This window comes from Pantoea sp. BR_17 (assembly GCF_041955125.1).
Classification (GTDB): domain Bacteria; phylum Pseudomonadota; class Gammaproteobacteria; order Enterobacterales; family Enterobacteriaceae; genus Pantoea; species Pantoea stewartii.
Map to the genome: position 1 here is coordinate 1 of NZ_JAVAXT010000006.1, position 52,086 is coordinate 52,086.

At 52.4% G+C, this 52,086-nt stretch carries 74 protein-coding genes; 15 read left to right on the plus strand and 59 right to left on the minus strand.

What is annotated here, in order from left to right; all coding sequences use genetic code 11:
* Window positions 1-157 precede the first annotated feature (157 nt).
* The gene (locus tag RAC60_RS10865; protein WP_006120665.1) at window positions 158-724 is read left to right on the plus strand and encodes a gamma carbonic anhydrase family protein; all 567 of its coding nucleotides are present in this window, start codon (window positions 158-160) and stop codon (window positions 722-724) included.
* On the opposite strand, the gene RAC60_RS10870 is transcribed toward RAC60_RS10865, so the two are convergent.
* The 6 genes from RAC60_RS10870 to dprA are packed head-to-tail and all read right to left on the minus strand — an operon-like array spanning window position 679 to window position 4,475.
* Complete coding sequence (locus RAC60_RS10870) at window positions 679-936, minus strand: DUF1488 domain-containing protein (RefSeq protein WP_006120664.1); 258 nt, start codon at window positions 934-936, stop codon at window positions 679-681. The genes RAC60_RS10865 and RAC60_RS10870 overlap by 46 nt on opposite strands.
* Window positions 933-1,751: a shikimate dehydrogenase gene (aroE, locus tag RAC60_RS10875; protein WP_033741503.1), complete on the minus strand. Its 819-nt coding sequence runs from the start codon at window positions 1,749-1,751 to the stop codon at window positions 933-935. Before aroE ends, RAC60_RS10870 begins: the two co-directional genes overlap by 4 nt.
* Before the next feature lie 3 nt (window positions 1,752-1,754).
* Entirely contained in the window at window positions 1,755-2,327 is a 573-nt protein-coding gene (tsaC, locus tag RAC60_RS10880; RefSeq protein ID WP_054632998.1) for an L-threonylcarbamoyladenylate synthase type 1 TsaC, read from the minus strand.
* Window positions 2,328-2,336: 9 nt separating this feature from the next.
* The gene (locus RAC60_RS10885; RefSeq protein WP_164482642.1) at window positions 2,337-2,882 is read right to left on the minus strand and encodes a type I DNA topoisomerase; all 546 of its coding nucleotides are present in this window, start codon (window positions 2,880-2,882) and stop codon (window positions 2,337-2,339) included.
* Window positions 2,883-2,905: 23 nt separating this feature from the next.
* Window positions 2,906-3,379 (minus strand): DUF494 family protein Smg, encoded by a 474-nt coding sequence (smg, locus tag RAC60_RS10890; RefSeq protein ID WP_006120660.1) that lies wholly within the window; start codon window positions 3,377-3,379, stop codon window positions 2,906-2,908.
* Complete coding sequence (gene dprA / locus RAC60_RS10895; RefSeq protein WP_375093659.1) at window positions 3,351-4,475, minus strand: DNA-protecting protein DprA; 1,125 nt, start codon at window positions 4,473-4,475, stop codon at window positions 3,351-3,353. Before dprA ends, smg begins: the two co-directional genes overlap by 29 nt.
* A gap of 117 nt (window positions 4,476-4,592) precedes the next feature.
* Here dprA and def point away from each other — a divergent pair, with 117 nt between their 5' ends.
* From def to mscL, 5 genes are all read left to right on the plus strand, one after another.
* Window positions 4,593-5,105, plus strand: coding sequence for a peptide deformylase (def, locus tag RAC60_RS10900; RefSeq protein WP_006120608.1), 513 nt, complete (start codon window positions 4,593-4,595; stop codon window positions 5,103-5,105).
* 20 nt (window positions 5,106-5,125) lie between these two features.
* Entirely contained in the window at window positions 5,126-6,070 is a 945-nt protein-coding gene (gene fmt, locus RAC60_RS10905; RefSeq protein ID WP_006120607.1) for a methionyl-tRNA formyltransferase, read from the plus strand.
* Between the two features lie 47 nt (window positions 6,071-6,117).
* On the plus strand, window positions 6,118-7,416 hold the full coding sequence (gene rsmB / locus RAC60_RS10910) for a 16S rRNA (cytosine(967)-C(5))-methyltransferase RsmB (protein WP_164482644.1): 1,299 nt from the start codon (window positions 6,118-6,120) through the stop codon (window positions 7,414-7,416).
* A gap of 20 nt (window positions 7,417-7,436) precedes the next feature.
* Window positions 7,437-8,813 carry a Trk system potassium transporter TrkA gene (gene trkA, locus RAC60_RS10915; protein ID WP_033741512.1) on the plus strand — a complete coding sequence of 459 codons (1,377 nt, stop codon included), beginning with the start codon at window positions 7,437-7,439 and terminating at the stop codon, window positions 8,811-8,813.
* Between the two features lie 109 nt (window positions 8,814-8,922).
* Window positions 8,923-9,333, plus strand: coding sequence for a large-conductance mechanosensitive channel protein MscL (mscL, locus tag RAC60_RS10920; protein WP_006120604.1), 411 nt, complete (start codon window positions 8,923-8,925; stop codon window positions 9,331-9,333).
* On the opposite strand, the gene RAC60_RS10925 is transcribed toward mscL, so the two are convergent.
* The 30 genes from RAC60_RS10925 to rpsJ all read right to left on the minus strand — a co-directional run bounded on the left by RAC60_RS10925 (window position 9,308) and on the right by rpsJ (window position 23,763).
* Window positions 9,308-9,562, minus strand: coding sequence for an alternative ribosome-rescue factor A (locus tag RAC60_RS10925; protein WP_039343751.1), 255 nt, complete (start codon window positions 9,560-9,562; stop codon window positions 9,308-9,310). The two genes, mscL and RAC60_RS10925, sit on opposite strands and share 26 nt — an antisense overlap.
* Before the next feature lie 86 nt (window positions 9,563-9,648).
* Complete coding sequence (locus RAC60_RS10930) at window positions 9,649-10,017, minus strand: DUF1992 domain-containing protein (protein WP_033741516.1); 369 nt, start codon at window positions 10,015-10,017, stop codon at window positions 9,649-9,651.
* Window positions 10,018-10,110: 93 nt separating this feature from the next.
* The gene (gene rplQ, locus RAC60_RS10935; RefSeq protein ID WP_009087575.1) at window positions 10,111-10,497 is read right to left on the minus strand and encodes a 50S ribosomal protein L17; all 387 of its coding nucleotides are present in this window, start codon (window positions 10,495-10,497) and stop codon (window positions 10,111-10,113) included.
* Between the two features lie 40 nt (window positions 10,498-10,537).
* Window positions 10,538-11,527, minus strand: coding sequence for a DNA-directed RNA polymerase subunit alpha (locus RAC60_RS10940; RefSeq protein WP_033741519.1), 990 nt, complete (start codon window positions 11,525-11,527; stop codon window positions 10,538-10,540).
* Between the two features lie 25 nt (window positions 11,528-11,552).
* Window positions 11,553-12,173, minus strand: a complete 621-nt coding sequence (rpsD, locus tag RAC60_RS10945; RefSeq protein ID WP_006120599.1) for a 30S ribosomal protein S4 — start codon at window positions 12,171-12,173, stop codon at window positions 11,553-11,555.
* 32 nt (window positions 12,174-12,205) lie between these two features.
* Complete coding sequence (rpsK, locus tag RAC60_RS10950; RefSeq protein WP_004160563.1) at window positions 12,206-12,595, minus strand: 30S ribosomal protein S11; 390 nt, start codon at window positions 12,593-12,595, stop codon at window positions 12,206-12,208.
* A gap of 16 nt (window positions 12,596-12,611) precedes the next feature.
* Complete coding sequence (gene rpsM / locus RAC60_RS10955; RefSeq protein ID WP_003850176.1) at window positions 12,612-12,968, minus strand: 30S ribosomal protein S13; 357 nt, start codon at window positions 12,966-12,968, stop codon at window positions 12,612-12,614.
* Between the two features lie 144 nt (window positions 12,969-13,112).
* Entirely contained in the window at window positions 13,113-13,229 is a 117-nt protein-coding gene (gene rpmJ / locus RAC60_RS10960; RefSeq protein ID WP_004160566.1) for a 50S ribosomal protein L36, read from the minus strand.
* A gap of 32 nt (window positions 13,230-13,261) precedes the next feature.
* A complete protein-coding gene (secY, locus tag RAC60_RS10965) occupies window positions 13,262-14,593 on the minus strand; it encodes a preprotein translocase subunit SecY (RefSeq protein WP_006120598.1) in 1,332 nt (443 codons plus the stop codon).
* A 7-nt stretch (window positions 14,594-14,600) separates the two neighbouring features.
* A complete protein-coding gene (gene rplO, locus RAC60_RS10970) occupies window positions 14,601-15,035 on the minus strand; it encodes a 50S ribosomal protein L15 (RefSeq protein WP_009087579.1) in 435 nt (144 codons plus the stop codon).
* 3 nt (window positions 15,036-15,038) lie between these two features.
* Window positions 15,039-15,218 carry a 50S ribosomal protein L30 gene (gene rpmD, locus RAC60_RS10975; RefSeq protein WP_003850166.1) on the minus strand — a complete coding sequence of 60 codons (180 nt, stop codon included), beginning with the start codon at window positions 15,216-15,218 and terminating at the stop codon, window positions 15,039-15,041.
* A gap of 5 nt (window positions 15,219-15,223) precedes the next feature.
* The gene (rpsE, locus tag RAC60_RS10980; RefSeq protein ID WP_006120595.1) at window positions 15,224-15,724 is read right to left on the minus strand and encodes a 30S ribosomal protein S5; all 501 of its coding nucleotides are present in this window, start codon (window positions 15,722-15,724) and stop codon (window positions 15,224-15,226) included.
* 14 nt (window positions 15,725-15,738) lie between these two features.
* Window positions 15,739-16,092 (minus strand): 50S ribosomal protein L18, encoded by a 354-nt coding sequence (rplR, locus tag RAC60_RS10985; protein ID WP_003850163.1) that lies wholly within the window; start codon window positions 16,090-16,092, stop codon window positions 15,739-15,741.
* Between the two features lie 9 nt (window positions 16,093-16,101).
* A complete protein-coding gene (rplF, locus tag RAC60_RS10990) occupies window positions 16,102-16,635 on the minus strand; it encodes a 50S ribosomal protein L6 (protein ID WP_033741521.1) in 534 nt (177 codons plus the stop codon).
* A gap of 12 nt (window positions 16,636-16,647) precedes the next feature.
* The gene (gene rpsH, locus RAC60_RS10995) at window positions 16,648-17,040 is read right to left on the minus strand and encodes a 30S ribosomal protein S8 (protein WP_006120593.1); all 393 of its coding nucleotides are present in this window, start codon (window positions 17,038-17,040) and stop codon (window positions 16,648-16,650) included.
* A 32-nt stretch (window positions 17,041-17,072) separates the two neighbouring features.
* Window positions 17,073-17,378, minus strand: a complete 306-nt coding sequence (gene rpsN / locus RAC60_RS11000) for a 30S ribosomal protein S14 (RefSeq protein ID WP_006120592.1) — start codon at window positions 17,376-17,378, stop codon at window positions 17,073-17,075.
* A 14-nt stretch (window positions 17,379-17,392) separates the two neighbouring features.
* On the minus strand, window positions 17,393-17,932 hold the full coding sequence (gene rplE, locus RAC60_RS11005; protein WP_006120591.1) for a 50S ribosomal protein L5: 540 nt from the start codon (window positions 17,930-17,932) through the stop codon (window positions 17,393-17,395).
* A gap of 14 nt (window positions 17,933-17,946) precedes the next feature.
* Window positions 17,947-18,261 carry a 50S ribosomal protein L24 gene (gene rplX, locus RAC60_RS11010; protein WP_003850150.1) on the minus strand — a complete coding sequence of 105 codons (315 nt, stop codon included), beginning with the start codon at window positions 18,259-18,261 and terminating at the stop codon, window positions 17,947-17,949.
* A 10-nt stretch (window positions 18,262-18,271) separates the two neighbouring features.
* Entirely contained in the window at window positions 18,272-18,643 is a 372-nt protein-coding gene (rplN, locus tag RAC60_RS11015) for a 50S ribosomal protein L14 (protein WP_006120590.1), read from the minus strand.
* Window positions 18,644-18,811: 168 nt separating this feature from the next.
* Window positions 18,812-19,066, minus strand: coding sequence for a 30S ribosomal protein S17 (gene rpsQ, locus RAC60_RS11020; RefSeq protein WP_006120589.1), 255 nt, complete (start codon window positions 19,064-19,066; stop codon window positions 18,812-18,814).
* Window positions 19,066-19,257, minus strand: coding sequence for a 50S ribosomal protein L29 (gene rpmC, locus RAC60_RS11025; RefSeq protein WP_006120588.1), 192 nt, complete (start codon window positions 19,255-19,257; stop codon window positions 19,066-19,068). The genes rpsQ and rpmC overlap by 1 nt, the downstream gene beginning before the upstream one ends.
* Entirely contained in the window at window positions 19,257-19,667 is a 411-nt protein-coding gene (gene rplP / locus RAC60_RS11030; RefSeq protein WP_002438716.1) for a 50S ribosomal protein L16, read from the minus strand. Before rplP ends, rpmC begins: the two co-directional genes overlap by 1 nt.
* Before the next feature lie 11 nt (window positions 19,668-19,678).
* Entirely contained in the window at window positions 19,679-20,377 is a 699-nt protein-coding gene (rpsC, locus tag RAC60_RS11035; protein ID WP_006120587.1) for a 30S ribosomal protein S3, read from the minus strand.
* Window positions 20,378-20,394: 17 nt separating this feature from the next.
* Window positions 20,395-20,727, minus strand: coding sequence for a 50S ribosomal protein L22 (gene rplV, locus RAC60_RS11040; RefSeq protein WP_002919773.1), 333 nt, complete (start codon window positions 20,725-20,727; stop codon window positions 20,395-20,397).
* A 13-nt stretch (window positions 20,728-20,740) separates the two neighbouring features.
* Window positions 20,741-21,019, minus strand: a complete 279-nt coding sequence (rpsS, locus tag RAC60_RS11045; RefSeq protein ID WP_001138115.1) for a 30S ribosomal protein S19 — start codon at window positions 21,017-21,019, stop codon at window positions 20,741-20,743.
* A gap of 16 nt (window positions 21,020-21,035) precedes the next feature.
* Window positions 21,036-21,857: a 50S ribosomal protein L2 gene (gene rplB, locus RAC60_RS11050; protein WP_006120586.1), complete on the minus strand. Its 822-nt coding sequence runs from the start codon at window positions 21,855-21,857 to the stop codon at window positions 21,036-21,038.
* Between the two features lie 17 nt (window positions 21,858-21,874).
* Window positions 21,875-22,177: a 50S ribosomal protein L23 gene (gene rplW / locus RAC60_RS11055; protein WP_006120585.1), complete on the minus strand. Its 303-nt coding sequence runs from the start codon at window positions 22,175-22,177 to the stop codon at window positions 21,875-21,877.
* Window positions 22,174-22,779: a 50S ribosomal protein L4 gene (gene rplD, locus RAC60_RS11060; RefSeq protein WP_006120584.1), complete on the minus strand. Its 606-nt coding sequence runs from the start codon at window positions 22,777-22,779 to the stop codon at window positions 22,174-22,176. The genes rplW and rplD overlap by 4 nt, the downstream gene beginning before the upstream one ends.
* Before the next feature lie 10 nt (window positions 22,780-22,789).
* Window positions 22,790-23,419, minus strand: a complete 630-nt coding sequence (rplC, locus tag RAC60_RS11065; protein ID WP_006120583.1) for a 50S ribosomal protein L3 — start codon at window positions 23,417-23,419, stop codon at window positions 22,790-22,792.
* 32 nt (window positions 23,420-23,451) lie between these two features.
* Window positions 23,452-23,763 carry a 30S ribosomal protein S10 gene (gene rpsJ / locus RAC60_RS11070; RefSeq protein ID WP_006120582.1) on the minus strand — a complete coding sequence of 104 codons (312 nt, stop codon included), beginning with the start codon at window positions 23,761-23,763 and terminating at the stop codon, window positions 23,452-23,454.
* Window positions 23,764-24,164: 401 nt separating this feature from the next.
* Here rpsJ and RAC60_RS11075 point away from each other — a divergent pair, with 401 nt between their 5' ends.
* Window positions 24,165-24,938 carry an A24 family peptidase gene (locus RAC60_RS11075; RefSeq protein ID WP_133745896.1) on the plus strand — a complete coding sequence of 258 codons (774 nt, stop codon included), beginning with the start codon at window positions 24,165-24,167 and terminating at the stop codon, window positions 24,936-24,938.
* Here the strand turns inward: RAC60_RS11075 and bfr are convergent.
* The 11 genes from bfr to fkpA all read right to left on the minus strand — a co-directional run bounded on the left by bfr (window position 24,925) and on the right by fkpA (window position 33,167).
* On the minus strand, window positions 24,925-25,398 hold the full coding sequence (gene bfr, locus RAC60_RS11080) for a bacterioferritin (RefSeq protein WP_375093690.1): 474 nt from the start codon (window positions 25,396-25,398) through the stop codon (window positions 24,925-24,927). The genes RAC60_RS11075 and bfr overlap by 14 nt on opposite strands.
* Window positions 25,399-25,504: 106 nt before the next feature.
* Window positions 25,505-25,699 (minus strand): bacterioferritin-associated ferredoxin, encoded by a 195-nt coding sequence (gene bfd, locus RAC60_RS11085; protein ID WP_033741530.1) that lies wholly within the window; start codon window positions 25,697-25,699, stop codon window positions 25,505-25,507.
* A 177-nt stretch (window positions 25,700-25,876) separates the two neighbouring features.
* Complete coding sequence (gene tuf, locus RAC60_RS11090; protein WP_006120578.1) at window positions 25,877-27,061, minus strand: elongation factor Tu; 1,185 nt, start codon at window positions 27,059-27,061, stop codon at window positions 25,877-25,879.
* A 68-nt stretch (window positions 27,062-27,129) separates the two neighbouring features.
* Window positions 27,130-29,244, minus strand: coding sequence for an elongation factor G (gene fusA / locus RAC60_RS11095; protein ID WP_006120577.1), 2,115 nt, complete (start codon window positions 29,242-29,244; stop codon window positions 27,130-27,132).
* A 93-nt stretch (window positions 29,245-29,337) separates the two neighbouring features.
* Window positions 29,338-29,808 carry a 30S ribosomal protein S7 gene (gene rpsG, locus RAC60_RS11100; protein WP_006120576.1) on the minus strand — a complete coding sequence of 157 codons (471 nt, stop codon included), beginning with the start codon at window positions 29,806-29,808 and terminating at the stop codon, window positions 29,338-29,340.
* 96 nt (window positions 29,809-29,904) lie between these two features.
* Complete coding sequence (gene rpsL / locus RAC60_RS11105; protein ID WP_006120575.1) at window positions 29,905-30,279, minus strand: 30S ribosomal protein S12; 375 nt, start codon at window positions 30,277-30,279, stop codon at window positions 29,905-29,907.
* Between the two features lie 128 nt (window positions 30,280-30,407).
* A complete protein-coding gene (gene tusB, locus RAC60_RS11110; RefSeq protein ID WP_033741532.1) occupies window positions 30,408-30,695 on the minus strand; it encodes a sulfurtransferase complex subunit TusB in 288 nt (95 codons plus the stop codon).
* 9 nt (window positions 30,696-30,704) lie between these two features.
* Window positions 30,705-31,064, minus strand: coding sequence for a sulfurtransferase complex subunit TusC (gene tusC, locus RAC60_RS11115; RefSeq protein ID WP_033741534.1), 360 nt, complete (start codon window positions 31,062-31,064; stop codon window positions 30,705-30,707).
* Window positions 31,064-31,450, minus strand: coding sequence for a sulfurtransferase complex subunit TusD (gene tusD / locus RAC60_RS11120; protein WP_006120572.1), 387 nt, complete (start codon window positions 31,448-31,450; stop codon window positions 31,064-31,066). The genes tusC and tusD overlap by 1 nt, the downstream gene beginning before the upstream one ends.
* On the minus strand, window positions 31,450-32,172 hold the full coding sequence (locus RAC60_RS11125; RefSeq protein WP_054632986.1) for a transcriptional regulator: 723 nt from the start codon (window positions 32,170-32,172) through the stop codon (window positions 31,450-31,452). Before RAC60_RS11125 ends, tusD begins: the two co-directional genes overlap by 1 nt.
* A 158-nt stretch (window positions 32,173-32,330) precedes the next feature.
* Entirely contained in the window at window positions 32,331-33,167 is an 837-nt protein-coding gene (gene fkpA / locus RAC60_RS11130) for an FKBP-type peptidyl-prolyl cis-trans isomerase (RefSeq protein ID WP_375093695.1), read from the minus strand.
* 269 nt (window positions 33,168-33,436) lie between these two features.
* Here fkpA and RAC60_RS11135 point away from each other — a divergent pair, with 269 nt between their 5' ends.
* On the plus strand, window positions 33,437-33,655 hold the full coding sequence (locus tag RAC60_RS11135; RefSeq protein ID WP_006120569.1) for a protein SlyX: 219 nt from the start codon (window positions 33,437-33,439) through the stop codon (window positions 33,653-33,655).
* Window positions 33,656-33,773: 118 nt separating this feature from the next.
* Here RAC60_RS11135 and slyD read toward each other — a convergent pair whose 3' ends face one another.
* The 4 genes from slyD to kefG all read right to left on the minus strand — a co-directional run bounded on the left by slyD (window position 33,774) and on the right by kefG (window position 37,106).
* Entirely contained in the window at window positions 33,774-34,334 is a 561-nt protein-coding gene (slyD, locus tag RAC60_RS11140) for a peptidylprolyl isomerase (RefSeq protein ID WP_375093697.1), read from the minus strand.
* A 196-nt stretch (window positions 34,335-34,530) separates the two neighbouring features.
* A complete protein-coding gene (locus tag RAC60_RS11145) occupies window positions 34,531-34,725 on the minus strand; it encodes a YheV family putative zinc ribbon protein (RefSeq protein ID WP_006120567.1) in 195 nt (64 codons plus the stop codon).
* Between the two features lie 23 nt (window positions 34,726-34,748).
* Window positions 34,749-36,554 carry a glutathione-regulated potassium-efflux system protein KefB gene (gene kefB / locus RAC60_RS11150; RefSeq protein WP_006120566.1) on the minus strand — a complete coding sequence of 602 codons (1,806 nt, stop codon included), beginning with the start codon at window positions 36,552-36,554 and terminating at the stop codon, window positions 34,749-34,751.
* Window positions 36,555-37,106, minus strand: coding sequence for a glutathione-regulated potassium-efflux system ancillary protein KefG (gene kefG, locus RAC60_RS11155; protein WP_006120565.1), 552 nt, complete (start codon window positions 37,104-37,106; stop codon window positions 36,555-36,557).
* A 111-nt stretch (window positions 37,107-37,217) separates the two neighbouring features.
* Between kefG and RAC60_RS11160 the strand changes: the two genes are divergently transcribed.
* Entirely contained in the window at window positions 37,218-39,122 is a 1,905-nt protein-coding gene (locus tag RAC60_RS11160; RefSeq protein ID WP_058701411.1) for an ABC transporter ATP-binding protein, read from the plus strand.
* A gap of 53 nt (window positions 39,123-39,175) precedes the next feature.
* Here RAC60_RS11160 and tauD read toward each other — a convergent pair whose 3' ends face one another.
* From tauD to tauA, 4 genes are read right to left on the minus strand one after another with little or no spacing between them, the layout of a single operon-like run.
* Window positions 39,176-40,015: a taurine dioxygenase gene (tauD, locus tag RAC60_RS11165; protein WP_033741543.1), complete on the minus strand. Its 840-nt coding sequence runs from the start codon at window positions 40,013-40,015 to the stop codon at window positions 39,176-39,178.
* Window positions 40,012-40,842: a taurine ABC transporter permease TauC gene (tauC, locus tag RAC60_RS11170; RefSeq protein ID WP_006120562.1), complete on the minus strand. Its 831-nt coding sequence runs from the start codon at window positions 40,840-40,842 to the stop codon at window positions 40,012-40,014. Before tauC ends, tauD begins: the two co-directional genes overlap by 4 nt.
* Window positions 40,839-41,606, minus strand: a complete 768-nt coding sequence (tauB, locus tag RAC60_RS11175; RefSeq protein WP_033741545.1) for a taurine ABC transporter ATP-binding subunit — start codon at window positions 41,604-41,606, stop codon at window positions 40,839-40,841. Before tauB ends, tauC begins: the two co-directional genes overlap by 4 nt.
* A gap of 10 nt (window positions 41,607-41,616) precedes the next feature.
* Entirely contained in the window at window positions 41,617-42,594 is a 978-nt protein-coding gene (gene tauA, locus RAC60_RS11180) for a taurine ABC transporter substrate-binding protein (protein WP_033741547.1), read from the minus strand.
* Between the two features lie 236 nt (window positions 42,595-42,830).
* On the opposite strand from tauA, the gene RAC60_RS11185 reads away from it, so the two are divergent.
* Window positions 42,831-43,811, plus strand: a complete 981-nt coding sequence (locus RAC60_RS11185; protein ID WP_006120559.1) for a LacI family DNA-binding transcriptional regulator — start codon at window positions 42,831-42,833, stop codon at window positions 43,809-43,811.
* Window positions 43,812-43,813: 2 nt separating this feature from the next.
* Here RAC60_RS11185 and RAC60_RS11190 read toward each other — a convergent pair whose 3' ends face one another.
* The gene (locus tag RAC60_RS11190; protein WP_033741549.1) at window positions 43,814-44,416 is read right to left on the minus strand and encodes a LysE family translocator; all 603 of its coding nucleotides are present in this window, start codon (window positions 44,414-44,416) and stop codon (window positions 43,814-43,816) included.
* Window positions 44,417-44,468: 52 nt separating this feature from the next.
* On the opposite strand from RAC60_RS11190, the gene RAC60_RS11195 reads away from it, so the two are divergent.
* From RAC60_RS11195 to RAC60_RS11205, 3 genes are all read left to right on the plus strand, one after another.
* A complete protein-coding gene (locus RAC60_RS11195) occupies window positions 44,469-45,485 on the plus strand; it encodes a hydrolase (protein WP_006120557.1) in 1,017 nt (338 codons plus the stop codon).
* Window positions 45,486-45,489: 4 nt separating this feature from the next.
* A complete protein-coding gene (locus RAC60_RS11200; protein WP_006120556.1) occupies window positions 45,490-45,708 on the plus strand; it encodes a YheU family protein in 219 nt (72 codons plus the stop codon).
* A gap of 61 nt (window positions 45,709-45,769) precedes the next feature.
* Window positions 45,770-46,639: a phosphoribulokinase gene (locus RAC60_RS11205; RefSeq protein ID WP_375093701.1), complete on the plus strand. Its 870-nt coding sequence runs from the start codon at window positions 45,770-45,772 to the stop codon at window positions 46,637-46,639.
* 29 nt (window positions 46,640-46,668) lie between these two features.
* Here the strand turns inward: RAC60_RS11205 and RAC60_RS11210 are convergent, their stop codons facing one another.
* Window positions 46,669-47,073: an OsmC family protein gene (locus tag RAC60_RS11210; RefSeq protein WP_033741554.1), complete on the minus strand. Its 405-nt coding sequence runs from the start codon at window positions 47,071-47,073 to the stop codon at window positions 46,669-46,671.
* A gap of 302 nt (window positions 47,074-47,375) precedes the next feature.
* Between RAC60_RS11210 and crp the strand changes: the two genes are divergently transcribed.
* Together crp and RAC60_RS11220 are read left to right on the plus strand one after the other, a co-directional pair.
* Window positions 47,376-48,008: a cAMP-activated global transcriptional regulator CRP gene (crp, locus tag RAC60_RS11215; protein WP_000242758.1), complete on the plus strand. Its 633-nt coding sequence runs from the start codon at window positions 47,376-47,378 to the stop codon at window positions 48,006-48,008.
* 58 nt (window positions 48,009-48,066) lie between these two features.
* Entirely contained in the window at window positions 48,067-50,142 is a 2,076-nt protein-coding gene (locus RAC60_RS11220; protein ID WP_033741557.1) for a YccS/YhfK family putative transporter, read from the plus strand.
* Between the two features lies 1 nt (window position 50,143).
* Here RAC60_RS11220 and RAC60_RS11225 read toward each other — a convergent pair whose 3' ends face one another.
* Window positions 50,144-51,364: an aspartate aminotransferase family protein gene (locus tag RAC60_RS11225; protein WP_033741559.1), complete on the minus strand. Its 1,221-nt coding sequence runs from the start codon at window positions 51,362-51,364 to the stop codon at window positions 50,144-50,146.
* Window positions 51,365-51,452: 88 nt separating this feature from the next.
* The gene (locus tag RAC60_RS11230) at window positions 51,453-52,028 is read right to left on the minus strand and encodes an aminodeoxychorismate synthase component II (RefSeq protein WP_006122311.1); all 576 of its coding nucleotides are present in this window, start codon (window positions 52,026-52,028) and stop codon (window positions 51,453-51,455) included.
* Between the last annotated feature and the right edge of the window lie 58 nt (window positions 52,029-52,086).

Genomic DNA, 52,086 nt, shown 5'->3' on the forward strand with positions numbered 1-52,086 from the left:
TCCGAATGAATTGCACAACCCTTTTTTTGGATCTTTTTACTGACTGCCGAGAAAACATTCATATTGATTAGATCACCAACGATCCGGCACAAAATCCCCTTGCCAGTTGGTCAGAATCGCATCAGGCTGCCAGTAAACTCAGTAAAAGGAGAACAAAATGACTGTAGCGTTACGCCCTTACAAACATCTTTTCCCAAAATTGGGTCTGCGCGTCATGGTTGATCCCACCAGCGTGGTAGCGGGTGACGTCATTATGGAAGATGATGTAGGTATCTGGCCTTTAGTCGCTATTCGTGGCGATGTGAACCAGGTGCATATTGGTGCCCGAACCAATATTCAGGATGGCAGCGTCCTGCATGTCACGCATAAATCAGAGGCCAACCCCGCCGGTTTTCCTCTGATAATTGGGGAAGACGTAACGGTTGGGCATAAAGCGATGCTGCATGGCTGCACGATAGGCAATCGCGTACTGGTTGGAATGGGCTCAATCGTACTGGATGGCGTCATTGTTGAAGACGACGTTATGATTGGTGCCGGGAGCCTGGTTCCCCCCGGCAAACGACTGGAAAGTGGCTATCTGTATGTCGGGAGCCCGGTCAAACAAATCCGGCCGCTGAATGAAAAAGAAATTGAAGGTCTACTTTACTCTGCCAGCAACTATGTTAACTGGAAGAACGACTATCTGGCCGGAGACAGCCAGACCCATCCTTCATTATCGACCTGATCGTTTCGAATGCAGTCTTCGGCCTGATCTTCCAAATCCCAGCGATGATGGCGAAACAGCGTCATCGCTTCTCCCTCACCGAACTGTTCATTAAGCGCCTCAACACTGATAGCGCAGGTTAAGCCCATCCCGTTTACCAGAACAGGGAAACAAACGGCCCTTAGTTCTGTATTCAGGCTTTCCCGATCAGGAAACTGTATCGCCTGGTTCATGACTGCATCCCGGCTTTTAATGAGGCGATGACCGGCGCGATTTCGGGCATCACCCCGTGCCATAGATGAAAGGCATGTGCGGCCTGACCCACCAGCATCCCCAGCCCATCAGCAAGATGAGATGAACCGTGCTGCTGACACCAGCGCAGGAAAGGCGTTAAGCCACTCTGATAGAACATATCGTAGCAACGTAGCTCAGCATGAACTAATGAAGGCGGCAACGGCGGTACTTCACCCTGAATACCACTTGATGTGGCATTAATGACAAGGTCGAAATGTCTATCCACAAGCGCGTCAAACGAACACGCATTAATCGCTCCGCGATGGGCAAACTCTGCGGCCAGAGTCTGCGCATTCAACGCCGTTCGGTTCACGACCGTGATCGTTGCTCCCATCGAAAGCAGAGGGAGAATGACGCCCCGAGCGGCTCCACCTGCCCCCACCAGCAGAAGATGGCTGTCGGGCTTAATCATCCCAAGGCGCTGAAGATCGCTGAGCAGCCCAATACCATCCGTATTGTCGCCAAGAATTTGGCCATCATCACACAGCTTTAGCGTGTTCACAGCCCCTGACAGCGCAGCGCGCTCGGTCAACTGGTCGGCAAATGCCCACGCCTGCTGTTTAAAAGGCAGCGTAATGTTCGCACCCGCCCCGCCGTCGTGGAAAAAAGTGCGGAGAGTCTCAGGAAAAGCATCAACAGGCGCATCAATACGATCATACTGAAGAGAGATTCCTGTCTGTCGCGCAAACGCCTGATGAATGTGCGGCGATTTGCTGTGACTAATGGGATGACCGAAAACTGCAAAATTTGCCATATATTAACCCTGGCGTATCAAATTGCCGCTGATGACATCGCGAATCTCAGAAGGATTGAGCCTTCCTCCTGTCTTTCCATTAAATACGGGAAACGCGGTGCCAAACTGCAATTTGACCTCTTCGACTGAACGGCACGGCGGCTGACCGGAAAGATTAGCGCTGGTCGATACCAAAGGTTTTCCAAACGCCCGGCACAGCGCCTGAACATCCGGATGATCGCTAACGCGGATGGCCAGTGAATCAAATTGCCCGGTTAACCAGCGCGGGGTAACCGGAGAAGCAGGCACGACAAAGGTAACCGGGCCTGGCCAACAGGCAAACATACGTTCACGCTGCTCCGTGGTTAAGGCCTCATCCGATACGTAAGGTTTAAGCTGATCATAGTCGGCAGCTATCAGGATCAAGCCTTTCTCTACTGGCCGTTTTTTTAATGCCAGCAGTGCCATGACCGCAGATTCATTATCGGGATCACAGCCTAAGCCGAATACCGCTTCGGTGGGATAGGCAATCACAGCATGCTGGTTAAGATGGCTTACACAATCCTGCAATGAGCCGGCAACGGGTTGATTTAACATGGTTATGTCTTATGTCTCTTGAATAATAGCTTTGCCACAACTTTTACTGGCGCAGAAAAGCCGGGTGCCCTGCGCCGTCTTTTTCTCGACTAAAAGCGGAAATTCACAATGCGGACAGCGCCCCGCCACTGGCGTCAGGTTCACGGCAAACTGACAGGCTGGATAGCGTTCGCAGGCATGAAACGTTTTACCAAAACGCGAGCGGCGTTGTACCAGCTTACCCTGCTGGCACTGCGGACAGTCGATCGTGGTTTCATCCGGTTTATCGATGGTTTCGGTGTAATCACACGCGGGATAGTCGCTACAGCCAATAAACATGCCAAACCGGCCCTGGCGCAATACTTTATCTGCCCCGCATTGTGGGCAAACGTGGCCTTCCAGAACTTTGACGACATGCCCATCAGCCTGGTTTCCCAAAGGCTTGATATAGTCACAGGCAGGGTAATTTGCACAGCCCAAAAATGGGCCATGCTTTCCTGAACGTATAACAAGTTCTGCCCCGCACGCGGGGCAGGGATCCTGTTTACGCACAGTAAAGAGTGCGGTTTTACTCATAACAGTCATGCATTAGTAAAAATTTAATGCAGCATACCTTCGTTGACGTCGAATAGCAGTTCTTCCATCTGCTGATACGCGTTTTCACATCCAGGGATGTTAAACAGCACCATCAGCACCACCCATTTAAGATCCTCAAGATCGAAATCCAGCGTATCAAGCGCCATGACACGTTCAATGACCATTTCTCGTGTTTCCAGACTCAGTACCTGGATTTGCTCCAGGAACAGCAGGAAACCGCGGCTTTCGGCATCTAAACGCTTGCTCTCTTCATCGGTATAGATGCGCATAGAGAGCGGATCATTTGCCAGCAAAATTGGTGCGACCAGTCCTTCCTGATAGTCCGCCAATTTCTCTAACCAGTTCAACGCATTATAAATATCTTCGCGGTGGAAACCGGCATCCGTCAAGTCATCTGTCAATCTGTCCTGATCAACACCCATTTCTGTTTCGTTGTGGATATAGGTCTCAAACAAGTACATGAGTACGTCGAACATGGCATGCCCTCCTCAATCGGACATAGCCGCCGGGTACAGCTGCGATCCATCCTGCTAACTCCAGTTCCAGCAATTGAGCTGTAATAACTGGCACAGGTTGGCCGGCACGTTCAGCGACAACGTCAACAGGTGTAACCTCATCACCTACGTTAGCCAACAGCTCGGCAAATGGCAATGGAGCATCGTCACTGGCATCAGAATAAATTTCATCTGACGGGTTAACAGGTAACCAGTTAAGCATAGCGCGTAAATCTTCGACAATGTTATTAGGATGTGCCACCAACATGGCACCTTGTTGGATCAGCCAGTTTGTCCCCTCACTGCCGCTGCTACCCAGCGCACCCGGTAAGGCATAAACATTGCGATTCTGCTCTAATGCATAACGGGCTGTGACTAATGAACCACTTTTTAATGACGCTTCAATGACGAGAACACCCTGACTTAACCCACTGATAATACGGTTTCTGCGCGGAAACTGATGCGCCAGTGGCGCGGCAGTAAGCGGAAACTCCGAGATCACGGCGCCTCCCTGCATAACAATCTCCTGCGCCAGCGCAGTGTGTTTTTTGGGATACAGATGGGCCAGTCCACTCCCCAGTACGGCCACGGTTTTACCCTGCACATTTAATGCGGCACGGTGTGCCACGCCATCAATCCCGATAGCCAGCCCACTGGTTATGGTCAAACCGCTCAATGCCAGTTGTTGGGTGAACCAGTCGCACCAGTAACGGCCTGAGGGCGAACACAGACGGCTGCCTACCACCGCCAGTTGAGGTGAAGATAATACGGTTGGATCACCGTTTACATATAAGAGCGGAGGGAAACAGGCCGCTTCAAGGAGTTGAGCGGGGTAATGCGCATCCAGCGCCGTAATCAGGTGATGCGTTGGACGCTGTGCCAGCCAAGTGTTAACGGTTGCCAGCCAGTCCGTGGTTTTCTGATGGGCATAATGATGTTGCGCTGTCTCGAAGCCCTTTTGGCTTAATATCACATCAATATCCTGACCTGCGCACAGTTGCTGCGCCGCGTTCAGCCAGCGTCGGCCCGTCAGGCCGGGTATCGCGGCCAGCCGCAGTAATCGCGCCCTTTTTTCCATCGTCACGGCCTCCTGATAACCGTCGCATCCCTCCGCAGAATGCTGTCAATCAGGTACTAAAAAGTCTACAATATGAGGCAGTAATCTTTTCCTTTTAGAATATAGATCTGGATATTTATGTCAGTTTTACAGGTGTTACATTTTCCTGACGAGCGCCTGCGCAAGATCGCCGCGCCAGTCAAAGAAGTTAACGCAGAAGTTCAGCGTATCGTTGATGATATGTTCGAAACCATGTATTCCGAAGAAGGTATCGGCCTTGCCGCTACGCAGGTGGATATTCATCAGCGCATCATTGTGATTGATGTCTCTGAGAACCGGGACGAGCGACTGGTATTGATCAATCCCGAGCTTCTGGAAAAAAGTGGTGAAACAGGTATCGAAGAAGGTTGCCTGTCCATTCCTGAGCAACGCGCCTTTGTGCCTCGTGCAGAGCGGGTAAAAGTGCGAGCGTTAGATCGCGAAGGTAAGCCGTTTGAACTGGAAACCGGTGACCTGCTGGCTATCTGTATTCAGCATGAAATTGATCATCTGGATGGCAAACTGTTTATCGATTATCTGTCGCCTTTAAAACGTCAGCGAATCAAGACAAAGTTAGAAAAACTGGCGCGGCAAAACGCCCAGGCCTCTTGAGATCTGAAAAAGGGATAAACGTGTCTGCCCCGCTTAATATAATCTTTGCTGGCACACCAGACTTCGCGGCGCGTCACCTTGACGCGTTGCTCGCATCTGAGCATAAGGTCGTTGGTGTTTTCACCCAACCAGACCGCCCTGCCGGGCGCGGCAATAAGTTGACCGCGAGTCCGGTAAAAGCGCTGGCTCTTGCCCACGACATTCCGGTTTTTCAGCCCAAATCGTTGCGCCCTGCGGAAAACCAACAGCTGGTTGCCGATTTGCAGGCCGATGTCATGGTCGTGGTGGCTTATGGCCTTATCCTGCCGAAAGCCGTGCTTGAGATGCCACGTCTGGGCTGCATCAACGTACATGGTTCGTTGCTGCCACGCTGGCGCGGCGCGGCGCCTATTCAGCGCGCGCTTTGGGCAGGTGATCAGGAAACCGGTGTCACCATCATGCAAATGGATGTCGGGCTGGATACCGGTGATATGCTGGTAAAACTGGCCTGCCCTATTACTGCTGAAGACACCAGTGCTTCGTTATACGACAAGCTGGCCAGCCTCGGACCAGAAGGGCTACTGACAACCTTGTCGCAGTTACGTGAGGGCAACGCCCAGCCGGTGAAACAGGATGAAACCCTGGCAAATTATGCTGAGAAGCTCAGCAAAGAGGAAGCACGTCTTGACTGGCAGTTACCCGCGGAACAGCTTGAACGCTGCATTCGCGCCTTTAATCCCTGGCCGGTTAGCTTTTTTATGGTAAATGATCAGCCAGTAAAAGTATGGCAAGCCGGTGTTTTACCTCATGTCAATAAACGACCGGGCGAGATCGTTAAGGCTGACAAACAGGGCATTCACATTGCCACCGCCGATGGCGTACTCAATTTACTTCAGTTGCAACCCGCCGGTAAAAAACCGATGTCGGCACAGGATCTGCTCAACTCGCGCCGGGAATGGTTTGAACCCGGCTCTCTTCTGGACTGACATTCAGGCCCGGTAAATCCGGGCCTTTTGTTTGATGGCACTATCTTATGACTAAATCATCCAACCTTCGTAGCCTGTCTGCACAACTGATTGAACGTGTTGTCGATAAGGGCGAGTCACTCAATACTGTGCTGCCTGCCGCACAGAAAAAAGTCGCCGATAAAGACGCCGCTCTGGTGCAAGAGATCTGCTTTGGTGTGTTACGAACGTTACCGCAGTTGGAAGCGCTTATCGGGAAATTGATGGAGCGCCCTCTGACTGGCAAACAGCGTACGCTGCATTTTCTGATCATGGTGGGCCTGTACCAGTTACTCTACACGCGCGTCCCGGCACATGCGGCATTAGCCGAGACCGTTGCTGGTGCTGAAGTGCTGAAACGTGCCAATCTGAAAGGATTGATCAACGGCGTGTTACGTCAGTTCCAGCGCCGTCAGGAGGAACTCCTCGCCAGCATCCAGGAAGGTCCACAGCGCCATCTTCATCCCGGATGGCTACTGAACCGACTGCAGCTTGCCTGGCCAGATCGCTGGCAACAGATTGTTGACGCGAATAACCAACGCCCACCGATGTGGCTGCGGGTTAACCGTCAGCACCATACCCGTGACAGTTGGCTTGCTCTGCTGACCGCCAGTGAAAGAGAGGCGATGGCTGCAGAGGATGTGCCGGAAGCATTACGCCTGGCCTCGCCAGCGCCGGTTCACCAGTTACCCGGTTTCGACCAGGGCTGGGTTACGGTGCAGGATCTCTCAGCACAGCGCTGTGCGCTTCTGCTTGCGCCTAAAAATGGCGAACATATTCTCGATCTGTGTGCAGCGCCAGGCGGCAAAACGACGCATATTTTAGAAATAGCCCCTGACGCGCAGGTCCTTGCTGTGGATGTGGACGCACAACGACTGAAGCGCGTAACCGAAAACCTGACACGGCTGGGAATGACCGCCGAGGTCAAACAAGGTGATGGCCGTACTCCGCAGCAATGGTGTGACCAACGGCAGTTTGATCGTATCCTGCTGGATGCGCCCTGCTCAGCCACAGGCGTGATTCGCCGCCATCCGGATATCAAATGGTTACGCCGCGATCGCGATATCAGCGAACTGGCCGCTTTGCAGCGTGACATTCTGGAGGCCACCTGGCCGCTTCTTAAAGCGGGCGGTACGATGATCTACGCGACCTGCTCTGTCCTACCGGAAGAGAACCATGAGCAAATCAGCGGTTTCTTACAGCGACATGCGGATGCACAGGCTGTCTCCCTTTCAGGCGCGCCCGATACGGGCTGGCAGGTGTTCCCTGACGCTGAAGGCGGAGACGGATTTTTCTACGCTAAGCTGATTAAAGACGCTAACGCATAATGAAAAGGCTTTGAAAAGCGATGAAAATCATCATTCTTGGTGCTGGCCAGGTTGGAGGCACACTGGCCGAAAATCTGGTTGGCGAAAACAACGATATAACAGTTGTTGATACAGATTCAGCACGTTTACGTCAGTTACAGGATAAATTTGATTTACGTGTTGTGCAGGGTCATGGTTCCCACCCACGGGTTCTCCGTGAGGCGGGCGCGGAAGACGCCGATATGCTGGTCGCCGTTACCAGCTCTGACGAAACCAACATGATAGCCTGTCAAATCGCGTATTCGCTCTTCAACACGCCAAATCGTATCGCCCGCATACGTGCGGCTGACTATCTGCGCGATGCGGATAAGCTTTTTATTCCCGAAGCAGTGCCTATCGACCATCTGATTTCGCCTGAGCAACTGGTTATCGACAATATTTACCGCCTGATTCAATATCCGGGCGCGTTGCAGGTAGTTAATTTTGCTGAAGGCAAAGTGAGCCTCGCAGTCGTGAAAGCCTATTACGGTGGCCCCCTGGTGGGCAATCCATTGTCGATCCTGCGCGATCACATGCCCCATATCGATACGCGCGTAGCAGCGATTTTTCGTCAGGACCGCCCTATCCGGCCACAGGGCTCCACCATTATCGAAGCCGGTGATGAAGTTTTCTTCATTGCCGCCAGCCAGCATATTCGTGCGGTAATGAGTGAAATGCAGCGCCTGGAAAAGCCTTATAAACGCATCATGTTAGTAGGCGGCGGCAACATTGGCTTTGGCCTGGCGCAAAAGCTCGAGAAAAACTACAGCGTGAAACTTATTGAGCGCAATCCCCAGCGCGCGGCCGAACTGGCTGAACAGTTGCACGACACGGTGGTCTTTTACGGTGATGCCTCCGATCAGGAACTACTGGCGGAAGAGCATATTGAGCAGGTGGATTTGTTTATCGCCGTCACCAACGATGACGAAGCCAATATCATGTCTGCCATGCTGGCCAAAAAAATGGGCGCCAAGAAAGTTATGGTGCTGATTCAACGCCGTGCTTATGTCGATCTGGTCCAGGGCAGCGTCATTGATATCGCCATTTCTCCCCAGCAGGCGACCATCTCGGCCTTACTGGGACATGTGCGCAAAGCCGATATTGTGGGTGTCTCGTCATTACGTCGAGGCATTGCTGAAGCCATCGAAGCCATCGCGCATGGCGACGAAACCACATCGCGCGTGGTGGGACGGTCAGTTGATGATATCAAGCTGCCACCAGGCACACTGATTGGTGCTGTGGTGCGCGGCGACGATGTGATGATAGCGAATGACAATCTGCGTATTGAACAGGGCGATCACGTTGTGATGTTTTTAACCGATAAAAAGTTTGTGCCGGACGTCGAGCGCCTGTTCCAGCCCAGTCCGTTTTTCCTATAACACATAAAAAGCCAGCACTGACATGTCAGTGGCTTATTGTCTGTGGTTAATGGCAAATATTGTGAGCTTTGTTAAACTTTATGGCATTGGCTAAGGCAAGGAGAGAAGTATGAGTTTATTCAAAGAGTTTCGTGATTTTGCGATGCGCGGCAACGTGGTTGATCTGGCCGTCGGTGTGATTATCGGTGCGGCATTCGGTAAGATTGTTTCATCACTGGTCGCGAACATCATTATGCCACCGCTGGGCTTGCTGATTGGCGGCGTTGATTTCAAATCGTTTAGCTGGGTGCTTAAACCTGCCGTCGGCAACACACCGGCTGTGGTTATGGAATATGGTATTTTCCTGCAAACCGTATTTGATTTCATCATTGTTGCTTTTGCTATCTTTATGGCGATTAAGCTGATGAACAAACTGTATAAGAAGAAAGAAGTGGAAAAACCGGCACCTAAGCCTACAAATGAAGAACTGCTTCTGACAGAAATCCGCGATTTACTCAAACAACAGAATACGAAAATCTAAAATAAAAAGCCGCTCTGAAGCGGCTTTTTTGTGTCTGTAAAGCAGAAGGCCAGTGATAAACGGCTTGCTTATCACTGGCCTCCCAGCCTTTCCCATGTTTTTCTTTACGCCGGTAACTGCCTTTGCCTTTTTGTTTTTCTTCAACACGTTGCCTGAACAGCGGGTCGTGTAACAATGCCTGTAAGGCGTTATCCTGTATTTGTCCTTTCGTATGACGGTATCTGGACATAACTTCTCCGGTTGAGTAATGGAATAATGCGGTGAAAAGATGAAGCAAACTCATTATACGCGCACAACAGCGACAAAAAATACACCTTAATCGGGCACGAGCTTGGTCTTAATCGCGCGACCATATTCCCCCTCAAGAAAATCAGTGCGCATACCGGCCTGGCTCAGCCTTATCTTAAGTTGCCGTAATCGTTGTGTCTGGATCAGCGCCTCTGGATCGTCAGGATCTAAATGCTGTAAAAGATCGCTGACCTGAAGTGCTTCGCGGCGCAACTCAAGTTCGGGGGGAAGAAAACCTGCATTTTTTAACAGTCGGTATCCTGCACGTAGTTCAGGTGGAACCTGACTGTCGTCTTCGAGATTCAGCGGTGCGCCTTCGCCCGGCAGATCACTCAGCTCACCTTTCTCCTGCGCGGCTTTAATATGCTGTTCTGCAAGCTGATCAATTAACCACATTGTTCACCTCCTTCATGACACCACAAGCGTAGCAGACGTTGAATGACAGGCAATAAAAAACCCGCCGAAGCGGGTTTTTCACGTTGCAACAGATTACTCTGCTGCAGCTTCTGCTTGAGCTTCTGGACGATCAACCAGCTCGATGTATGCCATCGGAGCGTTATCACCAGCGCGGAAGCCACACTTCAGAATGCGAGTGTAACCACCTGCACGGCTCGCGAAACGCGGGCCTAACTCATTAAACAGTTTTGCCACGATCTCGTTATCACGAGTACGGGCGAATGCCAGACGACGATTAGCTACGTTGTCGGTCTTGGCAAGAGTAATCAGCGGCTCAACTACGCGGCGCAACTCTTTGGCTTTCGGCAGAGTCGTCTTGATGATCTCGTGACGAACCAGAGAGCCAGCCATGTTGCGGAACATAGCCTGACGATGGCTGCTGTTGCGGTTCAGTTGACGACCACTCTTACGATGGCGCATGACCTTATCCTTCTCAGTGAAACCTTAACCTGTGATCGGGTTATTCATCAGCAATGCTTGCCGGTGGCCAGTTTTCCAGGCGCATGCCCAGAGACAGACCACGTGAGGCCAGCACATCTTTAATCTCGGTAAGAGATTTTTTACCAAGGTTAGGCGTTTTAAGCAGCTCAACCTCAGTACGCTGTACCAGATCACCGATGTAGTGGATAGCTTCTGCCTTAAGGCAGTTAGCAGAGCGGACAGTCAATTCCAGATCGTCAACAGGGCGCAGCAGGATCGGATCGAATTCTGGTTTCTCTTCTTTCACTTCCGGCTGACGTACATCACGTAAGTCAACGAAAGCTTCCAGTTGTTCTGCCAGGATGGTCGCCGCACGACGAATCGCCTCTTCAGGATCGATTGTGCCGTTGGTTTCCATTTCGATGACCAGCTTGTCCAGGTCGGTGCGCTGCTCTACACGCGCTGCTTCAACATTGTAGGCGATACGGTCTACAGGGCTGTAGCAAGCGTCGACCAGCAGACGGCCGATTGGGCGCTCATCTTCTTCCGAATGAATTCGGGCAGAAGCCGGCACATAACCACGACCACGCTGAACTTTGATACGCATGCTAATAGATGCGTTGTCATCGGTCAGATGGCAGATCACATGCTGCGGCTTGACGATTTCGACATCACCATCATGGGTAATGTCGGCTGCAGTCACAGGGCCAATGCCAGATTTATTCAAGGTAAGAATAACTTCATCTTTGCCCTGAACTCTTACCGCCAAACCTTTAAGGTTGAGCAGGATTTCCAGGATATCTTCCTGTACACCCTCTTTGGTGCTGTACTCATGCAGTACACCATCAATTTCAACCTCGGTCACCGCGCAACCCGGCATTGATGAAAGCAGAATACGGCGCAGCGCGTTACCAAGAGTATGGCCAAAGCCACGCTCTAAAGGCTCAAGGGTCACCTTGGCGTGCGTCGAACTCACTTGCTCGATATCTACCAGGCGCGGTTTTAGAAACTCTGTCACAGAACCCTGCATTGTGTCCTCTCTTTGGTACTAAGCTTTACTTAGAGTAAAGCTCGACGATCAGGTGTTCGTTAATGTCCGCAGACAGATCAGTACGTTCAGGAATACGTTTGAACACACCTTCCATCTTAGCTGCATCAACTTCCAGCCAGGTTGGCTTTTCACGCTGCTCAGCCAGCTCCAGAGCGGCCTTCACGCGAGATTGCTTTTTGGCTTTCTCACGGATGCTAACGACATCATTCGGAGATACCTGATAAGAAGCGATGTTAACAACGCGACCATTTACCAGAACAGACTTATGGCTGACCAGCTGACGTGCTTCCGCACGCGTGGCACCAAAGCCCATACGATAAACGACGTTGTCCAGACGGCCTTCCAGCAGAGCCAACAGGTTTGCACCGGTGTTGCCTTTCAGACGTGCTGCTTCTTTGTAATAGTTACGGAACTGACGCTCAAGCACACCGTAGATACGACGAACTTTTTGCTTTTCACGTAACTGACCGCCGTAGTCAGACAGACGTGGCTTGCGCGCACCGTGCTGACCAGGGGCTTGTTCAATCTTACACTTGGAATCAATCGCGCGAACGCCAGACTTAAGGAATAAGTCAGTGCCCTCACGACGGCTCAGCTTGAGCTTAGGACCCAAATATCTTGCCATTTTCTTTCTCCAACTAACCTAAAAAACGGACGTTATACGCGACGTTTTTTCGGCGGACGACAACCGTTGTGAGGGATCGGAGTCACATCAGTAATGTTCGTGATGCGGAAACCAGCGGCGTTCAGAGCACGAATCGTTGATTCGCGGCCTGGACCCGGACCCTTAACCATAACTTCCAGGTTCTTAATACCGTAATCTTTTACAGCTTCTGCACAGCGCTCTGCAGCGACCTGAGCAGCAAACGGCGTAGATTTACGTGAACCGCGGAAACCGGAACCACCGGCGGTTGCCCAACCCAGTGCGTTACCCTGACGATCAGTAATGGTAACGATGGTGTTGTTAAAAGACGCATGGACATGAGCCACGCCATCTGAGACTTGTTTTCTTACACGCTTACGTGCACGAACTGGTGCCTTTGCCATTATTTACTCACCCCGATTATTTCTTGATCGGTTTACGCGGACCCTTACGGGTACGTGCGTTGGTCTTGGTGCGCTGACCGCGAACCGGAAGACCACGACGATGGCGCAAACCACGGTAGCAACCAAGGTCCATCAGACGCTTGATGCTCAGGGTGATTTCACGGCGCAGATCACCTTCAACAACGAATTTAGCAACTGCATCACGCAGCTGATCAATTTGTTCTTCAGACAGCTCACTGATCTTAACATTTTCAGCAATACCCGTTGAAGCGCAAATGGCTTTAGAACGAGTTTTACCAATACCGAAGATCGAAGTTAATGCGATAACGGTATGTTTCTGATCAGGAATGTTAATGCCTGCTATACGGGCCACTATGCACTCCTACTATTTAATATGTACGCACCATGCTGAAAAGCCCGTTTTCAGGATACTCAAATGGAAACGTACAGACATACAAAAGATTGGCTGGCTAATCTAGCCAGCTCAACCCGACTTTGCAAGAAAAATATGTGAAAATCAGCCTTGGCGCTGTTTATGCTTTGGCTCGGCGCTGCAGATCACACGAACGACACCGTCGCGACGAATGATTTTGCAGTTACGACATAATTTCTTGACGGAAGCACGAACTTTCATTTTTACTCTCCGTAACTTCTCAACCACCTGAATTAACGGCCATAGCCCTTCAGGTTAGCTTTCTTCAATGCAGACTCGTACTGACTTGACATCATCAGAGTTTGCACTTGAGCCATAAAGTCCATGATGACGACCACTACGATAAGCAGCGATGTACCGCCAAAGTAGAAAGGAACTTTCATCGCATCACGCATGAACTCCGGGATAAGGCAAATAAAGGTAATGTAGAGGGCACCGATTAAGGTTAACCGTGTCATTACTTTATCGATATATCTCGCCGTTTGCTCTCCCGGACGAATTCCCGGTACGAATGCACCAGACTTCTTCAGGTTATCTGCTGTTTCACGCGGGTTGAAAACCAACGCCGTGTAGAAGAAACAGAAGAAGATGATAGCAGTCGCATAGAGTAGCACATAAAGCGGCTGTCCTGGCTGCAAATACATTGAAATTGTTGTCAGCCAGTTCCAACCGGTACCGCCCCCGAACCACGATGCAATCGTTGCCGGGAACAGAATAATGCTGGAAGCGAAGATTGCCGGGATAACCCCTGCCATATTCACTTTCAACGGTAAATGTGTGCTCTGTGCAGCGTAAACGCGACGACCTTGTTGACGTTTCGCATAGTTCACCACGATGCGGCGTTGACCACGCTCAACGAAAATAACAAAGAAGGTCACTGCAAATACGAGAACTGCAACCAACAGCAACAGAAGGAAGTGCAGGTCACCTTGCCGCGCTTGCTCGATGGTATGGCCAATGGCCGGCGGAAGTCCCGCAACAATACCCGCGAAGATAATGATCGAGATACCGTTACCGATACCACGTTCAGTAATCTGTTCGCCCAGCCACATCAGGAACATTGTCCCGGTAACCAGACTTACAACAGCGGTAAAATAGAATGCAAAGCCTGGATTCATTACCAGGCCTTGCATACCAGGCATATTCGGCAAACCGGTAGCAATACCGATCGACTGGAATATGGCCAATACCAACGTACCGTAACGGGTGTACTGACTAATCTTACGACGGCCAGCCTCCCCTTCTTTCTTGATTTCTGCTAAGGCAGGATGAACCACCGTTAACAGCTGGATAATAATAGATGCCGAAATATACGGCATGATACCCAGAGCAAAAATAGAAGCACGGCTGAGAGCACCACCAGAGAACATGTTAAACATTTCAATGATGGTGCCACGCTGTTGCTCAAGCAGTTTGGCAAGTACAGTGGCATCAATACCAGGGATTGGAATGAAAGAGCCAATGCGGAAGACAATCAGTGCACCGATAACAAACAGCAGTCTGCGTTTCAGTTCACCAAAGCCACCTTTGGCACTTTGAAAATCTAATCCCGGTTGTTTAGCCATCTGCTACTTATTCCTCGATTTTACCGCCAGCAGCTTCGATTGCAGCACGAGCACCTTTGGTGACACGCAGGCCGCGAACCGTTACCGGTGCAGAAACTTCACCAGACAGAATGACTTTAACGAACTCAATCTGGACACCGACAATGTTGGCTGCTTTCAGCGCGTTCAGGTCGACGATACCGCCTTCAACTTTCGCCAGATCAGACAGACGAATCTCTGTGGTGATCATTGCTTTGCGAGAGGTGAAACCGAACTTCGGCAGACGACGGTACAGAGGCATCTGACCACCTTCGAAACCGCGACGTACGCCACCGCCAGAACGTGAGTTCTGACCTTTGTGACCACGACCACCGGTTTTTCCGAGGCCAGAACCGATACCACGACCCAGACGCTTGGTAGCGTGCTTAGACCCTTCGGCCGGAGACAGAGTATTTAAACGCATCTCTTACTCCTCCACTTTAACCATGTAGGAAACCGCGTTGACCATGCCGCGTACAGCTGGCGTGTCTTCACGCTCTACGGTATGACCAATACGACGCAGACCCAGGCCAACCAGAGTGGCTTTATGCTTGGGCAAGCGGCCGATTGAACTACGGGTTTGAGTGATTTTAATAGTCTTTGCCATCGTGATTACCCCAGAATTTCTTCAACGGATTTACCACGCTTAGCAGCGACCATTTCCGGAGACTTCATATTGCCCAGGCCGTCGATAGTTGCACGAACCACGTTAATCGGGTTAGTAGAACCATAGGCTTTTGCCAGAACGTTATGTACTCCAGCGACTTCCAGAACGGCGCGCATTGCACCACCGGCGATGATACCGGTACCTTCTGAAGCCGGCTGCATGAACACACGGGACCCAGTGTGCGCACCTTTAACAGGGTGCTGCAGGGTGCCGTTGATCAGCGCGACATTAACCATGTTGCGACGGGCTTTCTCCATCGCTTTCTGGATCGCTGCTGGAACTTCACGCGCTTTACCGTAACCAAAACCAACGCGGCCGTTACCATCACCCACTACAGTCAGTGCGGTGAAGGAGAAAATACGACCACCTTTTACAGTTTTAGATACACGGTTTACCGCGATCAGTTTTTCCTGCAGTTCGCCAGCTTGTTTCTCGATGTGTGCCATCTTAGACCTCTACCTTAGAACTGAAGGCCAGCTTCACGGGCAGCATCTGCCAGTGCCTGGACGCGACCATGATATTGGAAACCGGAACGGTCGAAAGAAACACCAGTGATGCCTTTTTCGATTGCGCGTTCTGCAATAGCTTTACCTACAGCAGCTGCGGCTTCTTTATTACCGGTATACTTCAGTTGTTCAGTGATAGCTTTTTCTACAGTAGAAGCAGCAACCAGAACTTCGGAACCGTTCGGGGCGATTACCTGTGCGTAAATGTGACGCGGGGTACGATGTACCACCAGGCGAGTAGCACCCAGCTCTTTGAGCTTGCGACGTGCACGGGTCGCACGACGGATACGAGCAGATTTCTTATCCATAGTGTTACCTTACTTCTTCTTAGCCTCTTTGGTACGCACGACTTCGTCGGCGTAACGGACACCCTTGCCTTTATAAGGCTCAGGACGACGGTAGGCGCGCAAGTCAGCTGCAACCTGGCCGATCACCTGCTTATCAGCGCCTTTCAGCACGATTTCAGTCTGAGTCGGACACTCTGCAGTGATACCCGCGGGCAGCTGGTGATCAACTGGATGAGAAAAGCCCAGAGACAGGTTAACTACGTTGCCTTTAACGGCAGCACGATAACCAACACCAACCAGCTGCAGCTTCTTAGTGAAGCCTTCGGTAACACCGATAACCATTGCGTTCAGCAGCGCGCGAGAAGTACCCGCCTGCGCCCAGCCGTCAACATAACCTTCGCGCGGAGCGAAAGTCAGAGTGTTGTCAGCATGCTTAACTTCAACAGCATCATTGATAGTACGAGTCAGCTCGCCGTTTTTACCTTTAATCGAAATTACCTGACCGTTGAGTTTTACCTCTACGCCGGCAGGAACAACGACAGGTGCTTTAGCAACACGAGACATAGTATCCTCCGATTACGCTACGTAGCAGATAATTTCGCCACCAAGACCAGCCTGGCGCGCTGCACGATCAGTCATAACACCTTTCGATGTAGAAATGACAGCGATACCCATACCAGCCATTACCTTTGGCAGCTCATCTTTTTTCTTATAGATGCGCAGGCCGGGACGGCTTACTCGCTGAATGCTTTCTACAACCGCTTTACCCTGGAAATACTTAAGAGTCAGTTCCAGTTCCAGCTTGGTGTCGCCTTCGATTTTAAAATCTTCAATAAAGCCTTCTTCCTTCAGCACGTTGGCAATTGCCAATTTCAGCTTGGAGGAGGGCATGGTGACCGCAACTTTGTTCGCGGCCTGACCGTTACGGATACGGGTCAGCATATCCGCGATCGGATCTTGCATGCTCATCTGTGTTACTCCCGTGATTCAATTGGTGACAATTACCAGCTAGCCTTTTTCAGACCCGGGATTTCACCGCGCATTGCGGCTTCACGGACCTTGATACGGCTCAACCCAAACTTCCGCAGGAAACCGTGCGGACGACCTGTTTGACGGCAGCGGTTACGCTGACGTGAAGGGCTGGAATCACGCGGCAGACTCTGCAGCTTGAGAACGGCATCCCAACGGTCTTCGTCGGAAGCGTTCACATCAGAAATGATCGCTTTCAGTTCAGCGCGTTTTGCGAAGAATTTGTCTGCTAATTTCACACGCTTAACTTCGCGTGCTTTCATAGATTGCTTAGCCATTAAGTAACCCTACCTTACTTACGGAACGGGAAGTCAAAGGCAGCCAGCAGAGCACGGCCTTCATCATCAGATTTCGCAGTAGTGGTAATGGTAATATCCAAACCACGAACGCGATCGACTTTGTCGTAGTCGATTTCTGGGAAGATGATCTGCTCACGTACACCCATGCTGTAGTTGCCACGACCATCGAATGACTTAGCGGACAGGCCACGGAAGTCACGGATACGCGGTACAGCAATGGTGATCAGACGCTCAAAGAACTCCCACATGCGTTCGCCACGCAGAGTTACTTTACAGCCGATCGGATAGCCCTGACGGATTTTGAAGCCTGCAACTGATTTGCGTGCTTTGGTGATCAACGGTTTTTGACCGGAGATTGCTGCCAGGTCAGCTGCTGCGTTATCCAGCAGTTTCTTGTCAGCGATCGCTTCACCAACACCCATGTTCAGGGTGATCTTCTCGACCCGAGGGACTTGCATGACAGAATTGTAGCCGAACTCAGACATGAGTTTCTGGACTACCTCGTCTTTGTAGTAATCATGCAGTTTCGCCATCGTACTACTCCAAATTACTTGATAGTTTCGCTATTAGATTTGAAGAAACGGACTTTTTTACCGTCTTCGAATCTAAAGCCTACACGGTCAGCCTTACCGGTTGCCGCATTGAAGAGAGCAACGTTAGAAACCTGAATTGCAGCTTCTTTTTCAACGATGCCGCCTGGTTGGTTCAGAGCCGGAACAGGCTTCTGATGTTTCTTAACCAGGTTGATACCTTCAACGATGACCTTGCCAGAAGACAGGACGTTCTTAACTTTACCGCGCTTACCTTTATCTTTACCGGTTAACACGATAACTTCGTCGTTACGACGGATTTTAGCTGCCATTGTTCGCTCCTTAGAGTACTTCTGGTGCCAGAGAGATAATTTTCATGAACTTTTCAGTACGAAGTTCACGAGTTACCGGCCCAAAAATACGCGTACCGATAGGCTGCTCGCTGTTATTGTTTAAAATAACGCATGCATTACCATCGAAGCGAATGACAGAACCGTCCGGGCGACGAACACCCTTCCTGGTGCGCACCACTACCGCCTTCAGGACATCACCTTTTTTAACTTTACCACGTGGAATTGCTTCCTTGATGGTAACTTTAATGATGTCGCCGACGCCTGCGTAGCGACGGTGCGAGCCACCCAGAACCTTGATACACATTACGCGACGTGCACCGGAGTTGTCGGCGACGTTCAGCATAGTCTGTTCTTGGATCATTTCAGTGCTCCGCTAATGTCAACTACTACTTCGGGACCTAGACCTCAGGTCGATTGAAAGCCCCATAATTGAGGGCGCGGCATTATAACACCGGTTCTCGCAGATGGGTAGAAAAAATGAACGGCTCTTTCGAGCCGTTCATTAGATTTTTAAAGAGGGCAAATTCTATTACAGAATTGCTTTCTCTACAACGCGAACCAGTGTCCAGGACTTAGTCTTAGACAGTGGACGGCATTCGCGGATTTCTACCACGTCGCCGATTCCACATTCGTTGTTCTCGTCATGGATGTGCAGCTTAGTCGTACGCTTAATGAATTTTCCATAGATTGGATGCTTCACGAAACGCTCGATAGCAACAACAGCAGATTTCTGCATTTTGTCACTAACAACACGACCCTGCAGAGTACGGATTTTATCGGTCATTACGAACCCGCCTTCTCAGTCAGTAAAGTCTTAACGCGTGCAACATCACGGCGAACCTGCTTCAGCAGATGAGACTGCTGCAGTTGGCCAGATGCTGCCTGCATGCGCAGGTTAAATTGCTCACGCAGCAGATTAAGCAGCTCAGTGTTCAGCTCTTCAACGCTTTTTTCACGCAGCTCTGTTGCTTTCATTACATCACCGTCTTAGTTACAAAGGTGGTTTTGATAGGCAGTTTTGCTGCTGCCAGCTTGAATGCTTCACGGGCCAGCTCTTCTGGTACGCCGTCCATTTCATACAGGACTTTACCAGGCTGGATCAGGGCAACCCAATACTCAACGTTACCCTTACCTTTACCCATACGCACTTCCAGCGGCTTCTCGGTGATCGGTTTGTCCGGGAATACACGGATCCAGATCTTACCTTGACGCTTAACTGCACGGGTCATAGCACGACGTGCTGCTTCGATCTGACGGGCAGTCAGACGACCACGGCCAACAGCTTTCAGACCGAAAGTCCCGAAGCTAACATCCGTACCCTGCGCCAGACCGCGGTTGCGGCCTTTGTGCACTTTACGGAATTTCGTACGCTTTGGTTGTAACATAGCGACTCTCCTTACTTACGGCCTTTACGCTGCTGCTTTTTAGGTTGAGCAGCCGGTTCCGGTTGTTCAACAGCAGCCATACCACCCAGGATCTCGCCTTTGAAGATCCATACCTTAACGCCGATTACACCATAAGTGGTGTGCGCTTCAGAGGTGTTGTAGTCAATGTCAGCACGCAGAGTGTGCAACGGCACGCGACCTTCACGGTACCATTCGGTACGTGCGATCTCGGCGCCGCCCAGACGGCCGCTAACTTCAACTTTGATACCCTTCGCGCCCAGACGCATGGCGTTCTGAACCGCACGCTTCATAGCACGACGGAACATCACACGACGCTCCAGCTGTGAAGTGATGCTGTCAGCAACCAGTTTTGCGTCCAGTTCCGGTTTACGGACTTCGGCGATATTGATCTGTGCAGGAACGCCAGCGATTTTCGCGACGACCGTGCGCAGTTTTTCTACGTCTTCACCTTTCTTACCGATCACGATGCCAGGACGAGCGGTGTGAATGGTCACACGGATGCTCTTAGCTGGACGCTCGATAACGATACGAGATACAGACGCCTTAGCCAGTTCCTTAGTCAGGTACTGACGTACTTTAAAGTCGCTGTCCAGGTTGTCAGCGAATTCTTTGGTGTTCGCAAACCAGGTAGAGTTCCATGGTTTTACAATACCCAGGCGAATACCATTAGGATGTACTTTCTGACCCATTGCTAGTCTCCAGAGTCTCAGCGATCGGACACAACCACAGTAATGTGGCTGGTGCGCTTCAGGATGCGATCTGCACGACCTTTTGCACGCGGCATAATGCGCTTCATGCTTGGGCCTTCGTCGACGAAAATTTTCGCGACTTTCAGATCGTCGATATCAGCGCCATCGTTGTGTTCAGCGTTAGCAATGGCAGATTCCAGAACTTTCTTGACCAGTACAGCCGCTTTCTTGTTGGTGTAGGTCAAAATGTCCAGTGCCTGCGACACTTTCTTACCGCGGATCAGGTCAGCAACAAGGCGAACCTTCTGAGCAGAAGAACGAGCGTGGCGATGTTGAGCTAAAGTTTCCATCTCTTCCTCCTACTTATTTCTTCTTGGCTTTTTTATCAGCCGCGTGACCGCGATAAGTACGTGTCGGCGCGAATTCACCCAGTTTGTGACCAACCATTTCGTCGGAAACAAAGACAGGAACGTGCTGACGACCATTATGGACAGCGATGGTCAAACCGATCATGTTAGGAAAGATCGTTGAACGACGGGACCAAGTGCGCAAAGGCTTCTTGTCACCGCTTTCCACCGCTTTCTCTACCTTCTTCAGCAAGTGCAGGTCAATAAAAGGACCTTTCTTGAGAGAACGTGGCATGGCTTATCCTCTAATATTATTTGCTACGGCGACGTACGATAAATTTATCGGTACGCTTGTTGCTACGGGTCTTCTTACCTTTGGTCTGAACGCCCCACGGAGTTACCGGGTGCTTACCAAAGTTACGACCTTCACCACCACCGTGCGGGTGATCTACTGGGTTCATCGCGGTACCACGAACGGTCGGACGAACACCACGCCAACGGGTTGCACCAGCTTTACCCAGAACGCGCAGCATATGCTCAGCGTTACCGACTTCGCCCAGTGTAGCGCGGCAGTCAGCTTCGACTTTACGCATTTCACCTGAACGCAGACGCAGGGTAACGTAGGAACCTTCACGCGCAACGATCTGCACGTAAGCACCGGCTGAGCGAGCAATCTGACCGCCTTTGCCTGGTTTCATTTCTACGTTGTGAACGGTAGAACCCACCGGGATGTTACGCATCGGCAGTGTGTTACCTGCTTTGATCGCAGCATCAACGCCAGACTGAATCTGGTCGCCGGCTTTCAGGCCTTTAGGGGCCAGGATGTAACGGCGTTCGCCGTCTTTGTACAGAACCAGTGCGATGTTCGCAGAGCGGTTCGGATCGTACTCAAGACGTTCAACGGTTGCCGGGATACCATCTTTGTTGCGTTTGAAGTCAACCAGACGGTAAGCCTGCTTATGACCACCACCGATGTGACGGGTAGTGATGCGACCGTTGTTGTTGCGGCCACCGGATTTGCTGTTTTTTTCCAGCAATGGAGCAAACGGCTTGCCCTTGTGCAACTCTGGGTTCACCACTTTAACGACGTGGCGACGACCCGGAGATGTCGGTTTACATTTAACAACTGCCATTGTCTTTCTCCTCCGACTTACTCAGCGCCGCCGACGAAGTCCAGATTCTGGCCTTCCTTCAGGGTGACGTAAGCTTTTTTCCAGTCGCTACGACGACCGATACGCTGTCCGTGACGCTTAACCTTACCTTTAACTACCAGGGTGTTAACGTCTTTAACTTCTACTTCGAACAGTTTCTCAACAGCAGCAACGATCTCTGCTTTAGTCGCGTCTTTAGCTACTTTGAGTACGATGGTGTTGGTTTTTTCCATCGCGCTAGATGCCTTTTCAGATACGTGCGGCGCGCGCAGTACTTTCAGCAGACGTTCTTCACGGATCATGCCAGCATCTCCTCAACTTGCTTAACTGCATCAGCAGTCATAACGACTTTGTCGAAGGCGATCAGGCTAACTGGGTCGATACCCGCTGCATCACGCACGTCAACCTTGTACAGGTTACGCGCAGCCAGGAACAGATTCTCATCCAGTTCGCCGGTGATGATCAGCACGTCTTCCAGCGCCATGTCTTTCAGCTTCTGTGCCAGCAACTTGGTTTTCGGTGCTTCAACAGAGAACTGCTCGACAACGATCAGACGATCTTGACGTACCAGTTCGGACAGGATGCTTTTCAGCGCGCCGCGGTACATCTTTTTGTTAACTTTTTGACTGTGGTCTTGTGGCTTAGCAGCAAAGGTCACGCCACCTGAACGCCAGATCGGGCTCTTTACAGAACCTGAACGCGCACGGCCGGTGCCTTTCTGACGCCAAGGCTTTTTGCCTGAACCGGTTACTTCAGCGCGAGTTTTCTGCGCGCGAGTACCCTGGCGGGCGCCTGATGCGTAAGCAACAACAACCTGGTGAACCAGCGCTTCGTTGAAATCACGACCGAAGGTAGTTTCGGAAACAGTCAGCGCGCTCTGCGCGTCTTTCAATACTAATTCCATTGCTATCCCCTTACGCCTTCACAGCTGGTTTAACGATCAGGTCGCTACCGGTAGCACCGGGAACTGCACCTTTAACCAGCAGCAGGTTGCGCTCAGCGTCAACACGTACTACGTCCAGGCTCTGAACAGTTACGCGCTCATTACCCAGCTGACCTGCCATTTTCTTGCCTTTGAACACTTTGCCCGGAGTCTGGTTCTGACCGATAGAACCCGGAACGCGGTGAGACAAGGAGTTACCGTGGGTTGCGTCCTGGGTACGGAAGTTCCAGCGCTTAACGGTACCTGCGAAACCTTTACCTTTAGAGGTGCCAGTTACGTCTACTTTTTTAACGTCAGCGAAAATTTCAACGCTGATGCTCTGACCTACAGAATACTCATCACCTTCAGCGGTGCGGAATTCCCACAGGCCACGGCCAGCTTCTACGCCAGCTTTAGCAAAATGACCAGCTTCAGGTTTGGTCACACGGTTTGCTTTTTTAGCACCGGTGGTAACCTGAATTGCCTGGTAACCATCGTTCTCCAGGCCTTTGACCTGAGTAACGCGGTTCGCTTCAACTTCGATTACGGTTACTGGGATAGATACGCCATCTTCAGTGAAGATGCGGGTCATACCCACTTTTTTACCGACTAAACCAATCATTGTTTCAACCTCTCAATCGCTCGATGACCTGATTAACCCAGGCTGATCTGCACGTCAACACCGGCAGCCAGGTCCAGACGCATCAGAGCATCAACGGTTTTTTCAGTTGGCTCAACGATGTCTACCAGACGCTTGTGAGTGCGAATTTCGTACTGGTCACGCGCATCTTTGTTAACGTGCGGAGAGATCAGAACGGTAAAGCGCTCTTTGCGGGTCGGCAGCGGGATCGGACCACGTACCTGCGCACCAGTGCGCTTGGCAGTCTCGACGATTTCCGCGGTTGATTGATCGATCAGACGATGATCAAACGCTTTAAGACGGATACGGATTCTTTGGTTCGACATGAGACCAAGGCTCCAAACATTTTATAGACGAAAAAAATTACTACTCGAACCCATTACGATTGATGGGAGAGTGTAATCGTTCAGCATATAACTCCACAGTTGGGAGTATTGTCAGACGGCCCAACAAACTGCCGTCTGCGATTCAGCTCGAATCGCGCCTACCAATATCGGCAGGCCCGCGCATTATACGTAGATTTGCTCAGGAAGCAACCCACGATGCACATTTGCCACAGAAAACTGTGTTTAACGCTTTTGTGCACGTCTGCACAAAAGCCCTGCAGGACGGATGTCTTCGCCCCTTTTTTTCTGGGCGCGGTTTTCCATTCTCTTTTTCTTATCCGCGACGCAGAGGACGCGTTCAGACAGACTCAGTCATCACATCAGGTTAACCGGAGGTCATCGTGTTGCTCATCATCGTTGCTGTCTCCCTGTCAGGCGGCGCGCTTGGCAGCTTTCTCGCCCTGGCCTGTCAACGTTTTAATACGTCCGCTTCACCACGTCGCTGGCTGCAGTCATTGTGGACGCCGCCTTCCCACTGTAGTTACTGTCGCCGCACGATCCTGTGGCACGACAGCGTTCCGCTGATAAGCTGGCTGTGGTTGCGGGGGCACTGTCGGTTTTGTTCGCATCCGGTCGGTTTGCTGCCCGTGCTGTTTGAGCTGACAGGCGCCCTCCTCTGCCTGCTGCTGGCTTACCTGTTTTACGACAATCTCATTCATGCGCTGTTTCCGCTTCTGGCTTCCTGTTTGCTCCTCGTCCTTGCGGCCATCGACCAGCGCCACTTCCTGCTGCCAGATGTTCTCACCCACGCGCTCCTGTGGCTGGGTCTTTCACGTTTCATGTTCTTTCAGCCACTCACGGTCAGTTCGGCCATCGGTGGCGTCATGTTTGGCTATGGTTCACTTTGGTTGCTTGCCGGAATTTTTCAACAGGTTACGCGGCGGAAGGGATTAGGTTGTGGGGATATTAAACTGTTTGCCGCACTGGGCGCATGGTGTGGTTGGCAGGCCCTGCCCTTCATTGCCCTGACCGCCTGTACGACAGCCTTGATCGCTTTCGGCGCGCTGCGGATAAGGAACCGGGCGTGGTACCTGAACAGCCCGCTTCCCTTTGGCCCTTTCCTGGCCGTCGCGGGCTGGGGAGTTATCGTTAGTCAAAGCCTTACTCTTCTTTGATTTGCGCCTGCAGGTAATTCTGAATGCCCATCTTACTAATGAGATCAAGCTCGGTTTCAATCCAGTCGATATGATGCTCCTCATCTTCGAGGATGGCGATCATCATATCGCGGCTTACGTAATCATGAACTTTATCCGCATAGGCGATGGCTTCTCTCAGGTCTTTTGCGCCTTCGAGTTCAAGATTGAGATCGGACTGCAACATCTCCCCGACATCTTCTCCAATCCTGAGTCGTCCCAGATCCTGTAGATTAGGAATGCCTTCAAGAAACAGAATACGTTCGATGTATTTATCCGCATGCTTCATTTCATCTATGGACTCATGGTACTCAACGTCGTTAAGACGCATCAGTCCCCAGTTTTTGAACATCCGTACATGTAAGAAGTACTGGTTTATTGCAACCAGTTCATTCCCCAACAATTTATTGAGATGACTTATGATTTTCGCATCGCCCTTCATTTCGCTTCCTCCGCTCATGTTTATTTGAGCGTAGATGCGGTTAAAAAGAAGTCAAAAAAACGCGATGAAAATTGTGGGTATTATCAAGTCGGTGGTGTGTGTGCGTTTACGCGATTTCTTTATATTGCGGAGCGTGCTGCATCTCTTCATCCATAATCGCGCGGGCATCCCGAATACATTTTCCACATTGCTTTCCCACGGGCACGATTTGGCGCAACTGCTGGATAGATTTGGGCTGATAACGGCGCACGACTTCACGGAGCGTTTTGTCACTGATGGCATTACACAGACAGACGTACATTTATTCATCACCCGGTCTATTTCGTGCGCACAGTGTAAATGCGAATCGTTTTTATTTCAAACCTACCTTTTGTGAGGAGAAAGCCTGCGTAATTAAATGACAGGCATAAAAAAAGAGCACCGAAGTGCTCTTTTTATCTTGCAGTAGCCACTCATGTGGCCACATCAGAGATCACAATTAAGCGATAACTTTAGCAACAACGCCCGCACCAACGGTACGGCCACCTTCGCGGATTGCGAAGCGCAGACCTTCGTCCATTGCGATTGGGTGGATCAGGGTAACAACCATTTTGATGTTGTCGCCTGGCATAACCATTTCAACGCCTTCTGGCAGCTCTACTGAACCGGTCACGTCAGTGGTACGGAAGTAGAACTGTGGACGGTAGCCCTTGAAGAACGGAGTATGGCGGCCACCTTCGTCTTTAGACAGAACGTAAACTTCTGACTCGAACTTGGTGTGTGGCTTGATGGTGCCTGGCTTCGCCAGAACCTGACCACGCTGGATGTCTTCACGCTTGATACCGCGCAGCAGAACACCACAGTTTTCGCCTGCCTGACCCTGGTCCAGCAGTTTGCGGAACATTTCAACACCGGTACAGGTTGATTTCGCCGTATCTTTGATACCCACGATTTCAACTTCGTCGCCGACTTTAACAACACCGCGCTCAACACGACCGGTTACTACAGTACCACGGCCAGAGATTGAGAATACGTCTTCGATTGGCAGTAGGAACGGCATGTCGATAGCACGAACCGGATCCGGGATGTAGTTGTCCAGGTGGTTAGCCAGCTCAACGATCTTCTCTTCCCACTCTGGGTTGCCTTCCAGCGCTTTCAGTGCTGAACCGCGAACGATTGGAGTGTCGTCGCCCGGGAAGTCGTACTGTGACAGCAGGTCACGGACTTCCATCTCAACCAGTTCCAGCAGCTCTTCGTCATCAACCATGTCACACTTGTTCAGGAACACGATGATGTAAGGAACGCCTACCTGACGACCCAGCAGGATGTGCTCACGGGTCTGCGGCATTGGGCCGTCAGTCGCAGCAACAACCAGGATCGCGCCGTCCATCTGCGCAGCACCGGTGATCATGTTTTTCACATAGTCGGCGTGGCCCGGGCAGTCAACGTGTGCATAGTGGCGAGACGGGGTTTCATACTCAACGTGTGCAGTGTTGATGGTGATACCACGTGCTTTTTCTTCAGGGGTGCTGTCGATCTGGTCGAACGCACGCGCCTGGCCGCCGTTGGTTTTAGCCAGAACGGTGGTGATTGCTGCAGTCAGGGTGGTTTTACCGTGGTCAACGTGACCGATGGTGCCCACGTTTACGTGCAGTTTGTTACGTTGAAATTGCTCTTTCGCCATGGCGATATTCCTTACGTTATGCCTTCATCACCCGGGATGAAGGCATCAGTTCAAATTTAAACCGTAGCTTATTTGCTACGAGCTTCAATAACGGCTTGCGCAACGTTGTTCGGTGCGTCGTCATACTTCAGGAACTCCATGGAGTACGAAGCACGACCTTTGGTCAGAGAGCGCAGCTGAGTTGCATATCCGAACATTTCAGACAGTGGAACTTCAGCGTGGATCTGAACGCCAGTAGCGTTAGATTCCTGCCCTTTGAGCATACCACGACGACGGCTAAGGTCACCGATTACGTCACCGGTGTTCTCTTCTGGGGTTTCAACTTCAACCTTCATGATAGGCTCAAGCAGAACAGGCTGCGCTTTCTTAAAGCCATCTTTAAAGGCAATAGACGCGGCCAGTTTAAACGCCAGTTCAGAGGAGTCAACGTCATGGTAAGAACCGAAGTGCAGACGAACACCCAGATCCACAACCGGATAACCTGCCAGTGGGCCTGATTTCAACTGCTCCTGGATACCTTTATCAACGGCTGGGATGAATTCGCCAGGAATTACACCACCTTTGATATCGTTGACAAATTCGTAACCTTTCGGGTTCGAACCTGGCTCCAGCGGGTACATGTCGATAACAACATGACCGTACTGACCACGACCACCAGACTGCTTGGCGTGTTTACCTTCGATACCGGTAACTTTAGAGCGGATAGCTTCACGGTAAGCAACCTGTGGTTTACCCACGTTCGCTTCAACGTTGAATTCACGCTTCATACGGTCAACGATGATATCGAGGTGAAGTTCACCCATACCAGCGATGATAGTCTGGTTAGACTCTTCGTCAGTCCATACGCGGAATGACGGGTCTTCTTTCGCCAGACGACCCAGAGCCAGACCCATTTTTTCCTGGTCAGCTTTGGTTTTCGGCTCAACGGCGATAGAAATTACCGGCTCAGGGAATTCCATACGCTCCAGAATGATTGGCGCGTTTGGATCACACAGGGTATCACCAGTGATAACGTCTTTCAGGCCGATCGCAGCGGCGATGTCACCTGCGCGAACTTCGCTGATTTCTTCACGTTTGTTAGCGTGCATCTGAACGATACGACCGAAACGCTCACGTGCAGATTTCACGGAGTTCAGAACGGTATCGCCTGAGTTAACCACACCAGAGTAAACGCGGAAGAACGTCAGGTTACCCACGAATGGGTCAGTTGCGATCTTAAACGCCAGAGCAGAGAACGGCTCTTCATCACTTGCGTGACGCTCAGCTGGGGTATCTTTACCATCGTCCAGCATACCGTTGATTGCCGGTACGTCGGTCGGGGCTGGCAGATACTCAACAACCGCATCCAGCATTGCCTGAACACCTTTGTTCTTAAATGCAGAACCACAGGTCACCAGGATGATTTCGTTTTTCAGCACGCGCTGACGCAGCGCTTTTTTGATCTCTTCTTCAGTCAGCTCTTCACCGCTGAAGAATTTCTCCATCAGCTCTTCAGAGGCTTCTGCTGCAGCTTCGATCAGCTTGCCGCGCCATTCTTCAGCCAGTTCTTGCAGGTTAGCTGGGATCTCTTCGTAATCGAAGGTCACGCCCGCATCCTGGTCGTTCCAGTTGATGGCTTTCATTTTGATCAGGTCAACAACGCCGGTGAAGTTTTCTTCAGCGCCGATAGCGATCTGCAGCGGAACCGGAGTCGCGCCCAGACGAGATTCGATCTGACCAACTACTTTCAGGAAGTTTGCACCCATGCGGTCCATTTTGTTAACGAACGCAATGCGTGGAACTTTATATTTGTTAGCCTGACGCCATACGGTCTCAGACTGTGGCTGAACACCACCTACAGCACAGTAAACCATTACTGCGCCATCGAGCACACGCATGGAACGTTCTACTTCGATGGTGAAGTCAACGTGTCCCGGGGTGTCGATGATGTTGATGCGGTGTGGCTCAAACTGCTTAGCCATACCTGACCAGAACGCGGTCGTTGCAGCAGACGTGATGGTAATACCACGTTCCTGCTCCTGTGCCATCCAGTCCATGGTCGCTGCGCCATCATGCACTTCACCGATTTTGTGGTTAACACCGGTGTAGAACAGGATACGCTCGGTAGTAGTGGTTTTACCGGCGTCGATGTGTGCGCTGATACCGATATTACGGTAGCGCGCAATGGGTGTTGTACGAGCCATTTTATTCCTCGGTTTTTAGGACGTTCAAAGTTAGTCGACCCCAGCGGGTTGGCTGTTTGAGCGCCCGCTGGTTTAACAACAACTACGCAGCTGTTACCAGCGGTAGTGAGCGAACGCCTTGTTGGCTTCAGCCATACGGTGAACGTCTTCACGTTTCTTAACTGCAGTACCTTTGTTTTCTGCAGCGTCAGAAAGTTCGTTCGCCAGGCGTAAAGCCATAGATTTATCACCGCGTTTACGAGCAGCTTCTACGATCCAACGCATTGCCAGGGCATTACGACGAACCGGACGGACTTCAACTGGAACCTGATAGGTTGAACCACCAACGCGACGTGACTTAACTTCGACAGTCGGACGCACGTTTTCGAGAGCAACCTCAAAAGCTTCCAGGCCATCTTTACCAGCACGTTGAGCCAGGGTCTCAAGTGCGGTATAGACGATAGATTCAGCAGTAGATTTTTTACCATCTACCATCAGGATATTTACAAATTTAGCCAGCAGCTCTGATCCGAACTTAGGATCCGGCAGAATTTTACGCTGACCAATGACGCGACGACGTGGCATGGAAATACTCCGTTGTTAATTCAGGATTGTCCAAAACTCTACGAGTTTAGTTTGACATTTAAGTTAAAACGTTTGGCCTTACTTAACGGAGAACCATTAAGCCTTTGGCTTCTTCACGCCGTACTTGGAGCGTGACTGCTTACGGTCTTTAACACCTGAGCAGTCCAGCGCGCCACGAACGGTGTGGTAACGCACACCTGGCAGGTCTTTAACACGACCGCCACGGATCAGGATCACGGAGTGTTCCTGCAGGTTGTGACCTTCACCACCGATGTAGGAGGTGACTTCAAAACCGTTAGTCAAACGCACACGGCAAACTTTACGCAGTGCTGAGTTTGGTTTTTTAGGAGTGGTGGTGTACACACGGGTACAAACGCCACGTTTCTGCGGGCAAGCTTCCAGCGCCGGCACGTTGCTCTTTGCAACTTTGCGGACGCGTGGTTTGCGAACCAGCTGGTTAACTGTTGCCATTAAATAGCTCCTGGGATTTAGCTTTTTGCTTCGTAAACACGTAATAAATCACCTCGTAGAATTACGAGGAGGCAGAATTTTAGGGCTGTGTCAAAAAGGTGTCAAGAAATAACCAGGGGGCCAATGCATTACCAGGCCATTTGTTGTTGATGTTTTACCGTTAGCGCAACGAAAAAAGTATAGTCCACAGACTGCACAACAGGGGAAATTTGCGTGCTCAGCCCCCGGGCATTCAGGTCATCTTCCAGTGCCCAGAGCTTCGCCCCTGAGGCGCGAAGCTGTTCCAGCGCCCTGCTGCCCTCAATCGCCGCCAGTACGCCATCCTGCAGCAAGAGCAGGTCATCCTCCGGCATAAGCAGTCGGGTCAGGCTTTCGATGTCGCTGTAAGTCGGTGAGTGAAATAACGTATGCAGCATTAGGTGCTCTTAAAAAGTCAAAATACGGTCATAGCCTGCGAGTTTTTGCCGCAGGGCCGACGCATCTAAAATTTCGGCATCCAGAATGCGTGGCGCATTTTCCGCTAAACCGCGCGACTGCAGCGACGCCCTGCACAGATAACACTGGTCGATATCATACAGCGCCAGCACGCCGAAGGTAGCGGCATAATGCCGGCTGTGAATATTTTCCGGCTGTTGCTCACTGTTAAGCTGCAGAACGCCATCTCCAATAAAAAACAGGCCGATATCGTCACTCAACGCGCCGGTGGCCAGCACCGCATCTAACCCTTCACGTCCCGCACTGCTGCCATGTGGGGCTCGGGTGAATACAAACGCGACACGCTTCATCAGAACTGCACCATCCGCTCGCAACGCAGCGCCGCTTCCGCCAGCGCACCTAAGCCGGCCAGGGTAAAACCGGGCTGAAGATTCGCGCCCGGCAGCGCAAGCCGTGAGGCTTCCTGCGCATCCGTCACGCCGCGCCGGAGTGCCGCCGCCACGCAAATGTTCAGCGCCACGCCATGCGCCTGATGAAGCGACTGCCAGGCACGAACAAGATCGAATTCGTCACTGGCGGGCGCGCTAAGCTGATTGGCGTTCAGCACCCCTTCCCGATAAAAAAAGACGCTTTCCAGCTGGTGTCCCGCTGCCAGCAGCGCGTTGGCAAACAGCAGCGCGCTGGTCGCCTGCTGCGTACCATAGGCCGGACCGGTGACAAGAAGCGCATAGCGCATTAACGATCCTGCCCCTGAAAGTCACCGTTTTTAAACTGGCGGATGTACAGGTACACGGTATGTTTGGAAATATTTAAGCGCTCGGCGACCTGATTGATGGCGTCTTTGATATCGAAAATCCCTTTTTCATACAGATTCAATACGATCTGACGGTTCTTGGCATTATTCGAGACGTTACGGTCGGCGCTCACTTCTTCAATCGTAAATTCCAGCGTCTGCATGACCAGGTCATCGACCGAACTGGCAAAGTTCACATTGGAATCGACCTGCTGCATCTCTGGCGGCAGAAACGTCGACATGATCTGTGAAAACGGAACGTCGAGGTTCATGTTGATACACAGCAAGCCAATCACCCGCTGCTGGCGATTACGAATCGCAATCGTGACGGACTTCATCAGCACACCACTTTTCGCGCGGGTAAAATAAGCGCGGGAGACGTTGCTGTCTGCACCCTGCATATCATGCAGCATGCGCAAGGCTAAATCCGTGATGGGCGAGCCCACTTTACGCCCTGTATGCTCGCCGTTAGCAATACGCACGGCCGAACAGTTTAAATCTTCCAGTGAGTGAAGGACGATTTCACAATGCGAGCCGATCAACATGGCAAGACCATCTACAACGGCCTCATACGATTTTAAAATATCGTAATCAGTTTGCTCGAACGGATGCTGCTCCAGAAGATCGAAGTCGCTCAGTTCACCGGGATTGAATGGATTAGACATTGAAGACATCACCCTACATGGCTGGAGCCTGTCACAGCGGCTACGGGCAGACTCAATATTGGGATAGTTATGCAGGCGATAGTCTGGCAAATGTCGCGGGGTTATGCCAGAGGTTTGTCATAAAGAGAAACCGCCACCCGAAGGTGGCGGCAGACAGATTACTGGGATTTCTTCGCGTCAGCAGCAGGTGCCTGCGTTTTTTCATCCGCTTTTGGTGCCGGTTTGATATCAAGCAGCTCAACGTCAAACACCAGCGTGGAGTTAGCCGGGATGCCCGGAACACCGTTTTTACCGTACGCCAGGTTTGGTGGGATAACCAGCTTGATCTTACCGCCTTTCTTAACGTGCTTCAGGCCTTCAGTCCAGCCTGGAATCACGCCGTCAAGTCGGAAAGACAGGGGCTCACCGCGCGTGTAAGAGTTATCAAACTCGGTGCCGTCGATCAGCGTACCTTTGTAGTTTACAACGACTGTATCGCTGTCTTTTGGTGCTTCACCGGTCCCTTCTTTCTCAATCTTATACAGCAGACCACTTTCGGTCTTCTTCACGCCGCTCTCTTTAGCAAACTTAGCGCTGTAAGCTTCACCCTTCTCGGCATTTTCTTTTGCGTCTTTTTCCATCTTGGCTGACGCCGCGCCTTTCACGCGGGCTTCGAACGCCTGCAGGGTTTGCTCGATTTCTTCGTCAGACAGCTTGCTCTTACCGCCAAACGCGTCCTGAACACCGGCAATCAGTTGCTGCTTGTCCAGCTTGATGCCCAACTTCTCCTGTTCTTTCAGGGAGTTGTCCATATAACGGCCCAGTGACGCACCCAAAGCGTATGCAGATTGCTGATCTTCATTTTTGAAGGCGGCATTTTTTGGAGCCTGAGGAGCAGACTGTGGAGCATCGGCAGCGGCCGGAGCTGCTGCTGTTTCTGCAGCCATTGCCAGCGGAGCATTCAGCGCGACGGCCATGGTGGTAGCTAACAATGTGACTTTAAACAGTGATTTCATCCTTTCTCCAAAACCGAAGCCTCTCACCTCGGGAATCATTGCGGACTGAGGGCCCACACTATAACTTTACGTGGCAGTGACGAACACTCCCACAACGTAATTATCTGGTCTACTTCCGACCTTTTTTGCATCAGGAAGTTTCACCAGAGATGATGTCATCTGACCCTTTTTCAAGCTAAACACCAAATAAAAGCGAATAAATAGGGCAATTCTGCAACGCCAGCCTTTAGAATCATGCGCTGAGTAGCCCCTTAACAGGAGAAAAGATCATGCAACAGTCAGAGTGGGAACAACGTATTGAAGCGCTTGAAAGTAAGCTGGCCTTTCAGGAGATCACTATCGATCAACTGAACAATACCGTCGTTCAGCATGAACTTGAAATGAGTAAGATGCGCGAACATATGCGCCTGTTACTTGAGAAGTTTAAAGCCAGCGCGCCGTCGATGATTGCCGATGCTTCAGAAGAAACCCCGCCGCCGCATTACTGATCCATCCGTGACAGGCCAGGCTGACTGTCGGCAGGCCCGCTCTGCCGAGGTCTGCTGACAATAAAATGCCGCAAAAAGTAAGGCCACCCGAAGGTGGCCCTGCACTACCGCGTCGGACTTAGTGGCTGCAGCCACAACCGCCCGTTCCGCAACCACCTTTACCGTGGTCATGGTCATGGTCATGGTCATGGTCGTGATCGTGGTGATGACCATCTGCACCGTGAACATGGCCGTGTTCCAGCTCTTCCGGTGTGGCTTCACGAATCGCAACCACCTCAACGTTAAAGTTCAGGTTCTGACCCGCCAGCATGTGGTTACCGTCAACCACAACATGGTCGTCTTCCACTTCGGTGATTTCAACCGGCACCGGACCCTGATCGGTTTCCGCCAGGAAACGCATGCCAACCTGTAATTCGTCAACGCCCATAAAGACGTCTTTTGGTACGCGCTGTACCAGGTTGTCATCGTACTGACCGTACGCGTCATTTGCCGGGATATGCACGTCAAACTTATCGCCCGCGACGTGGTTTTCCAGCGCATTTTCCAGACCAGAAATCAGGGAACCATGACCGTGCAGATAGTCTAACGGTGCACTCACCGGTGACTCGTCAACCAACACACCGTCTTCTGTACGTACCTGATAGGCCAGGCTTACCACCAGGTCTTTTGCTACTTTCATGATATCTCCTAACCGTTGAGAACTAAGATCCCGTCTCATTGGTCTATTCTTGCGTGCAATAACACCAACCAGAAAGGTTCGGGGCTGAGTACAAGAGGCACTCTTTTTCTCTTGCGACTTCAGCGTTAATGGCGTCAATTGTAACGGAATTCAATCCCGCTGTGTGCTTAAGCTTAAAAAAAGCTGGGCCATTTCGCTACTCGGGATGGAAAATTCCGATCACTTGCTCGTTACTGCGAACCTGATCGCGTGCCTGTTTATCGGCTTCCCGCATTTGATGGCCGCACTTCACACACTCGACGACATCGACATTGTTTTCACGCCACATGGCCAGCGTGTCTTTTTCCTGACAATGCGGACATACCGCACCAGCAATAAAGCGTTTACGCATGCTGTTCTACCTGTGTCTTTTGATTACTGATCGTCATCCCAGTCATGGAACTGACGTCGTTCATGCTGCATTTCACGCTGAAAAATGTCTTCCAGTTCACGTCGCGCCTCGCGGACACGGGAAATCTGCGCCATATCAGAGTGGACAGGCATCAGCTCCCGCAACATGCGCATATCCAGCCGGCGGAAGTGTTGCTGTGCCCGATGAGCCTGATGAGGATGCATTCCCAGCGACATAAGCGTTTTACGCCCCAGTTCCAGCGCACTGGAAAAAGTTTCGCGTGAGAACTGCGTCACGCCCGCCTGCAGCAGTTCGTGGGCTTCCACACGACCACGGGCACGCGCCATAATCTGCAAATGCGGAAAATGTTGCTGGCAGAGATGCACAATCGTCATCGCATCTTCCGGATTGCTGCAGGTAATGACGATTGACTGCGCATCAGCCGCACCCGCCGCTCGCAGCAGTTCCAGCTCCGTTGCATCACCATAGTAAACCTTGTAGCCGTACTTGCGCATCAGGTTGACCGCACTAATATCACGCTCCAGTACGGTGATGCGCTTATTGTTTGCCATCAGCAAACGGCCCACTACCTGACCAAAACGTCCGAAGCCCACCACAATGACCTGCGGCTGATCGTCCTCAACGAAGGGTTTTTCAGTGTCTTCATCGCTTTCATTAAAGCGACGCGCCAACAGCCGATCAATTGCCTGCATAAGCAGCGGCGTGGTCATCATGGACAGCGTCACGGTAACCAGCAGCAGCGGCAGTTGGTCGCCCGAGAACAGCCTGGCTGACGAGGCCGCCGAGAACAGCACAAAAGCAAACTCGCCGCCCTGACTCAACACGCCGGCAAACTGCTGACGTTCAGAGCTGCGTAAGCCATAGATTCGAGCCAGCACATACAGCACCAGTAACTTGACCGACACCAGCGTCAGTACGCCCAGTAAAATGGCGATAATGTGGGTATAAAGCACCCCGAGGTTCAGCGCCATGCCCACCGAGATAAAAAACAGCCCCAGCAGTAAGCCTTTGAACGGCTCGATCGCCACTTCCAGCTCATGACGGTATTCACTTTCCGCCAGCAGAATCCCGGCGATAAAGGTGCCTAACGCCATGGATAACCCCAGCGCATCCATAAACAACGCGGAGCCCAATACCAGCAGCAGCGAGGCGGCGGTAAATACTTCACGCACGCCTGAGGCCGCGATGTAGCGAAAAATGGGGCGCAGTAAATAGCGGCCCCCGACGAGCATGCCGGCAAACGCCAGGACCTTCATGCCCACTTTCATCCAGTCGACGCTGCCGCTGTCATTCCCGGCCAGAAGCGGAATCAGTGCCAACGCCGGAATAACAGCCAGATCCTGAAACAGCAGCACCGAAAACCCTAGCTGGCCCGCTTCGCTGCGGTTCATGCCCTTGTCCCGCATCAGCTGCAAGGCCATCGCTGTTGATGACATGGCCAGACCGATCCCGCCGATTACCGCCGCGCGCCAGTCAAAGTTTGTCAGCCACAGCAATGCGCCAAGAATGGCGGCGGAGAAAATCACCTGCGCGGCACCGATACCAAAGATAGAACGGCGCAGCGCCCACAACTTTGCCGGGTTCAGTTCCAACCCGATGATAAACATCAGAAAGACAACGCCCAGTTCAGAAAAGTGCAGAATCTCGTCGACGTCACTAATAAATCCCAGTCCCCACGGACCAATGGCAATACCGGCCAGTAAGTACCCCAGTACTGCGCCAATCCCCAGGCGAGCCGCTACCGGTACAATCAGCACCGCCGCAAAGAGATAGATGACTCCTGCGGTCAGCAGCGTTTGTCCTTCCATTTATAACCCTCCATTCGGCAGCGGTGCTGCCAGCCAGTCGCTATAGGCACGGGCATATTTTTTGAGTAAATCAGGTTGCTGACGGCGCGCCCAGTAAATAATCATCGGCGACATCCAGTGCATACGGCACATCTGTGCGGTCAGCTCAAAAGGTCGCAAAATGTCATTCATGGAATAGCGGTTCAGTCCGTGCTGCTGAAAGGCCGTTTCAGGTTCGCCGGTTGTGACGATACTGCGCCAGTACTTTCCTTCTAATGCGTTTCCGTCTATGCCATTGGCAAAACCCCGGGACAACACGCGATCTAACCACTCTTTAAGTAACGCCGGGCAGCTGTAGGTATAGAGAGGATGTTGAAAAATAATCACATCATGCTCACGCAGTAGCTGTTGCTCATGGTGGATATCGATAAAAAAATCCGGATAGGCGGCATAGAGGTCATGAACAGTAACATGCTCAAGGGGCCTGGCCGCGTCCAGCAAAATACGATTTGCGATGGAATCCTGCGCTTCCGGATGAGCAAAAAGCAGCAAAATCTTAGGTGGCTGCGACATCCTTTCCCTCCAAAGCGTCGTCATTGGTGCGGATTTCCGCTACCATGCACAACGCAACAAAAACCCAATTATGTTGCACGTAAATTAACATATTCTGACGATACGGCGCTTATGATTGTCTTTTCTGCCCTACAAATTCGCCGCGGTGTTCGCGTCCTGCTCGACAACGCTACCGCCACCATCAATCCCGGCCAAAAAGTCGGGCTGGTGGGTAAAAACGGCTGTGGAAAATCCACCCTGCTGTCGTTGCTGAAAGGTGAGATCACCAGCGATGCGGGATCGTTTACCTTTCCCGGTAACTGGTCGCTTGCCTGGGTGAATCAGGAAACGCCTGCCCTCAGCCAGGCCGCCCTTGACTATGTCATCGATGGCGACCGTGAATACCGCCATCTTGAAGCAGAACTGGCAGAGGCCAACATCAGAAATGACGGAAATGCCATCGCCCTGATTCACGGTAAGCTCGATACCATTCAGGCCTGGACGATTCAGTCGCGCGCCTCAAGCCTGCTGCACGGGCTCGGATTCAGTCAGGAACAGCTTCAGCGCCCGGTCAGTGATTTTTCGGGGGGCTGGCGCATGCGTCTTAACCTGGCCCAGGCACTGCTGTGTCGATCGGACCTGTTGTTACTCGATGAACCGACGAACCACCTCGATCTGGACGCCGTGATCTGGCTGGAACGCTGGCTAAAAAGCTATGAGGGCACGCTGATTCTGATCTCGCACGATCGCGATTTTCTCGATCCGGTGGTGGACAAAATTATCCACATCGAACAGCAGACGATGACCGAGTATACCGGCAACTACAGTTCCTTCGAACGCCAGCGCGGCGCGAAACTGGCCCAGCAGCAGGCGTTATACCAGAGTCAGCAGGAAAAAGTGGCGCACCTGCAAAAATATATTGATCGTTTCCGTGCACAGGCCACCAAAGCCAAACAGGCGCAAAGCCGTATTAAGATGCTGGAACGGATGGAGCTGATTGCGCCAGCCCATGTGGATAACCCGTTTAGCTTCAGCTTCCGCGCGCCCGAAAGCCTGCCGAATCCGCTGCTGAAAATGGATAAAGTCACCGCGGGCTATGGCGATCGCATTATTCTGAACGCCATTAAACTTAACCTGGTGCCGGGATCGCGCATTGGCCTGCTGGGTCGCAACGGTGCCGGCAAGTCAACGCTGATTAAGCTGCTGGCGGGCGAACTCGCCGCCAAAGCGGGCGAAATTGGCCTGGCGAAAGGGATCAAGCTGGGTTACTTCGCTCAGCATCAGCTGGAGTTCCTGCGCGCCGATGAGTCGCCTTTACAACATCTTTCACGGCTTGCGCCGAAAGTGCTCGAGCAGCAGTTACGGGATTATCTGGGCGGCTTTGGCTTCCAGGGCGATAAAGTCACAGAGGTAACCGAACGCTTCTCTGGCGGCGAAAAAGCGCGGCTGGTGCTGGCGCTGATTGTCTGGCAGCGCCCCAACCTGCTGTTACTGGATGAACCCACCAACCACCTCGATTTGGACATGCGTCAGGCATTGACTGAGGCGTTGATTGATTTTGAAGGCGCACTGGTTGTCGTATCGCACGATCGCCATCTGTTACGTGCCACCACCGATGACCTCTATCTGGTGCATGATGGCAGCGTTGATGTGTTCCCGGGCGATCTGGAAGATTATCAGCAGTGGCTGAGCGACCTGCAAAAACAGCAAACGCAAAATGAGGCCGCGCCTAAACAGGACAATGGTAACAGTGCTCAGGCCCGTAAGGATCAAAAGCGTCGTGAAGCCGAGCTGCGAACGCAGACCCAGCCCTTGCGCAAAGAAATCGAGAAGTTAGAAAAACAGATGGCGAAGTGGCAAGCCCAACTGGCCGACGCCGAACACCTGCTGGCAGACAGCGCGCTGTACGAACACAGCCGCAAGGCTGATTTAACGGCTGCCCTGCAAAAACAGGCTGAGAGTAAATCGGCGCTGGAAGAGGTGGAAATGGCCTGGCTGGACGCGCAGGAAAAACTGGAAGCGATGCTCGCCTCCTGACAGAGGCGGCATCACCTTTCGTCACAACCGTACCGGTGTACTCGCGGTACGGTTCAGTAAGGCTTATCGCCTAATACCGTGGCGCGCTGCATCACTCTTCGGGCCGGATAGTAATCGGCATTGGCGTAGTGCTGAGTGACGCGATTGTCCCAAATCGCCAGGTCATTAGGCTGCCAGCGCCAGCGCACCTGAAACTCCGGTTTCGTGCTATGCGCAAACAAAAAGCCCAGTAATGCATCGCTCTCTTTCTGACTCAGCGTCAGAATTCGGGTTGTAAAACCCTCATTGACGAACAACGCTTTTTTCCCACTAACCGGATGCGTCCGGATAACAGGATGCTGCACAGGTGGGTTTTTCGCCGCAGCCTGCCGCCAGCGCTGGTGTTCCTCTTCTGTCTTACGGTGTTTATATTCCGGAAACGACTTTGTAAAATCGTGCTCCGCATAGAGTTCAGACAGCAAGGTTTTGAAGGGAGCAGACAGCGCCTCATACGCCGCAATACCGCTGGTCCATAACGTATCCCCACCCGCCTCCGGCAAGACTTTGGACGCCAGCAGCGCCACAGCCGGAGGCGTCTGAATGAACGTCACATCGGTGTGCCAGTTATCATTATCCGGAGGATTATCCTGATGCGTATCCAGGACAATGATCTCTTCCACGCCCGGCGCATGCGGATAAACCGGATGGATATGAAGATCGCCAAAGCGAATGGCCAGCGCACGATGCTGCTCGGGCGTGATCACCTGATCACGTAAAAACAGTACCTGATGACGCAGCAAGGCGTGATAGAGCTGCTCAAACTGCGCGTCACTGAGTGGACGCGAGACATCAAGGTTGCCGACCTGCGCGCCGATAAAGGGGCCCAGAGGCGTAATCGCTAACTTTTCGTTCATTTTTGCTCTCCGTTCCAGGGCGTCAGACGGCGCTGTAGCGCACGCAGACCCAGTTCTAAACTACATGCCACAATGGCAATCACCGCGATCCCTGCCAGCACCACATCCGTTGCCAGAAATTCCCCTGCCGACTGCACCATAAAGCCCAGCCCACGCGTGGCAGCAATGAGCTCGGCGGCCACCAGCGTTGACCAGCCCACACCTAATCCAATGCGTAAGCCGGTCAGTATCTCTGGCAAGGCACCCGGCAGGATGACCCAGCGCAGCCGTTGCCAGCGATTCGCCCCCAACGATGCCGCGGCGCGCAGACGAACCTGCTGTGCGTTGCGAACACCGGCCACAGTCGACAGCACTATCGGGGCAAAAATCGCCAGCGTGATCAGCAGTATTTTCGATGTTTCACCAATACCGAACCAAATGACCATCAACGGTAAATACGCCAGCGGCGGCACGGGCCGATAGAGCTCAATCAGGGGATCGATCAGGGCACGTAAAACCGGGCTGACGCCCATCGCAATGCCCACCGGAATGCCTGTTAATGCCGCCGCGCTGAGCGCAATCAGCATGCGCGTCAGGCTGGCTGACAGGTGCTGCCACAACGTCGCGTCCATAAACCCCTGCGGACCGGCAACGCTCAGTAACTTACTCAGCACCTGCTGCGGCGACGGCAGAAACAGCGGCGCAATGAGCCCCAGTGTGGTCACGCTCCACCAGATGAACAACAGCACAAGCAGGCTCACTGTGCTCAGCGTGGCCGTCAGGGAGAAAGGCCAGCGCAGGCGACGACGCCGGGCGCGGGTCGGCACATCGTTAATGATCGCACTCATGCAAATGCCTCCCGTTGTGCAAATACCCGGTTCAGCACATATTCCCGTTGGGCGATGAAATCGGGATCAGACTTGATGCTGCGGCAGGGTTCGCCGTCCACGAAACGCTGGCCAAAATTCAGCGTCAGCGTTTCCTGTACCCGACCGGGCCCCGGAGAGAGCAGCACCAGCTCGCTCGCCAGAAAAATGGCTTCTTCAATGTCATGCGTAATCAGCAGGATCTGTTTACCGCTGTCCTGCCACAGCCTTAACAGCAAGGTCTGCATTTGTTCACGGGTAAACGCATCAAGTGCGCCAAACGGTTCATCGAGCAGTAACAGGCGGGGATCGGCAGCCAGCGCGCGGGCGATGCCAACGCGTTGACGCTGTCCGCCAGATAACTGCCAGATATGCCGCTTTTCAGCGCCTTCCAGCCCAACATTTTTTATCATCTGCCGTGCAAGGGCTTCACGCGGCTGGCGCGCCATACCGGCAATCTGTAATCCGAAAGCGACGTTATCCAGCACATTCCGCCAGGGCAGCAGGCCTTCATGCTGAAACACCACGCCGCGATCGGCGCCTGGCCCCTGAATCGCCTTGCCGTCCAGAGAAATACTGCCGGACTCGACCGGTAAAAACCCGGCGATCAGGTTCAGCAACGTGGTTTTGCCACAGCCTGACGGTCCCAGCACAACGACCAGCGCGTTATCCTCCACGCGCAGTGAGATGTCCTGTAATACCGGCTGTCCGCCATAGCTCGCGTTCAGATGGGCTATTCGCAACATGACGATGTCCTCAGGGCTTGACCAGGGGCGCAACAAAACGACTCGTGACAAAGGCGCTGTAATCATTACCGGCCTGCGGCACCTTGCCCTGTTCTTTCAGGAATTGCGCCGTGTCCACGATGGCTTTGTTCACCGGCTGCTGCAGTTGCGCCACCTGCTGGGCGGCGGTCAGATAGGTGTTGCCCTTAACCAGTCCAGGAATTTGTTGCTCGGGCACGCCGCTTAAGCGCGAAAGTTTACTGAGGTTATCAGGCTGTTTAAGCCACTGTTCGGGATGGTCCAGGTAGGCTTTCTGCGCCTCAATAGCGCTACGGGCAAAGGCGGTCACGATATCCGGATGCTGCTGCGCGAAGTCTTTGCGTACCACCCAGACATCAAGTGTCGGTGCGCCCCAGCGCCCGACCTGCGACGAATCCGTTAAAACGGTGCCATCTTTCTCCAGTTCATTCACCGCAGGTGCCCAAACGTAAGCACCGTCAATGTCCCCGCGTTGCCAGGCCGCCACAATCGCAGGCGGTTGCAGATTGACCAGTTGAACCTGAGACGGCTTAATCCCCCAGTGTTTTAATGCCGCTAACAAGCTGTAATGGGTGGTCGAAATAAAGGGCACGGCGATCCGCTTGCCGATCAGGTCCTGGGGACGGGTGATCGTTTTCTTCACGACCAGCGCTTCAGAATTGCCTAACTGAGAAGCCAGTAAAAAGGCTTCGATGGGGAGCTGCTGCGTTGCCGCAACGGCCAGTGGGCTGGAACCAATATTGCCAATCTGGACATCGCCTGATGCCAGCGCACGAAGCACGCCTGATCCGCTATCGAATTTGCGCCATTCGACCGTCGCACCGCTCTCTTTGGCAAACGTATTATCCGCCTGCGCCACCTTAGCGGGTTCAGCGGAGGTCTGATAAGCCACCGTTACGTTGACCGCGTTGGCCTGAAACGCCAGCACTGACAGGACCGCCGCCAGAATCGTGAGTCGCCCTTTTTGCATGATTTTTCCCCCATCATTTTTATGATGTGGGCAGTGTTGCTGGCAGAAGTAATTTCATAAAGGAATTAAAAGTTATCCCTAATAGAAAGAAATTCTTAGATCATCATCTGCAATAGATTGCCGTTATACGCAAATTAAATTTCAGACAAAAAGCCATAAATTTGTCAGGCGCTCACATCCTGGTTGTGCTATTGATATGCGCTATTATTTGCTCCCCGGTGAGGCTTGCGAGTTCGATGTCGATCGACAAAGTTGCCCTGTTAGCTGGCGTGTCTAAAGCCACGGTATCCCGCGTGCTTAACGCGCATCCTGGGGTAAAAGCAGATACGCGACAGAAAGTGCTGGATGCCATTGCCACAAGCGGCTATCAGCCAAACCTGCTGGCGCGTCAGTTGCGAACCTCGCAGAGTCATATGCTGCTGGTCCTGATCTCCGATATCACGAACCCTTTTTGCTCCCGAGTTGTTCAGGGCATCGAAGCTGAAGCAGAAATGCACGGCTACCATATTCTGCTGTGCAATTCGGCCTCACAGTTTAAACGTGAGTCGGCCTACCTGACCTTACTGACCGGCAAGGTGGTGGACGGCGTGATTACGATGGATGCCGCCGCCGGGCTGCAAAGCCTGATCGATATTATCGGTGATGCGCCCTGGATTCAGTGTTGTGAGTTTGATCCCGAGATTGCGGCCTCGTCCGTCTCCATCGATCATCTGGACGCCGCACGTGATACCGTCCATTATCTGGCCGGCCGGGGCCGTAAGCGCATTGCACTGGTGAATGGCGATATGCGTTATCTCTATTCTCAATATCGCGAACAAGGCTATCGAGAAGGCGTTGCGCAATCGGGGTCAGACTGGACGAATGTCGTCTATACCGAAGGCATTACCTGCGAAGAAGGCAGTCGGGCATTGCAGGAATTGTTGCGTTTAGCGGAGCCGCCGGATGCGGTATTTGCCGTGTCTGATGTGCTGGCGGTTGGCGTGGTGCATGCAGCGCTGGAGGCGGGCCTGCGTGTCCCGGAAGACCTTGCCGTCGTGGGGTTTGACGGCATTCCCTTTACCAGCAGCCTGAATCCACCGTTAACCACCATTGAACAGCCCATGTATCAACTGGGCGCGCGCAGCGTGCAGCTGTTGCTGAAAAAAATTCGCCAGCCGCACGCGCCGGTTGTTCGCGAAGTGTTGCCCTGGACGCGCCTGGAGCGCGCATCCAGCTAAGCTCAGTGCCAGATCAGCAATACGCAGGCCGCCGTTAACAGCCCCATGCTCAGGTTAAAGCGTTTCCAGGCGCGGGGACTACGTAAAATACGGCCGATCATCGCACCAAAGCCCATCCAGATAACGCCTGCAACCAGATTGACCATAACCATGCCAAGACTGATTAACAGGACAGAATGGCGATAGCCCGCACCGGCCAGACTAAAACTGGCGACGGCACCCAGCGCCATGAGCCAGGCTTTGGGGTTGATCAGTTGTAATAAGCCTCCCTGCCAGAACGGCATAGGTGCGACAGGTGCCGCATCGGTTTCCAGCTTCTCATAGGCTGCGGTGGCAATCTTCCAGGCCAGCCACAGCAGGTAAAGGCTACCGGCAATTTTCAGGATGAGATGCAGGGAGGGATAAAGCAGTATCAATCCACCCACGCCAAACGCTACCAGCAGCAGCATTAGCTGCATGCCGATCATAATGCCGATCATCAACGGGAGGGTGCGCAAAAAACCAAAATTGGCCCCCGAGGCGGTGAGTAACATATTATTAGGTCCGGGTGTAATCGCCGCGACCCAAAGAAAGCCTAATAATGATAAAAACAGACTGAGTTCCATTAACCCGGGTTCTCCTCCCTTAGTGAAAACTTATCGAAGCTAACAGTGTGATATGGAACAGACAAGCCTTTACAACATGAAATTTTCGGGCCCTGACGACGCGGCGTTCATTCCCCTGCCCGGTCTGGGCAACCCGCACCTGCAAACCATTCTGCCGCGGTTGATACGGCGGACGAAAAGGTTAACGCCACACTGGCAGCGGCTGGATTTACCTGACGGTGACTTTGTTGATTTGGCCTGGAGTGAAGATCCTCAGTTTGCCCGGCATAAACCGCGCGTGGTGCTGTTTCATGGCCTGGAAGGAAGTTTCCACAGTCCCTATATTCATGGCCTGATGCTGCAGTGCAAACAGCGTGGCTGGCTGGCGGTAGTAATGCACTTTCGCGGCTGCAGCGGTGAGCCGAACCGTCTGAACCGGATATACCACTCCGGTGAAACCGAGGATGCGCGTTTTTTCCTGCACTGGCTGACGACGCGCTGGGGCCGGGTACCCACAACTGCTGTCGGCTTCTCGCTGGGCGGGAATATGCTCGGTTGCCTGTTAGGCCAGCAAGGTGATGAAGCCCTGATCGACGCGGGCGTGATTGTGTCTGCGCCCCTGATGCTGGAACCCTGCAGCGCCCGACTGGAGCGCGGCTTTTCACAGGTTTATCAGCGTTACCTGTTAAGCCAGTTAAAAAAGAATGCCCAGCGTAAACTGCGGGCCTGGCCCGACACGTTGCCGGTGAACCTCATTCAGCTTAACGCCCTGCGCCGTCTGCGGGACTTTGACGACGCGATCACGGCCCGGGCGCATGGTTTTGCCGACGCCACGGATTATTACCGTCGCGCCAGCGCTATGCCGCGACTTAAGTTCGTGACAAAACCGCTGCTCATCATCCATGCAAAAGATGACCCGTTTATGAGCGATGAGGTGATCCCGCAGCCTGCGCAATTATCTGCCACTATTACCTATCAGCTGACACAGCAGGGTGGGCATGTTGGTTTCGTCAGTGGCACCCTGCGTCAGCCTCGGTTGTGGCTGGAGCAGCGCGTGCCACAGTGGATTTCCTCTTATCTGGATAACTGACTCTGTGATTATTCCCTGGGAACAGGTTTCTCCCGAAACCCTTGAAAATCTTATCGAAGCGTTTGTTTTGCGTGAAGGCACGGATTACGGCGAGCAGGAGCTCAGCCTGACGGAAAAAGTCGCCGATGTGCGTCGTCAGCTGGAGCACGGCGAGGTCGTTCTGGTATGGTCGGAACTGCACGAGTCGGTCAACATCATGCGCAAAAGCGAGTTTCGTGGCTGATGCAACGAACGGAAAATCGTGCTAACAATGCTCATCGCCCGACATCACAGGGACTTCAACTATGTCTGCACGCCATCCGATTATCGCGGTAACGGGCTCCAGCGGTGCGGGAACCACCACCACCAGCCTGGCGTTCCGTAAAATTTTTCAGCAACTCGGTTTGCACGCTGCCGAACTGGAAGGGGACAGTTTTCACCGCTTTACCCGACCCGAAATGGACATGGCTATCCGAAAAGCGCGCGATCTGGGGCGACATATCAGCTACTTTGGCCCGGAGGCGAATGATTTTGGCCTGCTGGAGCAAACGTTCATCGAATACGGCGAACACGGTAAGGGCCAGTCGCGTAAGTATCTGCACACCTATGATGAAGCCGTTCCCTGGAACCAGGTTCCCGGCACCTTCACGCCCTGGCAACCGTTACCACCGGATACGGATGTGCTGTTTTATGAAGGCTTGCACGGCGGCGTGGTGACTGCACAACACAATGTGGCGGAAAAAGTCGATTTGCTGGTCGGCGTCGTGCCCATCGTCAACCTGGAGTGGATTCAGAAACTGGTGCGCGATACCAGCGAGCGTGGCCATTCACGCGAAGCGGTGATGGATTCGGTAGTGCGTTCCATGGAAGATTACATCAATTTCATTACGCCGCAGTTTTCACGAACCCATATTAACTTTCAGCGCGTCCCCACGGTGGATACCTCTAATCCCTTTGCCGCGCGCACCATCCCTTCGCTGGATGAAAGCTTTGTGGTTATCCACTTTCAGGGGCTGGAAGACATTGATTTTCCCTATCTGCTGGCCATGCTGCAGGGATCGTTTATTTCCAATATCAACACGTTGGTGGCACCCGGCGGCAAAATGGGACTGGCGATGGAGTTAATTATGGCGCCGTTAGTAAAACGGCTCATGGAAGGGAAACGGATTGAATAACCACAGAGGCCAGCCTGGCCTCTGTGAGATTACAGCGCGATCACTTCGTAGCTGTGGGTAATGTTGACGCCTTTGCCTAACATGATGGCGACAGAGCAATATTTTTCCGCTGACAGATCGACAGCGCGTGCCACGGCTTTATCCGAAAGTGCGTTGCCGCTGACGATAAAATGCAGATTGATATGGGTAAAGATGCGGGGGGCTTCTTCCCGACGTTCAGACGATAGTTTCACTTCGCAATCAACCACATCGTTGCGGCCTTTTTGCAAAATTGACACAACGTCAATGGCGCTGCATCCCCCTGCCGCCATCAGCACCATCTCCATAGGGCTCGGCGCTTTATCGCCAGAATTGCCATCCATCAGTACCTGATGGCCGGACGATGATTCCCCCAGGAATGTTAACCCCTCAACCCATTTGACGCGTGCCTGCATAATTTTGACCTCAGAATACCCTGTTTTGGCTCAGCGTACGCTTTTGCCTGGGAAACAGCAATCCAGAGAAAACGCCATCTTGCTGAAGCGAGACAACACAAGACAGTCGACGTAAGCTGTGCTACAAACAGAGCTGAAAATATTTTTCGTCATCCGAAGACGAAGCCGGGAAGAATGATGCGCACTGCGCCGAATGCAGCCCGAATAATTTCCTGAATGGAAAAACGCTTAACGCTTACATCGCCTGGCAGGGAAACAGAGCCCTGTATTTTGGGCACGATTACAACAGAGGATAATAGCGAATGGTTCTCGGCAAACCGCAAACAGACCCTACACTTGAATGGTTCCTGTCCCATTGCCATATTCACAAGTATCCATCCAAAAGTACGCTCATTCATCAAGGTGAAAAGGCGGAAACGCTTTACTACATCGTTAAAGGTTCCGTTGCGGTACTGATTAAGGATGAAGAAGGCAAGGAGATGATTCTGTCCTATCTGAATCAGGGCGACTTTATTGGTGAGCTTGGCCTGTTCGAAGAAGGTCAGGAGCGCAGCGCCTGGGTACGTGCGAAAACCGCGTGCGAAGTGGCAGAGATTTCCTACAAAAAATTCCGTCAGCTGATTCAGGTGAATCCGGACATCCTCATGCGCCTCTCCTCGCAAATGGCGCGCCGTCTGCAGGTCACATCGGAAAAAGTGGGCAACCTCGCGTTCCTTGATGTCACCGGTCGCATTGCGCAGACGTTGCTCAACCTGGCGAAACAGCCGGATGCCATGACGCATCCTGACGGCATGCAAATTAAAATTACGCGTCAGGAAATTGGCCAAATCGTGGGATGTTCACGTGAAACCGTGGGACGTATTTTGAAGATGCTGGAAGACCAGAATCTGATCTCCGCACACGGCAAAACAATTGTTGTTTACGGCACGCGCTAAGCTTTATTCTTCACGGCATAATGGCAACGTTATGCCGTGAATTATTTGCGTTGAGCCGATGTGGCGAAGAATAATTTATCACCCTGAAGTTAACTATGCCCTGCGCCAGACACTGGTGTTGTGTCTCCCCGTCGCGCTCGGCTGGCTGTTTGGCGATCTGCAAAAAGGATTGCTATTCTCATTGGTGCCTGCCTGCTGCAATATTGCCGGTCTGGATACGCCCCACAAACGCTTCTTTAAACGCCTGATTGTCGGCGGCAGCCTGTTTGCCCTGGGTAGCTTACTGATGCAGTGGCTTCTGTTTAAAGACGTGCCCTTACCGCTTATTCTTTTCGCCCTGCCTTTGCTGCTGGGCGTGACAGGTGAAATCAGCCCACTGCACGCACGGTTACTCCCTGCCACACTGATCGCAGCGATATTTACCACCAGCCTGATTGGCCGCATGCCCATTTACGTACCGCCCCTGCTCTACATCGGCGGTACGCTGTGGTATGGCCTGTTTAACTGGTTCTGGTTTTGGCTGTGGAAAGAGCAGCCAATGCGTGAAAGCCTGAGTCTGATTTACCGCGAACTGGCGAACTATTGTGACGCCAAGTACACCTTGCTGACGCAACTTACCGATCCGGAGAAGGCGCTACCACCGTTGCTGGCGCGGCAGCAAAAAGCAATCGACCTCATCAACACCTGTTATCAGCAGATGCATATGCTGTCCGCCAGCCGCGATCACAGTCATAAGCGACTGACCCGCGCTTTTCAGGTCGCACTGGATTTACAGGAACACATTTCTGTCAGCCTGCATCAGCCAGAAGAAGTGCAAAAACTGGTAGAACAAAGCCATGCAGAGGCCGTGATTCGCTGGAATGCGAAAACCATTTCCGCCCGTTTACGTGAGCTGGCAGACAACATCCTGTACCACCAACTGTCCAGTCGCTTTGATATGGACAAGCAGCTGGGGGCACTGGAAAAAATCGCCCGTCAGCACCCGGACAATCCGGTAGGAAATTTTTGCCTTTATCACTTCAGCCGCATCGCACGGGTACTGCGTACACAAAAGCCCCTTTATCAGCGTGATTTGATGGCGGATCGCCAGCGCCGTTTACCGCTTCTGCCCGCACTCAGAAGCTATCTCTCGCTGCGCTCATCTGCCCTGCGCACGGCCGGACGTTTTTCTGTGATGCTGATGCTGGGTAGCGGGCTGGCGCTGTTCTTTTCGATTCCCAAACCCTACTGGATTCTGATGACCATTATGTTTGTCAGCCAGAGTAACTACAGCGCCACACGGGTGCGTATTCAGCATCGTGCGCTGGGCACCTTTGCCGGGCTGGTGATTGCGGCAGCCTCGCTGCGGCTGGATGTCCCTGAACCGCTGGTGTTGAGCATCATGCTGGTGATTACCTTTATCAGCTATCGCTTTACCCGCCAGTTTTACGGCTGGTCGATGGTGGGGTTCACGGTCACCGCGGTATATACCCTGCAACTTCTGTCACTTAACGGCGCACAATTCTTACTGCCGCGCCTGCTGGATACCCTGATGGGCTGCCTGATTGCGTTTGGCGGAACGTTATGGCTTTGGCCGCAATGGCAAAGTGCCCTGCTACGACAGAACGCACATGATGTGCTTGAGGCTTTCCAGGACGCGTTACGCATGTTGCTTGGTCCGGAACAGTCTCCCGAGGTACTCGCCTATCAGCGCGTTAACGTTAATCAGGCCCACAATGCAGTCTTTAACTCACTAAATCAGGCGATGCAGGAGCCGGGGTTTAACGCACGCTATTTACAGGATATGCGTTTATGGGTCACGCACAGCCAGTTTATCGTTGAGCACATCAACGCCATGACGATTCTGGCACGCGAACATACCATGCTGCCGCCTACGCTGGCGGAGCACTATCTGCAATGGTGTGAAATTGCGCTGCAGCGTTGCCAGCAGCGGCTTGAATATGACGGCGAAAGTTCGCAAACCGATCTGTTACAGGGAATTGAAGATATCAACGAGGGACCGGTCACAGTACTGGAGCAGCACATCAGGCGCATTCTGGATCATCTTAAGGTGATGCACACGATCTCATCGCTGGCGTGGAACCAGCGACCGCATCATGGTCGCTGGCTGATTCGCAGTCTGGGTCGAAAATAACTCAGGCAGCCAGGACTTTCCCGACCGCTTTGGCAAAGCGCGCCATGCCTTCTTCAATATCGGCGGGTTCAATAATCAGTGAAGGGGCAAAACGCATCACATCCGTACCAGCCACCAGCACCATAACGCCTTCAGCCGCGGCGGCATTGAGGATATCGCGTGATTTTCCGGCATGTTGCGGCTTCAGGGCCGCGCCTACCAGTAAGCCTTTGCCGCGAATATCGCTAAACAGATCGTAACGGGCATCAATCGCCTTGAGTGCCTCGACAAACTGCTGGCGACGGGATTCCACGCCGTTCAGCACGTCTGGCGTATTGATCAGATCCAGCGCGGTTTCAGCAATCGCACAGGCCAGCGGATTGCCACCATAGGTGGTGCCATGCACGCCAGGAGCCATCGTTGACGCCACCTCCTCAGTGGTCAGCATCGCGCTGACAGGAAAACCACCGCCCAGCGCTTTCGCCGAAGTCAGAATGTCTGGCGTGACGCCGTAGTGCTCATAAGCAAACAGCTTACCGCTGCGCCCCATACCGCTCTGAACTTCATCCAGCACCAGCAACGCCTGATGTTTATCGCAGAGCTCACGCAGCCCCTGCATAAATTCTGGCGTGGCCGGCATGACGCCACCTTCACCCTGAATGGGCTCAACGACAATCGCACAGGTGTGGTCGTCGATAACGGCTTTCACTGCCGCCAAATCGTTGAATGGCACATGCACAATGTCAGCGGGTTTCGGGCCAAAACCGTCGGAATATTTTGGCTGGCCGCCTACCGTGACCGTAAACAGCGTCCGGCCATGAAAGGCATTATGAAATGCAATAATTTTGCTTTTAAACGGGCTATGACGTTTACAGGCATAATAACGCGCCAGCTTAAACGCGGCCTCGTTGGCTTCTGCGCCGGAGTTGGCAAAAAATACTCTGTCCGCGAAGGTGGCGTTAATCAGTTTGCTGGCCAGGCGCAAAGCCGGTTCATTGGTGAACACATTGCTGGTGTGCCACAGGGTTTCGCCCTGTTTCTTCAGGGTTTCAATCAGCGCCGGGTGACAATGGCCCAGCGCGGTGACGGCAATCCCACCCGAGAAGTCGATATACTCTTTACCCTGCTGATCCCACACCCGGCTTCCTTTGCCTTTTACCGGTACAAACTGCGCAGGTGCATAAACAGGCAAAATAACCTGATCGAACGTTTCCCGTGTTACCGCAATGTTTTCCGCTGCCATTGACAACCTCGCAAACTGATGAGTTGGTTCATGATGAAATAATAATCATGAAATATGCATAAAAAATCACTTAAAGGCAAACACAACTTTACTGTTGCAGGAAATTAGCGAGCAGTTGATGTCCCTGTTCGCTGAGAATACTTTCAGGATGAAACTGCACGCCTTCCAGTGCCAGCGTTTTATGACGGATGCCCATAATTTCGTCGGGCTGACCGTCACGTAAACTCCATGCGGTGACGTCAAATTCATCAGGCAGCGTATCGGCTTTCACAATCAGCGAGTGATAACGCGTTACGGTCAGCGGTTGATTCAGACCGCGAAATACACCACAGCCGTTATGCTGAACAGCAGACGTCTTACCGTGCATGACTTCGCGCGCACGCACGACCTGCGCACCAAACACCTGGGCGATGGCCTGATGCCCCAGACAAACGCCCAGCACCGGCAGGCGACCGGCGAAGTGGCGAATGGCCTGTAATGAGATCCCGCTCTGATCGGGCGTACAGGGGCCGGGTGAAATCACCAGGTGGGTTAACGGCAACGCCGTCATTTCATCCAGAGTGATGGCATCATTTCTTACCACCTGAACGTTCGCGCCCAGTTGGCAAAAATACTGGTACAGGTTCCAGGTGAAAGAATCGTAATTATCAATAAGCAGCAGCATGGTTATGATTTCAGGCAGATCAGAAGGATATGTACAAGGCCCGGCATCCGGAATGAGG

What these genes read in the sequence shown, in the direction of transcription:
- rpmJ (WP_004160566.1), bottom strand. Translation starts at nt 13,229, where the DNA reads ATGAAAGTTCGTGCTTCCGTCAAGAAATTATGTCGTAACTGCAAAATC.
- rpsD (WP_006120599.1), bottom strand. Translation starts at nt 12,173, where the DNA reads ATGGCAAGATATTTGGGTCCTAAGCTCAAGCTGAGCCGTCGTGAGGGC.
- rpmD (WP_003850166.1), bottom strand. Translation starts at nt 15,218, where the DNA reads ATGGCAAAGACTATTAAAATCACTCAAACCCGTAGTTCAATCGGCCGC.
- rpsG (WP_006120576.1), bottom strand. Translation starts at nt 29,808, where the DNA reads ATGCCACGTCGTCGCGTCATTGGTCAGCGTAAAATTCTGCCGGATCCT.
- dprA (WP_375093659.1), bottom strand. Translation starts at nt 4,475, where the DNA reads ATGGAAAAAAGGGCGCGATTACTGCGGCTGGCCGCGATACCCGGCCTG.
- RAC60_RS11145 (WP_006120567.1), bottom strand. Translation starts at nt 34,725, where the DNA reads ATGCGTAAACGCTTTATTGCTGGTGCGGTATGTCCGCATTGTCAGGAA.
- tauD (WP_033741543.1), bottom strand. Translation starts at nt 40,015, where the DNA reads ATGAACGAAAAGTTAGCGATTACGCCTCTGGGCCCCTTTATCGGCGCG.
- RAC60_RS11125 (WP_054632986.1), bottom strand. Translation starts at nt 32,172, where the DNA reads ATGTCTAATCCATTCAATCCCGGTGAACTGAGCGACTTCGATCTTCTG.
- trkA (WP_033741512.1), top strand. Translation starts at nt 7,437, where the DNA reads ATGAAAATCATCATTCTTGGTGCTGGCCAGGTTGGAGGCACACTGGCC.
- aroE (WP_033741503.1), bottom strand. Translation starts at nt 1,751, where the DNA reads ATGGCAAATTTTGCAGTTTTCGGTCATCCCATTAGTCACAGCAAATCG.
- rplF (WP_033741521.1), bottom strand. Translation starts at nt 16,635, where the DNA reads ATGTCTCGTGTTGCTAAAGCACCTGTCGTTGTTCCTGCCGGCGTAGAG.
- rplQ (WP_009087575.1), bottom strand. Translation starts at nt 10,497, where the DNA reads ATGCGCCATCGTAAGAGTGGTCGTCAACTGAACCGCAACAGCAGCCAT.
- rpmC (WP_006120588.1), bottom strand. Translation starts at nt 19,257, where the DNA reads ATGAAAGCAACAGAGCTGCGTGAAAAAAGCGTTGAAGAGCTGAACACT.
- slyD (WP_375093697.1), bottom strand. Translation starts at nt 34,334, where the DNA reads ATGAAAGTAGCAAAAGACCTGGTGGTAAGCCTGGCCTATCAGGTACGT.
- mscL (WP_006120604.1), top strand. Translation starts at nt 8,923, where the DNA reads ATGAGTTTATTCAAAGAGTTTCGTGATTTTGCGATGCGCGGCAACGTG.
- RAC60_RS11205 (WP_375093701.1), top strand. Translation starts at nt 45,770, where the DNA reads ATGTCTGCACGCCATCCGATTATCGCGGTAACGGGCTCCAGCGGTGCG.
- tauB (WP_033741545.1), bottom strand. Translation starts at nt 41,606, where the DNA reads ATGTTGCGAATAGCCCATCTGAACGCGAGCTATGGCGGACAGCCGGTA.
- rpsN (WP_006120592.1), bottom strand. Translation starts at nt 17,378, where the DNA reads ATGGCTAAGCAATCTATGAAAGCACGCGAAGTTAAGCGTGTGAAATTA.
- crp (WP_000242758.1), top strand. Translation starts at nt 47,376, where the DNA reads ATGGTTCTCGGCAAACCGCAAACAGACCCTACACTTGAATGGTTCCTG.
- RAC60_RS11185 (WP_006120559.1), top strand. Translation starts at nt 42,831, where the DNA reads ATGTCGATCGACAAAGTTGCCCTGTTAGCTGGCGTGTCTAAAGCCACG.
- rpsE (WP_006120595.1), bottom strand. Translation starts at nt 15,724, where the DNA reads ATGGCACACATCGAGAAACAAGCTGGCGAACTGCAGGAAAAACTGATC.
- rplB (WP_006120586.1), bottom strand. Translation starts at nt 21,857, where the DNA reads ATGGCAGTTGTTAAATGTAAACCGACATCTCCGGGTCGTCGCCACGTC.
- rpsJ (WP_006120582.1), bottom strand. Translation starts at nt 23,763, where the DNA reads ATGTCGAACCAAAGAATCCGTATCCGTCTTAAAGCGTTTGATCATCGT.
- secY (WP_006120598.1), bottom strand. Translation starts at nt 14,593, where the DNA reads ATGGCTAAACAACCGGGATTAGATTTTCAAAGTGCCAAAGGTGGCTTT.
- rpsC (WP_006120587.1), bottom strand. Translation starts at nt 20,377, where the DNA reads ATGGGTCAGAAAGTACATCCTAATGGTATTCGCCTGGGTATTGTAAAA.
- rplD (WP_006120584.1), bottom strand. Translation starts at nt 22,779, where the DNA reads ATGGAATTAGTATTGAAAGACGCGCAGAGCGCGCTGACTGTTTCCGAA.
- rplC (WP_006120583.1), bottom strand. Translation starts at nt 23,419, where the DNA reads ATGATTGGTTTAGTCGGTAAAAAAGTGGGTATGACCCGCATCTTCACT.
- tusD (WP_006120572.1), bottom strand. Translation starts at nt 31,450, where the DNA reads ATGCGCTATGCGCTTCTTGTCACCGGTCCGGCCTATGGTACGCAGCAG.
- rplW (WP_006120585.1), bottom strand. Translation starts at nt 22,177, where the DNA reads ATGATCCGTGAAGAACGTCTGCTGAAAGTACTGCGCGCGCCGCACGTA.
- tusC (WP_033741534.1), bottom strand. Translation starts at nt 31,064, where the DNA reads ATGAAGCGTGTCGCGTTTGTATTCACCCGAGCCCCACATGGCAGCAGT.
- RAC60_RS10930 (WP_033741516.1), bottom strand. Translation starts at nt 10,017, where the DNA reads ATGTGGTTAATTGATCAGCTTGCAGAACAGCATATTAAAGCCGCGCAG.
- rplV (WP_002919773.1), bottom strand. Translation starts at nt 20,727, where the DNA reads ATGGAAACTTTAGCTCAACATCGCCACGCTCGTTCTTCTGCTCAGAAG.
- rplO (WP_009087579.1), bottom strand. Translation starts at nt 15,035, where the DNA reads ATGCGTTTAAATACTCTGTCTCCGGCCGAAGGGTCTAAGCACGCTACC.
- tsaC (WP_054632998.1), bottom strand. Translation starts at nt 2,327, where the DNA reads ATGTTAAATCAACCCGTTGCCGGCTCATTGCAGGATTGTGTAAGCCAT.
- rpsK (WP_004160563.1), bottom strand. Translation starts at nt 12,595, where the DNA reads ATGGCAAAGGCACCAGTTCGTGCACGTAAGCGTGTAAGAAAACAAGTC.
- RAC60_RS11220 (WP_033741557.1), top strand. Translation starts at nt 48,067, where the DNA reads ATGTGGCGAAGAATAATTTATCACCCTGAAGTTAACTATGCCCTGCGC.
- tusB (WP_033741532.1), bottom strand. Translation starts at nt 30,695, where the DNA reads ATGCTGCATACGTTATTTCACTCACCGACTTACAGCGACATCGAAAGC.
- RAC60_RS10885 (WP_164482642.1), bottom strand. Translation starts at nt 2,882, where the DNA reads ATGAGTAAAACCGCACTCTTTACTGTGCGTAAACAGGATCCCTGCCCC.
- RAC60_RS10940 (WP_033741519.1), bottom strand. Translation starts at nt 11,527, where the DNA reads ATGCAGGGTTCTGTGACAGAGTTTCTAAAACCGCGCCTGGTAGATATC.
- RAC60_RS11135 (WP_006120569.1), top strand. Translation starts at nt 33,437, where the DNA reads ATGCAACAGTCAGAGTGGGAACAACGTATTGAAGCGCTTGAAAGTAAG.
- rpsQ (WP_006120589.1), bottom strand. Translation starts at nt 19,066, where the DNA reads ATGACCGATAAAATCCGTACTCTGCAGGGTCGTGTTGTTAGTGACAAA.
- rpsS (WP_001138115.1), bottom strand. Translation starts at nt 21,019, where the DNA reads ATGCCACGTTCTCTCAAGAAAGGTCCTTTTATTGACCTGCACTTGCTG.
- RAC60_RS11210 (WP_033741554.1), bottom strand. Translation starts at nt 47,073, where the DNA reads ATGCAGGCACGCGTCAAATGGGTTGAGGGGTTAACATTCCTGGGGGAA.
- rplN (WP_006120590.1), bottom strand. Translation starts at nt 18,643, where the DNA reads ATGATCCAAGAACAGACTATGCTGAACGTCGCCGACAACTCCGGTGCA.
- tauC (WP_006120562.1), bottom strand. Translation starts at nt 40,842, where the DNA reads ATGAGTGCGATCATTAACGATGTGCCGACCCGCGCCCGGCGTCGTCGC.
- tauA (WP_033741547.1), bottom strand. Translation starts at nt 42,594, where the DNA reads ATGCAAAAAGGGCGACTCACGATTCTGGCGGCGGTCCTGTCAGTGCTG.
- kefB (WP_006120566.1), bottom strand. Translation starts at nt 36,554, where the DNA reads ATGGAAGGACAAACGCTGCTGACCGCAGGAGTCATCTATCTCTTTGCG.
- RAC60_RS11225 (WP_033741559.1), bottom strand. Translation starts at nt 51,364, where the DNA reads ATGGCAGCGGAAAACATTGCGGTAACACGGGAAACGTTCGATCAGGTT.
- def (WP_006120608.1), top strand. Translation starts at nt 4,593, where the DNA reads ATGTCAGTTTTACAGGTGTTACATTTTCCTGACGAGCGCCTGCGCAAG.
- kefG (WP_006120565.1), bottom strand. Translation starts at nt 37,106, where the DNA reads ATGTCGCAGCCACCTAAGATTTTGCTGCTTTTTGCTCATCCGGAAGCG.
- rplR (WP_003850163.1), bottom strand. Translation starts at nt 16,092, where the DNA reads ATGGATAAGAAATCTGCTCGTATCCGTCGTGCGACCCGTGCACGTCGC.
- rplE (WP_006120591.1), bottom strand. Translation starts at nt 17,932, where the DNA reads ATGGCGAAACTGCATGATTACTACAAAGACGAGGTAGTCCAGAAACTC.
- RAC60_RS11230 (WP_006122311.1), bottom strand. Translation starts at nt 52,028, where the DNA reads ATGCTGCTGCTTATTGATAATTACGATTCTTTCACCTGGAACCTGTAC.
- fusA (WP_006120577.1), bottom strand. Translation starts at nt 29,244, where the DNA reads ATGGCTCGTACAACACCCATTGCGCGCTACCGTAATATCGGTATCAGC.
- bfd (WP_033741530.1), bottom strand. Translation starts at nt 25,699, where the DNA reads ATGTACGTCTGTCTGTGTAATGCCATCAGTGACAAAACGCTCCGTGAA.
- rpsL (WP_006120575.1), bottom strand. Translation starts at nt 30,279, where the DNA reads ATGGCAACAGTTAACCAGCTGGTTCGCAAACCACGCGTCCGCAAAGTT.
- fkpA (WP_375093695.1), bottom strand. Translation starts at nt 33,167, where the DNA reads ATGAAATCACTGTTTAAAGTCACATTGTTAGCTACCACCATGGCCGTC.
- RAC60_RS10870 (WP_006120664.1), bottom strand. Translation starts at nt 936, where the DNA reads ATGAACCAGGCGATACAGTTTCCTGATCGGGAAAGCCTGAATACAGAA.
- RAC60_RS11160 (WP_058701411.1), top strand. Translation starts at nt 37,218, where the DNA reads ATGATTGTCTTTTCTGCCCTACAAATTCGCCGCGGTGTTCGCGTCCTG.
- RAC60_RS11190 (WP_033741549.1), bottom strand. Translation starts at nt 44,416, where the DNA reads ATGGAACTCAGTCTGTTTTTATCATTATTAGGCTTTCTTTGGGTCGCG.
- rplX (WP_003850150.1), bottom strand. Translation starts at nt 18,261, where the DNA reads ATGGCAGCTAAAATCCGTCGTAACGACGAAGTTATCGTGTTAACCGGT.
- RAC60_RS10925 (WP_039343751.1), bottom strand. Translation starts at nt 9,562, where the DNA reads ATGTCCAGATACCGTCATACGAAAGGACAAATACAGGATAACGCCTTA.
- RAC60_RS10865 (WP_006120665.1), top strand. Translation starts at nt 158, where the DNA reads ATGACTGTAGCGTTACGCCCTTACAAACATCTTTTCCCAAAATTGGGT.
- RAC60_RS11195 (WP_006120557.1), top strand. Translation starts at nt 44,469, where the DNA reads ATGGAACAGACAAGCCTTTACAACATGAAATTTTCGGGCCCTGACGAC.
- rpsH (WP_006120593.1), bottom strand. Translation starts at nt 17,040, where the DNA reads ATGAGCATGCAAGATCCGATCGCGGATATGCTGACCCGTATCCGTAAC.
- rplP (WP_002438716.1), bottom strand. Translation starts at nt 19,667, where the DNA reads ATGTTACAACCAAAGCGTACGAAATTCCGTAAAGTGCACAAAGGCCGC.
- tuf (WP_006120578.1), bottom strand. Translation starts at nt 27,061, where the DNA reads ATGGCGAAAGAGCAATTTCAACGTAACAAACTGCACGTAAACGTGGGC.
- rsmB (WP_164482644.1), top strand. Translation starts at nt 6,118, where the DNA reads ATGACTAAATCATCCAACCTTCGTAGCCTGTCTGCACAACTGATTGAA.
- smg (WP_006120660.1), bottom strand. Translation starts at nt 3,379, where the DNA reads ATGTTCGACGTACTCATGTACTTGTTTGAGACCTATATCCACAACGAA.
- bfr (WP_375093690.1), bottom strand. Translation starts at nt 25,398, where the DNA reads ATGAAGGGCGATGCGAAAATCATAAGTCATCTCAATAAATTGTTGGGG.